The 57671-nt window shown below is 60.4% G+C and carries 49 protein-coding genes and 1 pseudogene (1 of these 50 running past the window's edge); 24 read left to right on the top strand and 26 right to left on the bottom strand.

What is annotated here, in order from left to right:
- The 11 genes from BT204_RS23360 to BT204_RS23410 all read left to right on the top strand — a co-directional run.
- A partial coding sequence (locus tag BT204_RS23360) for a transposase (RefSeq protein ID WP_072448452.1) occupies positions 1-624 on the top strand: 624 nt, incomplete at its 5' end.
- A 431-nt stretch (positions 625-1055) separates the two neighbouring features.
- On the top strand, positions 1056-2750 hold the full coding sequence (leuA, locus tag BT204_RS23365) for a 2-isopropylmalate synthase (protein WP_034128567.1): 1695 nt from the start codon (positions 1056-1058) through the stop codon (positions 2748-2750).
- A 1-nt stretch (position 2751) separates the two neighbouring features.
- The gene (locus tag BT204_RS23370) at positions 2752-3492 is read left to right on the top strand and encodes an AraC family transcriptional regulator (RefSeq protein ID WP_054899116.1); all 741 of its coding nucleotides are present in this window, start codon (positions 2752-2754) and stop codon (positions 3490-3492) included.
- Positions 3493-3702: 210 nt separating this feature from the next.
- Complete coding sequence (locus BT204_RS23375; protein WP_072448453.1) at positions 3703-5205, top strand: TolC family protein; 1503 nt, start codon at positions 3703-3705, stop codon at positions 5203-5205.
- Complete coding sequence (locus BT204_RS23380) at positions 5202-6374, top strand: HlyD family secretion protein (RefSeq protein ID WP_072448454.1); 1173 nt, start codon at positions 5202-5204, stop codon at positions 6372-6374. Before BT204_RS23375 ends, BT204_RS23380 begins: the two co-directional genes overlap by 4 nt.
- Positions 6367-7911, top strand: coding sequence for an MDR family MFS transporter (locus BT204_RS23385; RefSeq protein WP_054918466.1), 1545 nt, complete (start codon positions 6367-6369; stop codon positions 7909-7911). The genes BT204_RS23380 and BT204_RS23385 overlap by 8 nt, the downstream gene beginning before the upstream one ends.
- A 460-nt stretch (positions 7912-8371) precedes the next feature.
- Positions 8372-9148 carry a DUF3050 domain-containing protein gene (locus BT204_RS23390; RefSeq protein ID WP_054898387.1) on the top strand — a complete coding sequence of 259 codons (777 nt, stop codon included), beginning with the start codon at positions 8372-8374 and terminating at the stop codon, positions 9146-9148.
- Entirely contained in the window at positions 9145-9492 is a 348-nt protein-coding gene (locus tag BT204_RS23395) for a DUF4437 domain-containing protein (RefSeq protein ID WP_072448455.1), read from the top strand. The genes BT204_RS23390 and BT204_RS23395 overlap by 4 nt, the downstream gene beginning before the upstream one ends.
- A 24-nt stretch (positions 9493-9516) precedes the next feature.
- On the top strand, positions 9517-10446 hold the full coding sequence (locus tag BT204_RS23400; protein ID WP_072448457.1) for a diiron oxygenase: 930 nt from the start codon (positions 9517-9519) through the stop codon (positions 10444-10446).
- Between the two features lie 12 nt (positions 10447-10458).
- On the top strand, positions 10459-13935 hold the full coding sequence (locus BT204_RS23405) for an amino acid adenylation domain-containing protein (RefSeq protein ID WP_072448458.1): 3477 nt from the start codon (positions 10459-10461) through the stop codon (positions 13933-13935).
- A gap of 21 nt (positions 13936-13956) precedes the next feature.
- Entirely contained in the window at positions 13957-14424 is a 468-nt protein-coding gene (locus BT204_RS23410) for an SRPBCC family protein (protein ID WP_054918472.1), read from the top strand.
- Between the two features lie 143 nt (positions 14425-14567).
- On the opposite strand, the gene BT204_RS23415 is transcribed toward BT204_RS23410, so the two are convergent.
- Both BT204_RS23415 and BT204_RS23420 read right to left on the bottom strand, forming a co-directional pair.
- On the bottom strand, positions 14568-19523 hold the full coding sequence (locus BT204_RS23415) for a hemagglutinin repeat-containing protein (protein WP_072448459.1): 4956 nt from the start codon (positions 19521-19523) through the stop codon (positions 14568-14570).
- A 120-nt stretch (positions 19524-19643) separates the two neighbouring features.
- Positions 19644-21314, bottom strand: coding sequence for a ShlB/FhaC/HecB family hemolysin secretion/activation protein (locus tag BT204_RS23420; protein WP_233453303.1), 1671 nt, complete (start codon positions 21312-21314; stop codon positions 19644-19646).
- 518 nt (positions 21315-21832) lie between these two features.
- Between BT204_RS23420 and nadA the strand changes: the two genes are divergently transcribed.
- Positions 21833-22891, top strand: a complete 1059-nt coding sequence (gene nadA / locus BT204_RS23425) for a quinolinate synthase NadA (RefSeq protein WP_003193840.1) — start codon at positions 21833-21835, stop codon at positions 22889-22891.
- 63 nt (positions 22892-22954) lie between these two features.
- On the opposite strand, the gene BT204_RS23430 is transcribed toward nadA, so the two are convergent.
- The 12 genes from BT204_RS23430 to arcD (BT204_RS23485) all read right to left on the bottom strand — a co-directional run bounded on the left by BT204_RS23430 (position 22955) and on the right by arcD (BT204_RS23485) (position 37339).
- Positions 22955-23443, bottom strand: coding sequence for an RDD family protein (locus BT204_RS23430; protein ID WP_034128556.1), 489 nt, complete (start codon positions 23441-23443; stop codon positions 22955-22957).
- Positions 23444-23538: 95 nt separating this feature from the next.
- A complete protein-coding gene (locus BT204_RS23435) occupies positions 23539-23751 on the bottom strand; it encodes a cold-shock protein (protein WP_034128555.1) in 213 nt (70 codons plus the stop codon).
- Between the two features lie 392 nt (positions 23752-24143).
- A complete protein-coding gene (gcvT, locus tag BT204_RS23440) occupies positions 24144-25268 on the bottom strand; it encodes a glycine cleavage system aminomethyltransferase GcvT (RefSeq protein WP_054898393.1) in 1125 nt (374 codons plus the stop codon).
- A gap of 39 nt (positions 25269-25307) precedes the next feature.
- Complete coding sequence (locus tag BT204_RS23445) at positions 25308-26684, bottom strand: L-serine ammonia-lyase (protein ID WP_034128553.1); 1377 nt, start codon at positions 26682-26684, stop codon at positions 25308-25310.
- Between the two features lie 161 nt (positions 26685-26845).
- Positions 26846-29683, bottom strand: a complete 2838-nt coding sequence (gene gcvP / locus BT204_RS23450; protein ID WP_054918484.1) for an aminomethyl-transferring glycine dehydrogenase — start codon at positions 29681-29683, stop codon at positions 26846-26848.
- A gap of 10 nt (positions 29684-29693) precedes the next feature.
- Entirely contained in the window at positions 29694-30077 is a 384-nt protein-coding gene (gcvH, locus tag BT204_RS23455; RefSeq protein WP_014719698.1) for a glycine cleavage system protein GcvH, read from the bottom strand.
- A gap of 402 nt (positions 30078-30479) precedes the next feature.
- The gene (locus BT204_RS23460) at positions 30480-31988 is read right to left on the bottom strand and encodes a sigma-54-dependent transcriptional regulator (protein WP_003193823.1); all 1509 of its coding nucleotides are present in this window, start codon (positions 31986-31988) and stop codon (positions 30480-30482) included.
- A 173-nt stretch (positions 31989-32161) separates the two neighbouring features.
- Positions 32162-32524 (bottom strand): DUF5064 family protein, encoded by a 363-nt coding sequence (locus BT204_RS23465; RefSeq protein ID WP_057975114.1) that lies wholly within the window; start codon positions 32522-32524, stop codon positions 32162-32164.
- Positions 32525-32542: 18 nt separating this feature from the next.
- The gene (gene arcC, locus BT204_RS23470; RefSeq protein WP_014719696.1) at positions 32543-33472 is read right to left on the bottom strand and encodes a carbamate kinase; all 930 of its coding nucleotides are present in this window, start codon (positions 33470-33472) and stop codon (positions 32543-32545) included.
- A 135-nt stretch (positions 33473-33607) separates the two neighbouring features.
- The gene (locus BT204_RS23475; protein WP_014719695.1) at positions 33608-34618 is read right to left on the bottom strand and encodes an ornithine carbamoyltransferase; all 1011 of its coding nucleotides are present in this window, start codon (positions 34616-34618) and stop codon (positions 33608-33610) included.
- 12 nt (positions 34619-34630) lie between these two features.
- Positions 34631-35887 carry an arginine deiminase gene (gene arcA / locus BT204_RS23480; protein WP_014719694.1) on the bottom strand — a complete coding sequence of 419 codons (1257 nt, stop codon included), beginning with the start codon at positions 35885-35887 and terminating at the stop codon, positions 34631-34633.
- Between the two features lie 24 nt (positions 35888-35911).
- On the bottom strand, positions 35912-37339 hold the full coding sequence (gene arcD / locus BT204_RS23485; RefSeq protein WP_014719693.1) for an arginine-ornithine antiporter: 1428 nt from the start codon (positions 37337-37339) through the stop codon (positions 35912-35914).
- 397 nt (positions 37340-37736) lie between these two features.
- On the opposite strand from arcD (BT204_RS23485), the gene arcD (BT204_RS23490) reads away from it, so the two are divergent.
- Together arcD (BT204_RS23490) and BT204_RS23495 are read left to right on the top strand one after the other, a co-directional pair.
- Entirely contained in the window at positions 37737-39164 is a 1428-nt protein-coding gene (arcD, locus tag BT204_RS23490; protein WP_072448461.1) for an arginine-ornithine antiporter, read from the top strand.
- A complete protein-coding gene (locus BT204_RS23495) occupies positions 39161-40012 on the top strand; it encodes a DNA-3-methyladenine glycosylase family protein (RefSeq protein ID WP_072448462.1) in 852 nt (283 codons plus the stop codon). Before arcD (BT204_RS23490) ends, BT204_RS23495 begins: the two co-directional genes overlap by 4 nt.
- Here the strand turns inward: BT204_RS23495 and BT204_RS28225 are convergent.
- From BT204_RS28225 to BT204_RS23525, 7 genes and pseudogenes are all read right to left on the bottom strand, one after another.
- Positions 40008-40094, bottom strand: a pseudogene (locus tag BT204_RS28225) (outer membrane lipoprotein carrier protein LolA); the annotation flags it as partial. The gene BT204_RS23495 and the pseudogene BT204_RS28225 overlap by 5 nt on opposite strands.
- Before the next feature lie 22 nt (positions 40095-40116).
- The gene (locus tag BT204_RS23500; protein ID WP_072448463.1) at positions 40117-41466 is read right to left on the bottom strand and encodes a CoA transferase; all 1350 of its coding nucleotides are present in this window, start codon (positions 41464-41466) and stop codon (positions 40117-40119) included.
- Positions 41467-41503: 37 nt separating this feature from the next.
- Positions 41504-42850: a sensor histidine kinase gene (locus BT204_RS23505; RefSeq protein WP_054898400.1), complete on the bottom strand. Its 1347-nt coding sequence runs from the start codon at positions 42848-42850 to the stop codon at positions 41504-41506.
- 64 nt (positions 42851-42914) lie between these two features.
- Positions 42915-43373: an LTXXQ domain protein gene (locus tag BT204_RS23510; RefSeq protein ID WP_034128544.1), complete on the bottom strand. Its 459-nt coding sequence runs from the start codon at positions 43371-43373 to the stop codon at positions 42915-42917.
- Positions 43374-43622: 249 nt separating this feature from the next.
- Positions 43623-44300: a response regulator transcription factor gene (locus BT204_RS23515; protein WP_003193803.1), complete on the bottom strand. Its 678-nt coding sequence runs from the start codon at positions 44298-44300 to the stop codon at positions 43623-43625.
- A 100-nt stretch (positions 44301-44400) separates the two neighbouring features.
- Positions 44401-44700: a YciI family protein gene (locus BT204_RS23520; RefSeq protein WP_034128543.1), complete on the bottom strand. Its 300-nt coding sequence runs from the start codon at positions 44698-44700 to the stop codon at positions 44401-44403.
- Position 44701: 1 nt separating this feature from the next.
- Positions 44702-45289: a septation protein A gene (locus BT204_RS23525; protein WP_034128542.1), complete on the bottom strand. Its 588-nt coding sequence runs from the start codon at positions 45287-45289 to the stop codon at positions 44702-44704.
- 87 nt (positions 45290-45376) lie between these two features.
- Between BT204_RS23525 and BT204_RS23530 the strand changes: the two genes are divergently transcribed.
- The 6 genes from BT204_RS23530 (at position 45377) to rluB (ending at position 50305) form a co-directional block, all read left to right on the top strand.
- Positions 45377-46240, top strand: coding sequence for a PHP domain-containing protein (locus BT204_RS23530; protein WP_072448464.1), 864 nt, complete (start codon positions 45377-45379; stop codon positions 46238-46240).
- A 13-nt stretch (positions 46241-46253) separates the two neighbouring features.
- A complete protein-coding gene (locus BT204_RS23535) occupies positions 46254-46883 on the top strand; it encodes an L-threonylcarbamoyladenylate synthase (protein WP_003193796.1) in 630 nt (209 codons plus the stop codon).
- A gap of 120 nt (positions 46884-47003) precedes the next feature.
- Complete coding sequence (locus BT204_RS23540) at positions 47004-47702, top strand: segregation and condensation protein A (protein WP_164365898.1); 699 nt, start codon at positions 47004-47006, stop codon at positions 47700-47702.
- Positions 47703-47714: 12 nt separating this feature from the next.
- Entirely contained in the window at positions 47715-48635 is a 921-nt protein-coding gene (gene scpB / locus BT204_RS23545; RefSeq protein ID WP_003193794.1) for an SMC-Scp complex subunit ScpB, read from the top strand.
- Positions 48636-48761: 126 nt separating this feature from the next.
- Complete coding sequence (locus tag BT204_RS23550) at positions 48762-48953, top strand: DUF1289 domain-containing protein (protein ID WP_034128540.1); 192 nt, start codon at positions 48762-48764, stop codon at positions 48951-48953.
- Between the two features lie 143 nt (positions 48954-49096).
- Positions 49097-50305 carry a 23S rRNA pseudouridine(2605) synthase RluB gene (gene rluB, locus BT204_RS23555; protein WP_060763603.1) on the top strand — a complete coding sequence of 403 codons (1209 nt, stop codon included), beginning with the start codon at positions 49097-49099 and terminating at the stop codon, positions 50303-50305.
- Positions 50306-50634: 329 nt separating this feature from the next.
- On the opposite strand, the gene BT204_RS23560 is transcribed toward rluB, so the two are convergent.
- Both BT204_RS23560 and BT204_RS27950 read right to left on the bottom strand, forming a co-directional pair.
- On the bottom strand, positions 50635-51594 hold the full coding sequence (locus BT204_RS23560) for a M29 family metallopeptidase (protein ID WP_072448465.1): 960 nt from the start codon (positions 51592-51594) through the stop codon (positions 50635-50637).
- A gap of 73 nt (positions 51595-51667) precedes the next feature.
- The gene (locus BT204_RS27950; RefSeq protein WP_003175756.1) at positions 51668-51805 is read right to left on the bottom strand and encodes a hypothetical protein; all 138 of its coding nucleotides are present in this window, start codon (positions 51803-51805) and stop codon (positions 51668-51670) included.
- Between the two features lie 647 nt (positions 51806-52452).
- Here BT204_RS27950 and BT204_RS23565 point away from each other — a divergent pair.
- The 3 genes from BT204_RS23565 (at position 52453) to arfB (ending at position 55083) form a co-directional block, all read left to right on the top strand.
- The gene (locus tag BT204_RS23565) at positions 52453-53874 is read left to right on the top strand and encodes an amino acid permease (RefSeq protein ID WP_072448466.1); all 1422 of its coding nucleotides are present in this window, start codon (positions 52453-52455) and stop codon (positions 53872-53874) included.
- Positions 53875-53974: 100 nt separating this feature from the next.
- The gene (locus BT204_RS23570; protein WP_054918208.1) at positions 53975-54658 is read left to right on the top strand and encodes a pentapeptide repeat-containing protein; all 684 of its coding nucleotides are present in this window, start codon (positions 53975-53977) and stop codon (positions 54656-54658) included.
- Positions 54659-54669: 11 nt separating this feature from the next.
- Complete coding sequence (gene arfB, locus BT204_RS23575; protein ID WP_034128536.1) at positions 54670-55083, top strand: alternative ribosome rescue aminoacyl-tRNA hydrolase ArfB; 414 nt, start codon at positions 54670-54672, stop codon at positions 55081-55083.
- On the opposite strand, the gene BT204_RS23580 is transcribed toward arfB, so the two are convergent.
- From BT204_RS23580 to BT204_RS23590, 3 genes are all read right to left on the bottom strand, one after another.
- Positions 55080-56276 carry an MFS transporter gene (locus BT204_RS23580; RefSeq protein WP_054896694.1) on the bottom strand — a complete coding sequence of 399 codons (1197 nt, stop codon included), beginning with the start codon at positions 56274-56276 and terminating at the stop codon, positions 55080-55082. The genes arfB and BT204_RS23580 overlap by 4 nt on opposite strands.
- 103 nt (positions 56277-56379) lie before the next feature.
- Entirely contained in the window at positions 56380-56562 is a 183-nt protein-coding gene (locus BT204_RS23585) for a hypothetical protein (RefSeq protein ID WP_057975123.1), read from the bottom strand.
- Positions 56563-56925: 363 nt separating this feature from the next.
- Positions 56926-57237 carry an Mpo1-like protein gene (locus BT204_RS23590; protein ID WP_034128574.1) on the bottom strand — a complete coding sequence of 104 codons (312 nt, stop codon included), beginning with the start codon at positions 57235-57237 and terminating at the stop codon, positions 56926-56928.
- A gap of 160 nt (positions 57238-57397) precedes the next feature.
- On the opposite strand from BT204_RS23590, the gene BT204_RS23595 reads away from it, so the two are divergent.
- On the top strand, positions 57398-57671 hold the 5' end (the start) of the coding sequence (locus tag BT204_RS23595) for an AraC family transcriptional regulator (protein WP_054896696.1). Its footprint extends 785 nt past the window's final position; the window shows 274 of its 1059 coding nt (coding positions 1-274); the start codon lies at positions 57398-57400; its stop codon lies off the right edge, out of view.

The raw sequence follows: 57671 nt of genomic DNA on the forward strand, positions 1-57671 counted from the left end.
TTTGCTGCCGAGGAGGACTACCAGCGCTACGTGAGAGACCTTCGAGAGCTTAAGGACGCATTTGGCATAAAAATATACGCCTACTGTTTGATGACTAATCATGTCCATTTACTGGTTTCTCCGGGTAACTCGGTTGCAGGGCTAGGGCAGTTAATGAAGGCGCTCGCGGCTCGGGCCACTCGGTATCGAAACAGGTTAGAAGGGCGGACAGGTACATTATGGGAGGGACGGTATAAATCAAGCGTGATGCAAACGGAGACTTACTTGCTAGCTTGCTGCCGGTACATTGAATTAAATCCGGTTCGTGCATGCATGGTAGCTGACGCGGCGGATTATCCATGGTCAAGTTACAGTGCCCGCACAGGGCTGGTGCCTGATAGTGACTGGCTTGATGTTGATGCTTGTTTTTCCATATTGGGGGATACAACGCTGAAGCGCCGCGAAAATTATAAGGTATTTGTGAAGCAGTCCGTTTCGAGTGATGAGACGAAAATTATTCGTGAGGCGTTGCAACGGGGGCAGCTTACCGGAACTGCTCGTTTCATTGAAGAAGTTGAGAGGATTGCAGGCGTTCGTATTGAGCGCCGAGGGCAAGGGCGGCCGAGGTTGGATGGTGGTAAATAAATCTGTCCCCTTTTTGGTCGTCACCCCCTTTTTGGTCGCTTTTTGCTCGTCCTGAACGTAACCTATAGGTATCCAATCAAGTGTGTTCAGAAAACCCGAGAGCCTTACACAGGTAAGGTTCTCGGGTTTTTTTTGCCCGTCAGAAATGTTTTCCCTGGCTCCCTCAGCCCGTTCATCCAAGCGATAGGTTCTTTTTTACTGATTTTGCCGGTAACTCCTGACTTCCGGTCTTTGATTGTTGGTTTTTATTTCTTTGCGCAATATTTTTTCGGTTTTTTTGAGATTTTTGGATTTTTCTTTGGATTTTTTCATTCCGCAAACTCAACAACGCAATTTGTATCAAACTATGTTCGTTTAGTATTGGATCCAATCAGTCGGCATTGCCGGTGGTGTGTCTGACACAAACAAACTGCTGAAAAAGGAGAAACGCCATGATGCTCAAGGACCCTTCCCGCAAATATCGCCACTTCACCACGGTCAACCTGCCGGATCGCACATGGCCCAGCACTGTCCAGGCTGCTGCTCCCACCTGGTGCAGTGTGGATATGCGTGATGGCAACCAGGCTTTGATCGAGCCGATGAATGCCGAGCGCAAGCGGCGTTTCTTCGATTTGCTGGTGAAGGTCGGTTTCAAGCAGATCGAGGTGGGCTTTCCTGCCGCTTCGCAGACCGACTTTGACTATGTCCGTGAGCTGATTGAAAGCGGTTCGATTCCTGATGATGTGACGATTCAGGTCATGACCCAGGCGCGCAGCCACCTCATCGCACGCACGTTTGAGGCGTTGAAGGGCGCGCCTCGCGCCATCGTGCATGTTTACAATGCGACGGCGCCGGTGTTTCGGGACGTTGTCTTCAATGTGGACAAGGCGGGCTGCATCGAGATTGCTACCCAGGCAACACGAGAGATCAAGCAGCACATGGACGCGAACCCCGATACGCAGTGGACGTTCCAGTACTCCCCGGAAACCTTTTGCTTCACCGAGCTGGATTTTGCATTGCAGGTGTGTGAAGCGGTGACGGATACGTTCGGGCCGACCCCGAGCAACAAGATGATCCTGAATCTGCCCACCACCGTGGAGGTGTCTACCGCCAATGTCTTCGCCGACCAGATCGAATGGTTCTGCCGGCACTTCAGTCGCCGTGACAGTGTGGTCATCAGCGTGCATCCGCACAATGATCGGGGCACTGGAGTTTCCACCGCGGAGCAGGCGTGCCTGGCCGGTGCCGAGCGTGTCGAGGGCACGTTGTTCGGTAACGGTGAGCGTACCGGCAACGTCGATATCCTCACGTTGGCGATGAACCTCTACACCAGCGGCATCGATCCGCAGTTGGATTTCTCCGACATCCTGCACGTCCAGCGTGAGGTGGAGTTCTGCAATCAGTTGCCGACCCATCCTCGTCACCCTTACGCCGGTGAGTTGGTGTTTACCGCGTTCTCCGGCTCGCATCAGGACGCGATCAAGAAAGGCTTTGCGGCGCGCCAGGCCAATCCGCAGGGCATGTGGGAAGTGCCGTATCTGCCTATCGATCCTGCCGATATGGGCCGTAGCTATGAAGCGGTGATTCGCGTGAACAGCCAGTCGGGCAAGGGGGGCGTGGCCTATCTGTTGGAGCAGCACGGCATTGTGATGCCGCGTCGCTTGCAGATGGAGTTCAGCAGCCTGGTACAACAGGAAGCCGATGGCTCCGGCCAGGAAATCAGTGGCGAGATGATCCTTGCCTGCTTCACCCGGCATTACCTGGAGCAGGGCAAGCCTTACGCGTTACGAGCCCCCAAACTGGTGAGCGAGGGCGATGTGACTTACCTGGAGGCCACCCTTGAACAAGGTACACAGCGCATCGACTTGAGTGGCGAGGGCAACGGCCCGCTTGCGGCGCTGGTCGATGCGTTTGCCCAGCGTGGCATTCATTTTGATATCGCCGATTACCACGAACATGCCACCCGTGACGGTGCCCAGGCTGAGGCGTTGGCCTATGTGGAAATTCGCGTGGGCAACCAGTTGCTGTTCGGCGCCGCTCGCGATGGCAGTAGCCTGCTCGCTTCCCTCGAAGCGGTCACCAGTGCGGTCAATCGTGCATCGCGCCTGGGCCTGCTCAGCGTGGTGAATGCTGCGGTGCCGTCCTGAGATGAACGCGCATACCGCATTGGCGGCACTTGCCGGTAATTATGGCCACGGTGACATCGTAGCCTCGCATCGACATGACGAAGGCCAACTGGTCTACGCCATCAACGGCGTGATGCTTGTGTCGGTGGAGGAGACCACCTGGGTGGTACCTTCCGGGCATGCCCTGTGGGTGCCTTCAGGTTTGGAACATCAGATCCGCATGACCGGCGAAGTGCGCATGCGCACTTTGTTGATCTCACCGGGAGCGCACCGTCGTTTGACGGAGGAGTGCGAGGTCATCAGGGTTTCACCCTTGCTGCGCGAGCTGATTGTGGCCGCCGGCGATGAGCCTGACAGCCACCCGGCGTCGTTGCGTCATGTACAGATTGTCGAGCTGATTTTCTCGGAACTTGACCGTGCGCAAAGGGTGCTGGCTCACGTGCCGATACCGGACGAGCCGAGGCTCAAGTCTCTGTGTGCGGACTTTATCGACAACCCTTCTCAGGAGTCGAAACTGGAGAGTTGGGCGGTGCAACTCAATATGAGTTCACGCACCTTGGCTCGGCTGTTCCAGAAAGAGTTGGGCATGAGTTACGGCGAGTGGCGCAAGCGCACGCGGCTGCTGCTCAGCATGCAGCGGCTGGCCAGTGGTGCCTCCATCCTTGAAGTGGCATTGGAGCATGGTTATCAGAGTCCGAGTGCATTTACCGCGATGTTCAAACGCACCATGGGCTACACCCCGAGTAACTGTCGCTTGGTCTGAATCTGACTGGCGATAGCACCACCTCCTTTTGAACATGGCCCCGCTTCCAGGCAGGGCCATGTTTACCTGTGCCTGGTGTATGGAGCCTGCGGCGCAGAGGGCGCGCCGGCACATTGTCCCAATCGAAACGATGGTTGTCTGGAACTCGGGAGATGCGCAACCGGTTGCTCTCTTACCCTGCGTCTCTACTTGGCATTCTGGATTTCTTCGATGGGTTCGCCTTCTCTTTTCCCACGGCATTACCGTCTTTCGCTGCTTGGCATGGCGGTGGCGTTGTTGGCGGGTTGTTCGTCCTGGGTCGCCCATACACCGGCACAGCCACATCCGGAACGCATCAATGCCCTGAGCCACCTGCCCCAAGGTGTCTCGGACCAAGTGTTACCTGAGCGCTGGTGGCAGTTGTATAACGATCCGCAACTCGATGCGCTGGTGCAACAGGCGTTACTGCACAACCGCGACCTGGCGGCGGCCCAGGCCCATGTGCAAGCGATGCTGGCCGGGATCCAGCAGGCCGATGCCGAGCGCTGGCCGTCCACCCAGGCGTCGCTGGGGGCCGCTTATGGCAAGACGACCGATGACCAGACGCTGGCCAAGGCCACCGATAGCCATGCGCCGTCAGAATGGGCATTCAACCCAGGCTTCGAGCTGGCTTATCAAGTGGATGTGTGGGGCCAGGTTCAGCGCACCATTGAACGTGCCCACGTGCAAACCGCAGCGGCGCAGGATGCCGAGGACTTGCTGCGCATCACGGTCGTGGCGCAAACCACTCGCGCCTATGTGAATGCCTGCGCCCTGGGGGCGCGTGCCAAGGTACAGCGCCATTCGTTGGACGTGGTCGGGCATAGCCTGGCGTTGACCGATCGCCAGCGCCAGGCCGGTGTGGTGACAGACCTTGAATACAGCCGCATGCAAGCCCTGCAAGGCGAAACCCAGGCGTTGCTGCCGATGTTGGAGGCGCGTCGACAAGCCGCGCTCTACGAATTGGCCATGCTGACCGGCGTCGCTGAACTGGACCAAGGCTCTGGCGCCGCAACGTGTGAAGTGGTGCCCCAACTCAATGCCGAGTTGCCGGTGGGTGATGGCTGGCAACTATTGGCGCGCCGCCCCGACATACGTCAGGCCGAGCGCGCGTTGCAGGCGGCCACGCTGCAAGTGGATATCGTCCAGGCCGACCTGTACCCCAAGGTGACCTTCGGCGCTTCAGTGTCCTCCTCGGCCAACAAACCCCATGAGCTGGGGGACAGCAGTGCGGTGATGTTCGGCATCGGCCCACTGATTACCTGGCAGTTCCCTAATTGGCAGGCCAACCGCGCGCGGGTCAAGCAGGCACGGGCACTCGAGCAGGTGGAGGTCGCGCAGTTCGAGGCCAGCGTCCTCAAGGCCCTCAAGGAGGTGCGCCAGGCCCTGGCGTTGTACGACGGCGAACGGCAGCGCCACGCGGCCTTGAGCCGGGCGCTGGACAGCAGCCGCCAAGCCTACAAGTTGGCCCAATTCAACTACGACGCCGGTTCTATCGACTTTCTCGACGTGCTGGACAGTGAGCGTGAACTGATCCGCTTGCAGGCCACGCGCGCCGACGCCGATGGCCAGTTACTGCAACGCCAGATCGGCCTATTCCGTGCCCTTGGTGGCGGTTGGCAGTCCGGCGCCGTCGATACCCCGGCCGCTGCGCCCACCCACGCGTCTATCCCTTCTTCCGGTACCCAGCCATGAATATCGCCGTTGATGAAAAAACTGCTGTCCAGGACGAGCAGGAGAATGTGCTCGAGCAACTTATGCATGCGCGTAAGCAACGGCGCAAAAGAAACCTGATCCTGCTGGGCGGCGCCGGGTTGTTGATCGCGGCGGTGGTGTTCGGCGTGTACTGGATGACCGTCGGCCGCTATCTGGAGCAGACCGATGATGCTTATGTGCGGGCCGACTGGATCCCCATCAGCCCGAAAGTCTCAGGCTACGTGGCCGAGGTGATGGTAGAGGATGATCAGCCGGTCAAGGCAGGGGATGTGCTGGTACGCATCGAGGACCGTGACTACCAGGCCCGCTTGGCACAAGCCCGCGCAGAACTGGCCGAGACCCAGGCCTCGGTGGCAGCGCAAGAGGCCAACTTGACAGTCACTGACAGCCTGATCGCCCAGCAAAAGGCCGGGGTTGCCCAGGCTGAGGCCCATGCGCGCAGTGTGGCCGCTGAGTTACGCCGCGCAAGCCTCGACCAGCGTCGCTACGAAGGCTTGGTGCGCGAACATGCTGCCAGCGCGCAGCGTCTGGAAACGGCCGCCGCCAGTTACACCCAGGCCAATGCTGCGGTGGAAATTGCCAAGGCGATGCAACGCCAGCAGGAAACCCGCTTGACCGTGGCCATCACCCGCCGTCAACTGGCCCAGGCTTCGCTCCAGCAGCAGATAGCCCGGCGCAGCCAGGCCGAGGCGCAGTTGAACCTGGCGACGCATGCGTTGGAGGACACCTTGATCCGCTCACCCATCGACGGCGTGGTGGGGCAGCGCAAAGTCCGTACCCGCCAATACGTCGCGCCAGGGTTGCCACTGCTGGCGGTGGTGCCTTTGCAGCAGGCTTACGTCGTGGCCAACTACAAAGAAACTCAATTGCGCGATATGCGTGCCGGCCAACCGGTGGATATCAGCGTCGACAGTTATTCGGGGCGCAAGCTCAAAGGCCATGTGGTGAGCTTCTCGCCAGGCTCCGGGGCGGTGTTCGCACTGTTGCCGTCGGACAACGCTACCGGCAACTTCACCAAGATCGTGCAACGCTTTCCAGTCAAGATCGTCATTGATGAGCATGACGAAGGCGGGCCCATCCTGCCGGGCATGTCGGTGATCACCACGGTGGACACCCGCCCAGCTGAGCAGGGCGCTGCACATGACTGAAGCGGCTGAAAAGAGCGTCTCCTTTCGCGCCTGGGTGGCGGTGATCGGGGGGCTGTTCGGCTGTTTCATGGCCGGCATGAACGTGCACGTGACCAGCGCCGCGCTGCCGGAGATCGAAGGCTCCCTGGGCGCGACGTTCGAGGAAGGCTCGTGGATTTCCACCGCCTACCTGGTCGCGGAAATCGTGATGATCCCGCTGACCGCCTGGTTGGTGCAGGTGTTCTCTCTGCGACGTGTGATGCTCGTGGGCTCGTTTGTATTTTTGGTGGCGTCCATTGCCTGCTCCTGGGCGCCCAACCTGGAAGTGATGATCATCATTCGGGTAATCCAGGGCGCTGCCGGCGCAGTGCTGATTCCCTTGTCATTCCAGCTGATCATCACTGAACTGCCGCCCAGCAAGATCGCGATGGGCATGGCGCTGTTCGCGTTGTCCAACAGCGTCGCCCAGGCCGCCGGGCCGTCCATTGGCGGCTGGCTGACCGATGCCTATTCCTGGCGCTGGATCTTCTACCTGCAACTGGCCCCCGGCATTCTCTTGCTGTTGGCGGTGGCATGGTCGATCGATGCCAAGCCCATGCAGTTGAGCCTGCTCAAGCGCGGCGACTGGGGCGGGATCATCGCCATGATCGTCGGCCTGGGTGGCTTGCAGATCGTGCTGGAAGAAGGTGGCCGCAAGGACTGGTTCGGCTCCGATTTCATTGTATGGATGTCACTGATTGCCGGCGTTGCCTTGGTGTACTTCGTGCTGTCGCAGTTGTATGGCAGTCGCTCCTTCATCAACCTGCGCCTGCTCAAGAGCTACAACTTCGGCGTGGCCAGCGCAGCGATGTTCATCTTTGGCGCGGCCACCTTCGGCCTGGTGTTCCTGGTGCCCAATTACCTGTCTCAGTTGCAGGGCTACAACGCCCGGGAGATTGGCATCAGCCTGATCGCCTACGGCATGGTGCAACTGGTACTGGCGCCGTTCATGCCGCGCCTGATGAAGTGGCTCAACCCGAAACTGATGGTTGCCAGTGGCTTTTTCATCATGGCCCTGGGGTGCTATCTCGGCGCGCACCTGGACGTGGACAGCGCCGCCAACGTGATTATTCCGTCCACCGTGGTACGGGGCATCGGGCAGCCGCTGATCATGGTGGCGCTTTCCGTGCTGGCGGTGTCTGGCCTGGCCAAAGATGAAGCCGGCTCGGCCTCGGCCTTGTTTTCCATGCTGCGTAACTTGGGTGGTGCCGTGGGCACGGCGGGCCTGACACAGATCGTGGCCATGCGCGAGCGCTTTCACTCTGAGCGGGTAGGGGAGTCGATCACCCTGTTTTCCCCGGCCTTTCAGGAGCGCCTGCGCGCCAGCATGGCCGACAGCGAGGCTTTTATCTTCAACCAGCTATTACCCGCTCAACAGCAGGTCCTTGAGGGCTTGATCCACACCGTGCGTCGTGAGGCGTACCTGATGGCCTACAGCGATGCGTTCTATGTGTCCTGTATTGCTTTGATCTTGTGCGGGGTCGCGGCCCTGGCATTGCGCCAATCAGCAAAGAACTGAACTCATTACTGCCCGCAGGTAATACGCGGGCGCTTATCAGCGGTAAGAGGGAACTTGAATGGTAAAAAGGCGAATGGCCGCGTTCATAGACTAGTTAATTGCTAACTTAGCAATTCCATACAGTTTGTTTGCACTCCCTTGAGGGGTGTTAGCCAACTATTGCCTGGCGAAGTTGATTTTATTAACTTCGGTCGGGCTTCTGTTGTTGTGGGTTTTACAACTGGAAATAAATTGTATTAATTTTCCAAAAAACACTTGCTGATCATCATGAACTTCCTCTAAGTTTCGTCTTGCTTCGACGGCTGACCTTTGGGTCACGGAAGCATAACCGTACAACTTAATTGAATAAGACTCTAGCACTGGCCAAGAACGGCGAGGCAGGCCTGCTTATGCCTGAAAAAAGGTAAGCGGGTATCTCTCGAGTGGTCAGCGTTAACTAAAGCCTGATAAGGAGCGCAACATGGAAGATAAAAAGACGCTGTTGAACGCCAAGAAAGTAGAGCTGGGCAATCATCGGATCTTTGCTGAAATCAATTCGCTGCCGGTCCTGCGCGCCTTTATGGAAACCCATGTGTTTGCGGTGTGGGATTTCATGTCCCTGGCCAAGCGCCTGCAACAGGACCTCACCTGTACTCGCCTGCCTTGGCTGCCTCCCGTGGACCCGGCGGCCGCGCACCTGATCAACGAAATCATCCTGGGCGAAGAGTCCGACCAGAACTTGCAAGGCGGTCACTACAGCCACTTCGAACTCTACCTGCATGCCATGCGCGAAGTCGGCGCCAGCACCGACAAGATCGAACACTTTGTCAAACTGATGCGCGAAGGCGTCGATCTGAAAACGGCCTTGAGCCGTTGCGGTGCAGGCCTGGCAGCGTCGGCTTTCGTCACTGACACCATCGAAACCGCCATCAACGCTTCCACCCACAGTGTGGCTGCTGCGTTTTTGCATGGCCGTGAAAGTGTCATCCCGCAGATGTTCCAGCGCATTCTGGACGATTGGGATATCACCGCAGACGACGCGCCAACCTTTCGCTATTACCTGCAGCGCCACATCGAAGTCGACTCGGAAGACCACGGCCCGGCGGCAGAAAGCCTGTTGGCGCGCCTGGTCAATGGCGATGCGCAGCGTCAGGAAGAGGTCTACGTATCGGCTATCGCGGCGGTACAAAGCCGCCTGGCGTTGTGGGACAACCTGCGCGTGGCCATGGGCGAAACGGTCAGTGAGTGCGTGGCATGAACTTCGAAGTGATCGAGGCCGAACAGGCCCAATGGTTTGAGGTGACCTCTGAACGCGGTATCACGCTGACCGTCTTCAAAGACACATTGGACCCTGTTACGAAAACTGGAGTGCGTACACGTCTGGTACGTTTTCACCCTGGGGGCGGCACCCGTGAAATCTATACCCATGATTATCACGAAGAAGTGTATTTGATTGACGGCGACCAGACAGAGCAGGCCAGTGAGGGGCGCCCGGAGAAAACATACCGCGACGGTAGTTACTTCTTCAGGGCCGCACACACGGAGCACGGGCCGTTTAATTCGAAAGACGGATGCCTGTTGTTTGAAGTGCACTACTACTGAGTATCATGAATAAAGGAAGTAGTCATGAGAGCTGAAGCATATCAATCGTTTTCCGAGTCGTGGGAGGAAAGGGCGACCATTCGGACGCGCCCGAGACGACGCTTGGAAGATGACGAAAAGTTAATATTTCCGACCAGTCGTCAACCATTGGTCATGAGCGCTACCTTTATGCAGAAGTGTAGTCACTTACAGCATTTTGTTCTCGTTCAGAGCTTGTATAAGTTCATTAATGATGTGGTGATTTTCGAAACCGAAATTGTCGACAAGACCGCCAGGAGCATTGCGAAAGATAACTTCGCTATCCGCTTTCCGTTTGCGTGCCGTTACGACGCGATGACCGTGGTCGTCGATGAGGACTATCACGCGCTAGTGGCGATGGACTACATGCAACAGACCATCGAGTTGACGGGCATCGAACCCATCACCTTGCCAGCGGAAATCGAGCTCAGCCGTTCTATCCCCAAGGCATTGGCCATGGCGCCCGCGCACCTCAAGGCTGCTGTCGAGCTGATCTGCGTGGCCATTGCGGAAAACACCCTGACCAACGATGTTGCCGCGTTTGCCCGCGACGACTCGGTCAAGGCATCGGTCAAGGGGTTGATGGCCGACCACTTGGCGGATGAGGGTCGACATTCGGGCTTTTGGGCCAAGTTGACGCGCATTTACTGGAATACCGCGAGCGAAGAGGACAAACGTGTGCTGGCCTCGATCATGCCGGTGTTCTTGGGTGAGTACCTGACCAACGAGATCCAGCAGGGGTTTGATTTCGCGCTGATCGAGCAACTGCCGGTGAACCCCAGCGTCAAGGCGGCGTTGCGTGAAGAGGTCGAAGGCATGAGTTTTCCGATCACGCCGTCTCACCCGCTGGTAGGCAACATCGTCCGATTCTTCAAACACAGCGGCCTGCTCGACGCTCCCTGCATGCAGGAAGCGCTCGCCGATTATCTGCGCTAGAGGACAACTTCGATGAGACATCTTGATATCGTTTTGTGCGGGCGCAGCCATGCGCTCGCCTGCCTTACGCAAGAGTTGGAACAGATGGGGCACACCGCCCGCTTGTTGACCAGCGATAACGCCATTGAGCTTTGCCAGTTATCGGCGCCGGACGTGCTGATAGACGACGCCAGCACGGCGCGACTCCCGCACTATCCGTCGTGTCATCGCCTATCTTTGCGGGCGCAGGCTGACGATGACAGTGATGTTCTCGCGCCACTGCGGGTGGACTGCCTGTGGCGTCCTGGCGATGGCGATTGGATGCTGCTGGGGCGTCGTGAAGTCAGCGCCTCCCTCGCCGGCAACGGTGCCGACCGGGCACGTGAAGCGATAGCGCAAGTGGTAGAGATGGCCAGTGTGCACATCGGGCGTTTCTCACGCAGTGCTGACTATCTTGAGGCGCCCCGTGAGCCGGTGCAGGCGATTGATCGCTTGTCGAGCCTGACCCTGTTGGATGGCCTGGCCTGGCGTCATCGCCACAATGCGAGCGCTAATACCGGCATTCTGGAGGAGGCCAGGCGCCCCTTTGTGCAGCGCTTGGCCGATAGCCTGTTGGCCAACGCCGAGCGCAACGCCCTGAAAGTGCAAGGGCGGGGTATGTCCTATGCGCAACTGCACGCTTATAGCGTTGCGATCCAGGAACGCTTGCAACCCTTGCTTGAAACCTCGACCCCAGGGTTGACGGTGGTCGGCATCTCGTTGCCCAAAGGCACTGCGCTCTATGCAGCGATCCTGGCGGTGATTGGTTGCGGTGCGGTGTACCTGCCGTTGGACCCGAACCATCCTGTCGAACGCCGTGCGGCCATCCTCAAGCATGCCGGTGCCAGCCTGCTGATCCAGGACACCGAGGCAGACAACCCGCTACCGGGCCTGGCTACCCTGGATATTGGCCATCTGGACTTCTTCCACCACGGCGCCAAGGGCTACAGCCGTGTCGCCCTGGCCCCGGATCAGAGCCTGTTGCGCGTAGCGCTGGACGGTTCGGCACCCTGCGTGGCGATCTACACGTCCGGTACCACCGGCCAACCCAAAGGCGTGTTGCTCACAGTCGACAACTTGAGCCACTTCTGTGCGTGGTATGCCCGTTATGTGGAACTGGACCGCCATAGCCGTGCCCTGCAGTTCTCGACCATCAATTTCGATGCATCGCTGCTGGATATCTTCCCGACGCTGATCCAGGGTGGCGAGTTGATCGTGCCCACCGAAGACCAGCGCCGCGACCCGGTGGCGCTTGCTGAATTGATCCAACGGGAGCAGGTCACCCACGCCTTTTTGCCGCCGGCTTTGCTCAGCATCATCCAGCTTGAATCGCTGTACGGCATGCAGCATTTGGTGACGGGCGGCGATGTGTGCGAACCCCACGTGATCGAAAAACTGATGGGCCACTGTGCACTGCACAACATCTATGGCCCCACCGAGACCACGGTGCTCGCCACCTGCCGTACCTTCCAACGGGGGGACAACAATCGCAACCTGGGCGTACCGATTGCCAATACCGCGATTTACCTGCTGGATGAGCACGGCCAACCGGTAGGCGAAAATGACAGCGGTGAAATCCACATCGCCGGGCCAGGGGTAGGCGCCGGTTACCTGGGCGCCTTGCAAATGACGGCCGAACGCTATCGGCTGCACGAGTTGCCCGATGGCCAGTGGGTGCGCCTCTACCGTACCGGTGACCTGGCGCGTTGGACCGAGGAGGGCATCCAGATCATCGGGCGCCTGGATAACCAGGTGAAGATCCGCGGTTTTCGGGTGGAGCCGGAAGAGATCGAACACCTGCTGCAATCGAGCCAGTTGTTCCGGCAACTGGCGGTGGTCATCGATCACCAGCGCCGCATCCTGACGTTTTTCTCCCAGCCTCAAGAGGGCGAGGGCCAGGCGGCCAGTGAGCAGTTGCAGGCCTATGCGCTCAAACATTTGCCCGACTACATGCGCCCCAGCGCCTATTGCCTGCTGGACCGGTTGCCGGCCACGGCCAATGGCAAGGTCGACCGCAAGGCCCTGAGAGACCTGCCGGTCAACTACAAGACGCAAGGGCCGCGCCTGGCTCCCCAGAACGCCACCCAGGCGCAGTTGCTGGAGCTGTGGTCCAGGCTGCTCGACTTGCCTGGGCCGGACATTTCCGTAGATGACAGTTTCTTCAATCTGGGTGGCCATTCGATCCTGTTGTCGCAGATGCTCATGGGGATTCGCGAGGCGTTCGGCAAAGGAGTCTCGATCAACCGTTTTATTGAGCAACCCACCTTGGTCAACCTCGCCAACCTGATTGACCAGGACGTCGAGGCCACTGCTACGGTCAGTCCGCAGGCGCTGCAAGACGCCATGATCCGGCCTGAGCTGGAGGTACTGCCCATCAGTCGATTGGGCAACGTACATAAAGTCATCGTGACCGGCTCCAACGGGTTCCTGGGTGTGCATATCGTCGAGGCCCTGCTGGAACTGGGCAGCACCGAAGTGGCGTGCCTGGTGCGCGAGTCCGGCGGCATGAGCGCGCAAGAGCGCTTCGAGGATGCGCTGATCCAGAACCGCCTCGAACATCTGGACCTGAGCCGGGTCAAGGTCCTGGCGGCGGATATCAGCAAGCCGCGCCTGGGGTTGTCCGAGCAGGACTATGAATGGCTGGATCGTGAATACGGCGTGTTGATCTACAACGCGGCCAACGTCAACCACGTGCTCGACTACGAGTCGCTGGTCAAGGACAACGTCACGCCGGTGCTGGAATGTCTGCAATTGTGTGAAGGGCGCAGCAAGAAAATTTTCAACTTCATTTCCACCCTGTCGGCCTCCAGCACGGTGGACGAGCAGGGCCGGGTATTGGAAGAACCGCCTGCCTTCACGCCGCCCATCTACATCCGCAATGGTTACAACCTCTCCAAATGGGTGGCTGAGCGCATCTTGTGGAACGCCAGTGAGTCGGGGGTGTGGGTCAATCTCTATCGCCCTGGAAACATCGCGTTCAATACGCGAACCGGTGTGTGCCAGCCTCATCAGAACCGTTTGATGCTGATGCTCAAAGGCTCCTTGCAGCTTAAGCAAGTGCCCGAACTGGCGCTCAACTTCGACCTGATGCCGGTGGACTTCCTCGCACGCTTCATTGCGTTTCACGCCAGCCGTCATAACCGCACCAAAGCGGTGTTCAACTTGCACAACCCGCTGCCTTTGACATGGGCTCACTATCTGGAGGCGTTCCGCGCGGCCGGTCACGATTTCCAGATGGTCCCGGTGACACAATGGCAGCAACGCCTGTCGGCCATCGACAGTGATAACGCGTTGTTCGGCGTGGTCGGTTTTTACCTCAATGGGTTTGAAGAAGACATTGGCGATATCTCGATGATCGAGTACCGCAATGCACTCTCAGGCATCCAGAGCATGGGCGAAGACTACCCAGCCAAGAACAGTGAGTTGCTGCAAAAAGGCTGTGACTACCTCAAGCAAATCGATTTCATCTGAGCAAAAAAAAGGAGCTTACCCATGCAACATTTTGAACCCGATACCCTGGTCCGTAATCCAGTCGGCAACCCTGTCGTCGCCAGCGTCAGCGTGAATGGCGATGCTCGCAGTGTGTGGAATGTCGTCGGAGATTTCGCCGGTTTCACGAAGTTTATTCCGGCCTTGTCCCATATCGAGATGACGGGCGAGGGCGTGCGCTCGGTACGCAAGAAGCTGTTCAAGGACGGCAATGTCGTGATTGAGCAACTCAACAGCCATGACGATCAAGCCATGACCATGACCTGGTCGCTGATCTACACCTCGCTGAACATCGGTAACCTGTGGGCGCTGATGGAGGTGGTGCCACAAGGCCCGAACCAGAGCCTGGCGACCTGGACCATCATTGGCCAGCCCTACACGGGCGGTAAGGAAGACGTACCGGCGTTCGAAGCTTTCCTGCAAGGCTTTGCCGATGACGCGATGAAGAACGTACAGGCGCTCTTCAACTGACATAGGAAGAGCAGGCAGTGGCTGATTCCGTGGCGAGGGAGCTTGCTCCCGTTGGGGCGCGAAGCGACCCTGAGAATAGGACTGCTGCGCAGTCCATCGGGAGCAAGCTCCCTCGCCACAGAAGCGTTCTGCTGTTTTAAGCGTTAGTTGATGGCTTGATCAATCCCCGCCTGCAAGGCCTGGCTTTCACTGTGCCCACCCGCTCGCAGCGGGCCCAGGTTGAAGGCTTGGTCATTGCGTGTGGCGTCGTCGTGTTTCTGGGTCAGTTCGTCCTTGGCACCCAGGGCCAGGTTGACCGGTGACTTCGAAACGTTCAGCCCGACATCGGCGCGGTAGTCGCTGCCGGCCAGTGTGGTTGCCGTCACCTTGGAGCCACCCAGCTCAACCTTGCCATTGGGCGCACTGATCCGCGCGCCCGTAAGCTGGGTATCACCCTTGACCTGCAGGTTGACGCCGTGGCTCGCGCGAATGCCTGACGCCTGGGTGACGCTGTCCTTGGCCACATGGCTGACATCCAGATACAGAGTCGGGGTGTAGCTGGTGTTGCCGCTCTTGTCGCCGAACAACACGCTTTCGGCGGTATTGGCCACCTTGCTGCCGGTGGTGTCTTTGCCACTGACGGTGTAGCTGTCGCTGGTTTTTGGCCAGACCTTATCCTTGAAGCCAGACAAGCGCGTGCCCAGGGCATCGGTCTTGTCTGCCAGGTATGCCTTGGCCTTGTCCACGCGGGTACCGAAGGCGCCACGGGGTTCCGGGTTCACATCGTAGCTGCCACTGCGAGTGAGTTTTTCGCCCAAGCGTTCCTTGGCATTGACCACGCTGTTGACCACGCTGTCCTTGGCCGAAGCCAGGTGCCCGGTGCCTTTGTCGACGACGTTCTCCAGCTTGTCGCGATGCTTGTCGAACGCGCCTTCAGCCTTGGCTTGTACCTTGTCCTTCAATGGGCCGCTGGCTTTGGCCAGCTTATCCACCACCCCCGGCTGGTTTTTCTCGACATCCAGCCTGGCGTCGACATTCACCTGGGTGCTGTTGACCTGGTCCTTGCGGCTTTCGACGACGAGGTCGCCGCCCACCGTGCCATGTACCTTGTTGGCGTCGATACGCGCTCCGGCCAGATGGGTATCGCCGGCACTGTTGAGGGTGACGTCACCCGCTGTGATCAGGCTGTTGTGCTGGGTGGTACCTTGCAAGTGATCCACATCGACCTTGGCCCGCGCATTGATGCCGCGCTGGGTCTTGGGTGTCTCATGTTCACCGGCGTCGGCCAAGGTGGTTTTGCCGACGCTGCCCCCTGCGCCCAGGGTGACGCCCCAGTTGCCACGGGCCTGGTTCGATTGCGCAGACTCTTGCAGGATGCCTCCGTTTTGCGCATCCAGGCTAACGCTGGCTGCGCTGACCTGAGTGCCCTGCAAGTGGATGGCATCGGTTGCATCAGCGCCGCTGGCGAGGCTGACCTTGCCGCTGCTGTGCAATTGCCCGACGACGGCGCTCTGGTCGTTTTCCGCCACTTTGCCAATATTGAAATTGGCGCTGAGGCTGCCGGTCTTGCTGCTGCTTTCGGCGCTGCTGGTCTTGCCGGCACCGAGGGTCAGGCCGCCGCCCAGGTTACTGCCGTTGCTGACGTGGCTATCGGTGGCGGCTTGCAGGTTTAGCTTGCCGCCGGCATTGAGGCTGATATCGCCAGCCTTCGCGCCCGTACTGCCGATCTGCGTGCCTTGCAGGGTCATGTCAGCGCCGCTGCTGAGCTTGACGGGGCCGCTGCCCTGGATGGTTGCGACCTGGGCCTGGCTGTCCTGGGTGTCCAGGCGCTTGTTATCCAACTGCACGCCGGCACCGAGGTTGACGTTGCTGCCATTGGCGCCGGGCGCGGTGCCCACCGTCAGTGAGCCGTTGCCGCGCAGCGTGCTGCTGTTTTTACTCTGGGTGTTGGTGGCCTGGTTGAGCGCCAGCTCACCGCCGATCTTGAGGTTGACCCCGGCCTGGCCGCCGTCGAACTGGCTGCCTTCATAACGGGCATCGCCCTTGGCGTCGATGCTCACGCCTTGGCTGGCCACATAGCTGCCGACCACCGCCGTGCTGCTGGACTCGCGCACATCGCTGCTGCCGCCCAGGCCACTGCCGCGCACATTCAGGTCTTCACCGGTGGTGGTATAGACTCGCACGCCAGCCTTGGCGTCCACGCCTTGCTCGCTGCTGCTGTGGGTGTTGGCCGCTGCGGTAGCAACGTGCTCGCCCGCCTTGATGTTCAGCCCGCCCTCGGTGGCGCGGTACTGGGTGCCCTCGTCCTGCAAGGTGCTGGCCGCATTGACCTGCACCGTGGCGCCACTGAACTGGCTGACCACGGCGGTGCTGTCCTGCGTTGTGCCGGTTTTGTTCGTGTGCCCGACTTCCACATCCAGGCCGACATTGGGTTGCTCGAATGCATCCAGCAAACCGGGCTGATGGAACTTGGCCTGGGCCACGCCCTCGACGGCTTTTTCGATCGGGCGGGTAATGCCTTTGTATTCCACATTGGCGCCAACATCGGCGGTCCAGCCGTTTTCCTTGTGGGTGCTGGTCTCGGTGGAATGGGCCGCCTGGTTGTCGATCTGGCCAGCGTTGACCTGCAGCCCGGCGCCGGCCTTGGCCTGTGCACCCTCGCTGGTGAAGGTGTTGCCAGCGTTGATGGTCAGCTTGCCGGCCGCGGCCACGGTGCTGGTTTGCGCAGTGGTTTTTTCAGCGGTGTCTTGGCTGCTTTGGTGGCTGAACTGAGCGCCACTGCCTGCCCGATCAATGCCGCCGGTGTAGTAGAAACTGCCGCCGGTGGCGGTTTTGTCGACGGCTTCGGTGCGCTTGTCGTGGGCGGCCAACAGCTCGACGTTTTTGCCGCTCAGGCTCGCATCGCCTTCGGTGGCCTGGAGGTTGGACCCGGTGATGCTGACATCGCCTGCGGCGTTAACCGCCACACTGGCGCCTTTAAGGCTGGAAGCCTGTTGTTGCGTGGTGTCGGTCTGGCGGGTTTGCTGCTGGTCTTCATAACTCAGGCCCGCACGGTACTGGCGGCTGACACCCTCGGTTTCCTTGGCGTAGCCATCGAAGCCACGGCTATGGGTGCGAGTGGTTTCGTGGGTGGTGTTCTCGGCGGCAACGACCTTGATATCGCCCTTGGCATCCGCTTGCAGTTCACCCGCGGCGGACACCTGGGAGCCACTGATGGTGATGTCCTTGGCACTTTCCAGCTTGAGGTTGCTGTCCGAGCGCAGGTTGCTGGCAACCACGGTGCTGTCCTTGAGGTTCTTGCGGCTTTCGTCCTTGGAGATACCGAAGAACTTGCTGTCATTGCTGTAGCGGTTGTCGTGGGAGGTGTCCTGGACGCCGTCGATCACCAGCGAGCCTTTGTCGCTGATGACGCTGGCCTGTTTGCCGCCTCGGGCCTGGCTGCCGCTGATGCGCACGTCGTCGGCCTTGACGATCAGCTTGCCGTCGGCGTTGACCTTGCTACCAGTGTTCGACGTCTTGCCCTGGTTACCGTCGCCTTGCTTGCCGAAGAAGCTGCCACCGGTGAGGTCGCCGGAGTAGGCATTGTCGCTGCTGCTCTGGGTACGGCTGGCGCTGGCGATTTCCACGTGCCGGGCGGCCAGTTGGATATCGCCGGGGGTTTTCAGCTCGGCGCCTTGCAATTGCAGCTTCTGTTGGCTGGTCAGCTCCAGTGTCTTTCCGGCCTTGAGGCTGCTGGTGATGCTGCGTTGTTCGCTGCTGGATTTATCCCAGTTGGCTTTCCACAGGTGCTTGCGATGGTTGCCCTGGTCGCGGGTTTCATGGGTTTCGGTGGCGGCGTTAACGTGCAGGTTGGCACCGCTGTCGACGCGCAGAGTGTTGCCCGCTTCCACATGGCTGGCTTTGATCTCGGTGTTGGCACCGGAAGACAGCGCCGCATCCTGTTGCGCCACAACCTTGTTGCCGTGCTGGTGCGAGTCTTTGTCGGTGGTGGTGCGGTCGTAGGTTTCGTAGGTGAACAGGAAGTTGCTGTTGTTCCACTGTTCACGCTTTTCCTGGAGCTTGCGGCTTTCCAGGCTGCTGAGGGTCAGGTTGCGGCTGGCGTCGAGTTTGACGTTGCGCCCGCTGACGTCGGTGGCGGCCAGGTTCAGGTCCTTGGCGCTGTGCAAGTCGATATCGCCCTGGCGGCTGTGCACGCCAGCGCGAGTGGCGTCGAGGCTGTCGGCGCGCACCTGGCCGCTGATATCAAGGTCGCCGGCCGAACTGATCTTCACCCCGTCAGTGCCTTGCACCTGCACGCCGCCCACGCGTACACCGGCGCCTTCGGCGGTGCTGATGATGTTGATGCGCCCGGCCTGCATGGCGCCGAACAGGCGCGCGTCGATGCGTTGGTCCTGGGTCTTGCTGGCCGGGTCCACCTGGCGTACCTGCCCGCTGGCGAAATCGACCTGGTTGCTGCCGACGGTGAGGTTCAATTGATCGCGGGCACTGAGGCGACCTTCGCTGTCGATGCGCGGCGCGATCAGGTTGATGGACCCTTCGCGGTTGTGCAGGCCCTGGCCTTGCACTGTCAGTTGGCCGTTGGCATCGCGGGTGCTCAAGGCTTGCAGCTTGCCGTCGTTGAGTTCAGGGCGGCCCACCACCAGGTTGGCATTGGGCGTGTTGATGAAACTGCCGCCATTCACCGAAATACCGTTAGGGTTGGCCAGCACGTAATCGGCCGCCTGGCCGAAAATCTCCTGGGCGCCGTTGAGGGTCGAGGCGTTGCGGCTGATCACTTCGTTGAGGATCACGCTCGCCGCCTGGCCCTGGAACTGCGGGTTGGCCGCCAGTTGCCCGGCAAGTTGGGACTGGCCAGCTTGCAAGGCGTTGTTCAACACCAGGCCCTGGCGGTCGACGTTGTAATCCAGGAACTGGTTATGGGACAGGCCACCGGCGTTCGGCGCGACGATGTTGACGATGGGGACGCCGCCCTGGTTTTGCAGCTGCGGCGTACCGCCAGGGCCTTCGACGACGGTCAAGCCTGCGGCGAGCGCGAGCTGCGGCAGCAGGAAGAGACTAGCGATGGCCCAGCGCAGTTTGCCCTGGGGTGAAAGGTGGAAGCTATGTGAAGTAGTCGGCATAAATAATCTCGCTCTGTGTTGGCTGATCCACGACGCGCGTTGTTCGTTGCAACGCTGCTGGGGTGGTCAGGTACGGCGGTGACTCAGGCTAAAAACAGGTATTGGCTCATCGGTGCACACTCATATCTGCAAGCTAAGGCGCGTCAGCCAGACCTCCGGCTCCTGGCGAAAACCTGTGGGGGTGTTGAGGTTGCGTTGGTAGTCGATGTCGAGCTGTACGTTCTTCCAGCTCAGGTTGAGCCCCGCGCTGGCGCCGCTCAGGCGTTGGCTCTGGGCGCCGTGTTCGTGCTTGACCCAGCCGTTGTCCAGGCCCAGGCGCGGGGTGAGCTTCACCGGCAAGTCAGTGTTGAGCGGCAGGCGCAAGGTGTTGCGCCAGACTGCGCCAATGGCACCGGAACTACTGTTTTCGCGGTAGCCGCGCACGGCCGAGTCGTCGGTGATCAGCAACTGTTCGATGGCGGGCAACGCATCCGGGCTGTACTGCACCGACAACTGGCTCTGCCACTGCCATGGCTGCGCTGCCCATTGGCCGTTGCGCCATTGGGTGAGGTTGGCGCGGTACTTTTGAAACTGCGCCTTGGGCCGGTTTTTCTGCACCTGGTCGGCATCGCGATCGGCGCCGAACCAGGTCAGGCCCTGGGCGTAATTGACGTCCAGGTTCCACACCGCGCTGTTGAGCCAGAACAGGTTCAGGCCCGCTTCGGCTACGGTCAGCGTGGGGCTTTGGATGTCCAGGTGTACCTTCTGTAGGTAGCTGTCGACGTCTTTGTAGGCCAGTTGCAGGTTGGCGCTGAGTTGGTGGCCCTGGTCGCGCCACAACACACGGTCGCTACGCAGGCTGACCTGATCGGTGCGGCCACTGTTGTAAAACGTGGTGCGGCTGAGTTTGAACGGCGAGCGGTATTCGGCATGGCTGGCGAACAGGCTGTAGGTCCAGTAACCGTAGGGGATCGAGTAGAACAGGCTGTGGCTGCGGCTGTAGCGCGGCCCATGGTTGAGCGTGTCGCTGAAGCTCAGGTTGAGCGAGTCGTTGATTTGCAGCGGGCTGTCCAGGCTCAAGTTGATCACATTGCGATCACGCCCGGTGCCGGCGCTGCCGAGGTTATCCACCCCCAGGCCCAGGGCCCAGCGCGAGGCACTGCTGCGCGAGCGCAGGATGATGCGCGACGCGCCCGCGGTGCTGCCTGGGGCGACGTCGGCGGTGAGGTCCACCGAGCGCAGGCGGTTGAGCTGGTCCAGGCCCTGTTCCAGATCTCGCAGGTTCAGTGGCTTGCCGAGCATCCCGGGGAATGCCCCACCCAATGACACCGGCAGGCTCTGGTCGGCCAGTTCGATGGCCTCCAGGTAGCCTTCTTCGACGTGAATATCCAGCGGTTGCCCGGCGGCGGGCGCGCTGATCAGGTAGGGGCGGCTGGCGATATAACCGGCCTCGACATACAGCCGCGTAATCTCGGCCAGCAGGCGGTTGATCTGGGTGACGCCCATGCAAGGCGCCACGTAGGGCTCGATGTGTTTGTCCAACTCGGCACGGCTGAACAGCGTGACCCCGGCCAGGCGCGTACCGCTCAAGGGCCAGCAGCGTTCGTCCTTGGCGATGTCTGTTGGCAAGGCCGGTGTGGCCGCTGGCGTACCGAAACTGCCACGTTGCATCTGGCGTTGGCGCTGCTCCAATTGTAATTGCTGCAGGTCGCGTTGCTGTTGCTGTTGCAAGCGCAGGGCTTCCTGGCCTGGCTGCGGCGCCTCGGCGCCAGCCACGGGCAGCGCCCACAGGCAGAGCAGGGCAATGCCCAGGTTCCGGGTACAACTCAAGTGTCCGGTTGAGAGCTGATTTGGCACTCGACATCCTTAACGTAGAAATACACACGATCCACACCGCACGAGCTAAACCTTGAACTCAGCGCAGACTTGCCCCACTTGAGTGAGTGCTGAACGGTTTGTTACATCGCCGTAGGATTTATTGCACATTCTGTAAGAAAAATCGTGTGATGTAGTGCTCAAATGCACAAATTCAGTGCGCGAATGGGCGTCTCAGCCCAAAAATCCTGATTTTTCAGGAGGCGGGAGGGGGCGGCGCGGTTTTGATTGTTGTCTGGGCTTCACCTAATCGGCGTGCCGCGGCGAGGAACTGAGTACCTTGCCCGGTTGCCAGATTAGGCTTTTGAATCCATTGGATATTCTGTAGCCTTGCGCAGCTTTAAGCTGTACCCGTGCTTGATGAACAAAAACACTTCGTCCGGCGGCGCCCGAAGGGCTCCTGAGCCGGTGGTACACTCGACTTTCGCGCTACTGCGCCTGCAGGTCTTGCGAACATGACGCACATTTCCGAACGCCTACTGGTTCAAGCTCACCTCGACGCCAAGCAGCCCAAGGTTCTCAGCGCTGCCGAAGAGGCGAGCCTGCGAACCGCCATTGCCGCCGAGCTCAAGGCTCAGGACGCGGTGCTGGTTGCCCACTTTTATTGCGACCCGGTGATTCAGGCCCTGGCCGAAGAAACCGGTGGTTGTGTTTCCGATTCCCTGGAGATGGCGCGCTTCGGCGCCGCTCACCCGGCCAAAACCGTACTGGTGGCTGGCGTGCGCTTCATGGGCGAGACCGCCAAGATCCTTACGCCTGAAAAACGTATCCTGATGCCTACCCTGGAAGCCACGTGCTCCCTGGACCTGGGTTGCCCGGTGGATGAATTTTCCGCGTTCTGCGATCAGCACCCCGAGCGCACCGTGGTGGTCTATGCCAACACCTCGGCGGCGGTCAAAGCTCGGGCGGATTGGGTGGTGACTTCCAGCTGCGCGCTGGAAATTGTCGAAAGCCTGATGGACAACGGCGAGACCATTATCTGGGGCCCGGACAAACACCTGGGCACCTACATCCAGCGCCAGACCGGTGCCGATATGCTGCTGTGGGACGGTGCCTGCATCGTCCACGAAGAATTCAAGTCCAAGCAGCTCGAAGATATGAAGGCGCTGTACCCGGATGCGGCAATCCTGGTGCACCCGGAGTCACCGACTTCGGTGATCGAATTGGCTGACGCGGTGGGTTCCACAAGCCAACTGATCGCTGCGGCGCAACGCTTGCCGAACAAGACCTTTATCGTCGCGACCGACCGCGGCATCTTCTACAAGATGCAGCAGTTGTGCCCGGACAAAGTCTTTGTCGAAGCGCCTACCGCCGGTAACGGTGCAGCCTGTCGCAGTTGCGCGCACTGCCCGTGGATGGCAATGAACACACTGGAGCGTACGTTGCAGTGTTTGCGTGAGGGCAGTAATGAGATCTTCGTGGAACCGGCGGTGATTCCGCAGGCGGTACGACCGCTCAAGCGCATGCTCGACTTTACCCAGGCTGCACGGTTGAAACTGGCCGGCAACGCCTGAACACAAATCAAAATGTGGGAGCAGGCAAGCCAGCTCCCACAGTTGATCTGTGATGCGCTTGAGTTACTTCTTTTGCTTCGGGATCCGCACCAACTGCGTATCCGAATAGATGTCATGCCAGCTGCGTTTGTGTTTATCGAACAACGACCAGATAAATCCCAACCCCACGCACAGCCATGACGCAATCGACACCACAAAACGCAGCAGTGCCTGCCACAGGCTGATCCGCGACCCGTCGGCGTTTTGCACGCGCACGCCCCACACCTGCATGCCCAGGGTTTGCCCCGAATGAGTCCAGAACTTGGCGAAGAACCCGAAGAGCACGAACAGCAGGATCGTGGACAGCAACGGGTCACCGTCCAGCGCGCCGGATTCGGTGAGCGTGCGCATCTTCGCTTCGCCCACGAAGGCGATCCACACCAGCTTGTAGATAAAAGCGGTGACGATCAGCAGTGCGGTACATAAAAGAAAGTCGTAGAACATCGCTGCCAGGCGGCGGCCCAGGCCAACGGCGGGGAATTCGCCCTGGGGGCTCAACAGGGGTTTGGACATGGCAGGGCTCTCTGGAGAAAGCACGCAGTTTACGCAATGGCGCCCATAAAAAAGCCCCTGATGTCATATCAGGGGCTTTTTGTCGCAGGTAAGGGTCAGGCTTCTGCGTGGACTTCGTCAGCCTGCATGCCTTTCTGGCCCTGCACAGCGACGAAAGTCACTTTCTGGCCTTCCTTCAGGCTCTTGAAGCCATTGCCCTGAATAGCGCGGAAATGCACGAACAGATCCGGGCCGCTTTCAGGAGTGATAAAACCAAAGCCTTTTTCGTCGTTGAACCACTTGACGGTACCGCTCTGACGCTCAGCCATTTTCTTCTTTCCTTTGACGCTAAAAATTAATGACAGCCCCTTTCAAACGAAAGAGTACTGGGCTGGGTTGCAGGAAAGTAAGAGACGTCGAACGGGTTGTAGCAAACTACTTGAGCTACTGCCCAGGTCCAGGTTCCAAGCGACCCATGCAAACACAGTGGGCAAACTCTACGCCAACTAATATGAAAAAAACAAGCCCTTGTGCAGGCCCTGATTTTACTGGGGCTCATGACACTTTGTTGAATGTTCTGATACTGGCTTATTCGATAGATCTATTCACTTGTTATAGGGCCTCAGCTATAAAAAGCCTATCGTGAATGCACTGTTTTATGGCGGTTGCGTTACAGTTTAGTGCACGTTAACGCAACCGCGTTACTTATAGAAACAGTCAATCAGCCACGGTAGTAACGTTGCGGAACAAATGGCATTTTACTTACACGCAGTGGCACCTTTTTCCCACGTACCATTGCGCAAACTTCGGTATCCAGTGCGACAAATGCGCTGTCCAGGTAACCCATTGCCAGAGGGCCGCCCAAGGTTGGACCAAAGCCCCCGCTGCAGACGCTGCCGATAACCGTACCTTGTGCATCGACAATTTCAGCGCCTTCACGCACCGGGGTACGCTCCTGCGGCAGCAGGCCTACGCGTTTGCGCGCCACACCGGTTTGCTGCTGAGTGAAGATGCGGTCGGCGCCAGGGAAGCCGCCGGCCCGTGCGCCATCGGCACGCCGAGCCTTGGAAATCGCCCACAGCAGGCTGGCTTCGATTGGCGTGGTGTCGGTGTTCATGTCGTGGCCGTACAAACACAAGCCGGCTTCCAGGCGTAGCGAATCGCGAGCGCCCAGGCCGATCGCCTGCACTTCGGTTTCGGCCAGCAGGCTGCGGGCCAGGCTCTCGGCATTGGCGGCCGGCACGGAGATTTCAAAACCGTCTTCACCGGTGTAGCCGGAGCGGCTGACGTAGCAGTCCACGCCCAGCAAACGCAGGGTGGCGAATTGCATGAAGGTCATCTGAGTGACTTCAGGGGCCAGGCGCGCCAATACTTTCACTGCCGCAGGGCCTTGCAGGGCCAGCAGGGCGCGTTCTTCGAACAGCGGTTCGATGGTGCATTGGTCGCCGATATGTGTACGCAGGTGCGCCAGGTCCTGGTCCTTGCAGGCGGCGTTGACCACCAGGAACAATTCGTCGTTGCCCAGGTTGGCGACCATCAGGTCGTCGAGGATGCCGCCTTGCTCATTGGTGAACATCGCATAGCGCTGCATGCCTACTGGCAGGTCGATGATATCGACGGGCACCAGGGTCTCCAGAGCCTTGGCGGCATTCGCGCCAGTGAGACGAATCTGGCCCATGTGGGAGACGTCGAACAACCCGGCCTGTTCACGGGTATGCAGGTGTTCCTTCATCACGCCCAATGGATACTGCACCGGCATGTCGTAGCCGGCGAAGGGCACCATGCGTGCGCCCAGTTCCAGGTGCAGGGCATGCAATGGGGTTTTCAACAGGGTTTCGGTGGACATATTCAACTCCTGAAAAACGTGCCGACGCGCTTGTGGGCGTCAGCACTCGATAATGTTGACCGCCAAACCGCCACGGGCGGTTTCCTTGTATTTGCTTTTCATGTCGGCGCCCGTCTGGCGCATGGTGCGGATGACCTTGTCGAGGGACACAAAGTGCTGCCCGTCGCCACGCAGGGCCATGCGCACCGCATTGATCGCCTTCACCGAGCCCATGGCATTGCGCTCGATGCACGGCACCTGCACCAGCCCGCCAATTGGGTCGCAGGTCAGGCCGAGGTTGTGTTCCATACCGATCTCGGCGGCGTTTTCCACTTGGGACACGCTGCCGCCCAGCACTTCGCAGAGTGCGCCTGCGGCCATGGAACAGGCCACGCCGACTTCGCCCTGGCAACCGACTTCGGCGCCTGAGATCGAAGCGTTTTCCTTGTACAAAATGCCGATGGCGGCCGCGGTGAGCAAAAAGCGCACTACGCCGTCTTCGTTCGCGCCGGGGATAAAACGCATGTAGTAATGCAGCACGGCGGGAATGATCCCGGCCGCGCCGTTGGTGGGCGCGGTGACCACGCGCCCGCCATTGGCGTTTTCTTCGTTGACCGCCAGCGCATACAGGTTGACCCAATCGAGCACCGACAGCGGGTCGCGCAGCGCCGACTCCGGGTTCTTGCACAACTGCCTGTGCAAGGCCGCTGCCCGGCGCTTGACCTTCAAGCCTCCGGGCAAGATGCCTTCGTTGCGACAGCCGGCATCGACGCAATCCTGCATGACCTGCCAGATCTTCAACAAACCGCTGCGGGTTTCGGCTTCCGGGCGCCAGGCACTTTCATTGGTCAGCATCACCTGGCTGATAGACAGGCCATAGGTGGTGCAGTGGCCGAGCAAGTCCTTGGCGTGTTTGAACGGGAAGGTCAGGGGGGTAGCGTCTTCGACGATACGGTCGGCGCCCGCCGCGTCTTCATCCACCACGAAACCGCCACCGACCGAGTAGTACTCGCGGCTGCGGGTCTGGATGCCGGCGGCGTCAAAGGCACGAAAGATCATGCCGTTGGGATGATAGGCAAGGGGCTTGCGGATCATCGCCAGGTGTTCTTTCTCGTTGAACGCAATGCTGTGTTCGCCGAGCAGGTTGAGGCGCCCGTCACTGCGCATCTGCGCCAGGCGTGCTGCCACGGTTTCGGTATTCACGGTGTCCGGGTGTTCGCCTTCCAGGCCCAGCAACACAGCCTTGTCGCTGCCGTGGCCTTTGCCGGTGGCGCCCAGTGATCCGTAGAGTTCCACCTTGATGCCGGTGGTGGCCTCCAGCAGGTTGTCACGCTTGAGCCCCTCGACGAATCGGGCAGCGGCACGCATCGGGCCGACGGTGTGGGAACTGGAGGGGCCGATGCCAATCTTGAACAGGTCGAACACGCTAAGGGACATGGTTGTTCTCCGGTTTCTTATTATTTTCTGAAAGCCGACTCGGTCAATGTGGGAGCCGGGCTTGCCCGCGATAACGGTGGGTCAGGCAACATCACTGTCGGCTGATACACCGCTATCGCAGGCAAGCCAGCTCCCACACTGGCCGCGTATCTCTCGTCAGATCAGGCGTAGCTCTCGATAGAAGGGCACGCACACACCAGGTTGCGATCGCCAAACACGTTGTCGACCCGGCCAACCGGTGGCCAGTACTTGCTTTCGATCAACGACGCTACCGGGTACACCGCTTGTTCACGGCTGTATGGGTGGCTCCATTCTCCCACCAGTTCCGCAGCCGTGTGCGGCGCGTTCTTGAGGGGGTTGTCGTCTTTGTCGAGGGTGCCGTTTTCTACCGCGCGGATCTCTTCGCGGATGGCGATCATGGCGTCGCAGAAGCGGTCCAGCTCTTCCTTGGATTCACTTTCGGTGGGCTCGATCATCAAGGTGCCGGCCACCGGGAACGACATGGTCGGCGCATGGAAACCAAAATCGATCAGGCGCTTGGCCACGTCGTCCACGCTGATGCCGCTGCTGTCTTTCAACGGGCGCAGGTCCAGGATGCATTCGTGGGCCACCAGGCCATTGCTGCCGGTGTACAGCACCGGGTAGTGCTCTTCCAGGCGACGGGAAATGTAGTTGGCATTCAGGATCGCCAACTGCGACGCACGCTTGAGGCCGGCGCCGCCCATCATGCTGATGTACATCCAGGTGATCGGCAGAATGCTCGCGCTGCCGAACGGCGCAGCGCACACCGCGCCTTCCTTGCGTTCCATGGCGGCGTGGCCGGGCAGGAATGGCGTGAGGTGCGACTTGACGCCAATCGGGCCAACGCCCGGGCCGCCACCGCCGTGGGGAATGCAGAAGGTTTTGTGCAGGTTCAGGTGGGACACATCGCCGCCGAACTTGCCCGGTGCGCACAGGCCGACCATGGCGTTCATGTTGGCGCCGTCGATGTACACCTGGCCGCCGTTGTCATGAATGATCCCGCAGATTTCGCGAATACCTTCCTCGAACACGCCGTGGGTAGAGGGGTAGGTGATCATCAGTGCTGCGAGGTGCTCGCGGTGCTCGATGGCCTTGGCGCGCAGGTCTTCGATGTCGACGTTGCCGCGTGCATCGCAAGCGGTGACCACCACGCGCATGCCGGCCATGTTGGCGGTCGCAGGGTTGGTACCGTGGGCTGATGACGGGATCAGGCAGATGTCGCGACGTTCTTCGCCACGGCTCTGGTGATAGGCACGGATGGCCAAGAGGCCGGCGTACTCACCCTGGGAACCGGCGTTGGGTTGCAGGGAGATCGCGTCGTAACCGGTGGCCGCGCAGAGCATGGCTTCCAGTTCGCTGGTCAGTTGCTGGTAGCCGGCGCTTTGCGCGGCGGGGGCGAACGGGTGCAGGGCACCGAATTCGGCCCAGGTCACCGGGATCATTTCGCTGGCGGCGTTGAGCTTCATGGTGCACGAGCCCAGCGGGATCATGGTGCGGTCCAGGGCCAGGTCCTTGTCGGCCAGCTTGCGCAGGTAGCGCATCAGCTCGGTTTCCGAGTGATAACGGTTGAACACCGGGTGGCTGAGGATCGGCGACTGGCGCAGCAAGGCGCTCGGCAGGGTGCTTTCGGTTGCAGCAAAGGCTGGCAGGGTTTTGCCGTCGGCGAAGATGGCCCACAAGGCTTGGATATCGGCCTGGGTGGTGGTTTCGTCGACCGACAGGCCAACGCGTTCGCCATCCACCACGCGCAAGTTGATGCGCTGGGCGCGGGCCTTGTCGTGCAGGGCTGCGGTGTGGGCGCCGGTGTGGATTGTCAGGGTGTCGAAGAAGTGTGCCTGCTCGACTTTCTGGCCCAGGGCAGTCAAACCCTTGGCCAGGATCGCGGTCAGTTGGTGAATGCGCTGGGCGATCTGCGTCAGGCCCTTGGGGCCGTGGTACACGGCGTACATGCTGGCGATATTGGCCAGCAGCACTTGCGCGGTGCAGATGTTGCTGGTGGCTTTCTCGCGGCGGATATGTTGCTCGCGGGTTTGCATGGCCAGGCGCAGGGCCGGCTTGCCGAAGCGGTCGACGGAAACACCGACCAGACGGCCTGGCATGTCGCGCTTGAACGCATCCTTGGTGGAGAAGTACGCCGCGTGCGGGCCACCGAAGCCCAGTGGCACGCCAAAGCGTTGTGCGCTGCCAATGGCGACGTCGGCGCCGAATTCACCCGGCGGCGTCAGCAGGGTCAGGGCCAGCAGGTCGGCGGCCACGGCGACCAGTGCGTTGGCGGCGTGGAAACGTTCGGTCAGTTCGCGATAGTCGAACACATCGCCGTTGCTGGCCGGGTATTGCAGCAGGGCGCCGAAGAACGGGCTGACGTCGGTCAGTTCGCGCTCATCGCCCACTACTACATCGATGCCCAGTGGTTCGGCGCGAGTGCGCAGGACGTCGAGGGTTTGTGGGTGGCTGTGCACCGAAGCGAAGAACGCGTTGCTGCTTTTGTTCTTGCTCAGGCGCTTGCAGAAGGTCATGGCTTCGGCGGCGGCCGTGGCTTCGTCGAGCAGGGAGGCGTTGGCAATCGGCAGGCCGGTGAGGTCGCTGATCAGGGTCTGGAAATTCAGCAGGGCTTCCAGGCGGCCTTGGGAAATCTCGGGTTGATACGGCGTGTAGGCGGTGTACCAGGCCGGGTTTTCCAGCAGGTTGCGTAGGATCGGCGACGGCGTATGGCAGTTGTAGTAGCCCTGGCCGATGTAGGTCTTGAACAGTTGGTTCTGGCTGGCGATGGCCTTGATCTTGGCCAGGGCCTCGGCTTCGCTCAGGCCGTCTTCCAGGCCGAGCACGCTGGTGCCCTTGATGCTTTCCGGGATGACGCTGGCGCTCAGGGCTTCGAGGGAATCAAACCCCAGGCTGGCGAGCATTTGCTGCTCATCTTCCTGGCGCGGGCCGATGTGGCGGGCGATGAATTCGTTGGCGGTGGTCAGATTAACGGTCATGGCGCGCTCCTCAAGCTTCAGCGTTGGCTTTGATCAGGCGGTCGTACGCATCCTGATCCAACAGCTTAGCCACTGCATCGGCATCGGCGGGTTTAAAGCGGAAGAACCAGCCTTCGCCCATCGGGTCTTCGTTGACCAGTTCCGGGCTGCCATCGAGCTTGTCGTTGACTTCGAGGACTTCACCGTCCAACGGCATGTACACACCACTGGCGGCCTTGACCGACTCCACGGTGGAGGCTTCGGCGCCCTTGGTATAAGCCTGCAACTCTGGCAGTTGCACGAAAACCACATCACCCAGCGCATTCTGCGCAAAAGCGGTGATACCCACGGTGACGCTGCCATCGGCTTCGGCGCGCAGCCATTCGTGATCTTCAGTGAAACGCAACTCGCTCATGGAAACTCCTCAGGGCCAGAATCGTCTGGTGGACGGGATTGGAATAATGAGGAGTTGCTTAGCAATATTGCGGCCAACGTTATTAAGCCGTTATAAATCAATGGGTTAATAAATTTCGCTATAAAGTCCGAGCAGTGAGCTGTAGCGTTTTCGCTACAGTCGAGTGCGTGAAAAAAAGCCTATGTGGATCAAAGCCTTGCATGGCACGCAAAAAACAGGGCTGTAGCGATATCGTTACGCTGTAGCGCTTTCAGTACACGGAATGTCGTTCTCAGACCAAATCTGTAATGCGGTTTCTGTGGGGGCTTGCCTGCGATAGCGGTCTACCCGTCACTAAGGAGTTGGATGACCCGACGCTATCGCAGGCAAGCCAGCTCCCACAGTTGAACCGCGTTTATTCCGTCAGGGTTTGTTGGGAATGCCGTATTTGCGCAGGCGATGGGCGATAGCCGTGTGGGAGGTTTGTAGCCGGCTGGCCAGTTGGCGGGTCGAGGGGTAGCGGCTGTAGAGGCTTTCCAGCAGGCTGCGCTCGAAATCTTCCACGGCCTGTTCCAGGCTGTCGACTTCACCATCGCTCTGGCGCGCCACGGAGGTGCCGGCGATGTCCAGGTCACCGATGTCCACCAGGCTGCTTTCGCAGATGGCGGCAGCGCGGAAGATCACGTTTTGCAACTGCCGCACGTTGCCCGGCCAGTGGTTGCCCAGCAGGGCTGGATAGGTACCCGGCGCCAGGCGGCAGACCGGGCGCTGGATCTGCGCGCAGGCTTGCTGCATGAAGTAGCGCGCCAGCAGCAGGATGTCCTGGCCGCGTTCACGCAAGGGCGGCACGGCGACGTTGAGCACGTTGAGGCGGTAAAACAGGTCTTCGCGAAAGGTGCCTTCGCTGACCATCTTTTCCAGGTCGCGGTGGGTGGCGCTGAGGATGCGCACATTGACCTTCACTTCGCGGTCGCCACCCACGCGGCGAAAGCTGCCGTCATTGAGAAAACGCAGCAGCTTGGCTTGCAGGTACGGCGACATCTCACCGATCTCATCGAGGAACACCGTGCCCTGGTTGGCCAGCTCCATCAGCCCCGGTTTGCCACCGCGTTGCGCGCCGGTAAAGGCGCCAGGGGCATAGCCGAACAATTCACTTTCGGCGAGATTTTCCGGCAGTGCCGCGCAGTTCAATGCCAGAAACGGCGCACTGTGGCGCGCACTGATGGCGTGGCAGGCGCGGGCCACCAGCTCTTTGCCGGTACCGGTTTCGCCCTGGATCAGCAGCGGTGCATCCAGTGCCGCCACCCGTTGCGCCCGCGCCTTGAGCGTGCGGATCGCCGGGGACTCGCCCAGCAGCGCATCAAACCCTTCGGCATGGTCATGGTGCAGCGCCGACAGTTGTTCGCCGATGCGGTTGGGCTGGTAGAGGGTGAGCAGGGCGCCGGCGTCGGTGATCGGCGTGGCGCCCAGCAGCAGGGTTTGGCCGTTGACGCTGATCTCGCGCAACGGCAAGCGAAAGCCCTGGTCCAGCAAGGTTTCCAGCAAGGCCGGATCATCGAACAGCTCGGCGATGCTCTCACCGGCCGGTTCACGCCCGTACAAGGCGATCAGCGCCGGATTGGCCAGCAGGATCTTGCCTGCACTGTCCAGGGCCAGCACCGGGTCGGTCATGGCCGCCAGCAGGGCGTCGAGTTGCAAGTGGCGACGCTGGCCCGGAAGGATGTCGACGACCTTTACCGCCTGCACGCCGTGCACGCTGAACAACGCATCGCGCAGTTCTTCAAGCACCTCGGCGCTGAGGGTCGGCGCATCGATATAGACATTGGGCGGCACCATTTCCACCGCATCCAGATTGAGATTGCGCCCACCGAGCAAGGCCAGGACTTCCTGGGTGATGCCGACGCGGTCGATGAAGCTGACGTGGATACGCATGGGGCGGATCTTGATTCTGGAGTGCTGAGGGTGGCCAGTATGCCTTGGAGCCGGTGGAGATCAAAATGTGGGAGCTGGCTTGCCTGCGATGGCGGTGGGTCAGTTACCGAAAATATCGTCTGACAGGTCGCTATCGCAGGCAAGCCAGCTCCCACATTCGATTGGGGAGCAGGTTATTCCAGGTGTTCGGGTTTGACCGGGTCGCCGGATTTCATATCCAACTGCTGGCGCACATCCTCAAACATCAGGTCGTAATGCTTGTGCTGTGAACCGACGCTGCTATGGGTCTTGGGAATGCCGTATTTTTCGACAATCTTGGTCACATTGCTGGCGAAGTTATAGGCCTGGTCCTTGGGCAGGAAAAAGGTTTCCTTCATGTCCTTGCCCTGGATGCTGCCATGCAGGGTGAACTGCATGCCTTTGCCTTCGCGGTCATCCGTGACGACTTCGTAGTCCAGGCACAGGTCGTAGCTGACATCGTCCTTGTTCAGCGCGTGTCGCTCGATATGCAAGTGGCCGGGTTCAAAGATAGCCATAGGCGTTTCTCCTCAACTTCACAGGTAGGTGATGCCAGGTTTTGCCGTGCTGATGCGCGTGCCGGCGCTGCCCTGGACGATGGCTTCGATGTCCGAGAGTGAACCGATCACCGCGGTTTTGCCAGTCTGACGGGCGAACTCGCAGGCGGCTTGTACCTTGGGGCCCATGGAGCCGGCGGCGAAGCCGAGTTTTTCCATATCGTCGGGGTGGGCCTGGCCGATGGCCTTCTGGGTGGGCTTGCCGAAGTCGATAAAGGCGGCGTTGACGTCGGTGGCGATCACCAGCAAATCGGCCTCCAGTTGCGTGGCCAGCAAGGAGGAACACAAGTCTTTGTCGATCACCGCTTCAATGCCGCGCAGCTTGCCATCTTCGCCATACATGGTGGGGATGCCGCCACCACCGGCGCAGATCACGATGGCTTTTTTCTCCAGCAGCCACTTGATCGGGCGAATTTCAAAGATGCGTTTGGGACGCGGGCTGGCGACTACACGGCGGTATTTGTCGCCGTCGGGCGCGATGGCCCAGCCTTTCTCTGCGGCGAGTTTCTCGGCTTCGGCTTTGGCGTACACAGGGCCGATAGGCTTGGTGGGGTTCTGGAAGGCCGGGTCCTTGGCGTCGACTTCGACCTGGGTGAGCAGGGTGGCGAACGGCACTTCAAAGTCCAGCAGGTTGCCCAGTTCCTGTTCGATGATGTAGCCGATCATGCCCTCTGTCTCGGCGCCCAGCACGTCCAACGGATAGGGCGAGACGCTGGTGTAGGCCGCCGCCTGCAATGACAGCAGGCCCACTTGCGGGCCATTGCCGTGGGCGATCACCAACTCGTTGCCGGGGTGGATCTTGGCGATCTGTTCGGTGGCGATGCGGATATTGGCGCGTTGGTTGTCTGCGGTCATGGGTTCACCACGACGCAGGAGGGCGTTGCCGCCCAGGGCTACGACGATGCGCATACAGAATGTCCTTCTAGAATGATCGTTCCCACGCTCTGCGTGGGAATGCCCCCCGGACGCTCTGCGTCCGCTCCTGTGGCGCAGAGCGCCACTGGCTGCATTCCCACGCGGAGCGTGGGAACGATCAGAGTGGGGTTAGATATCCGCCAACGCCGACACCAGAATCGCCTTGATGGTATGCATGCGGTTTTCCGCCTGCTCGAAGGCGATATTGGCCGGCGACTCGAACACCTCTTCGGTCACTTCCACGCCATTGGCCAGGTGCGGATAGCGTGCCGCGATGTCCTTGCCGACCTTGGTTTCACTGTTGTGGAACGCCGGCAGGCAATGCATGAATTTCACCCGAGGGTTGCCCGAGGCTTTCATCATCTTGGCGTTGACCTGGTACGGCAGCAGTTGCTCGATGCGCTCGTCCCACGCTTCCACCGGTTCGCCCATGGACACCCAGATATCGGTGTGGATGAAGTCCACACCTTTCACGGCTTCTTTCGGGTCTTCGGTGATGGTGATGCGTGCGCCGCTTTCCTCGGCAAAGGCCTGGCATTGCTTGATGAAATCTTCATGGGGCCACAGCGCTTTGGGCGCGCCGATGCGCACGTCCATGCCCAGCTTGGCGCCGATCATCAGCAGCGAGTTGCCCATGTTGTAGCGGGCGTCCCCGAGGTAAGCGTAGCTGATGTCATGCAGCGGCTTGTCGCTGTGTTCACGCATGGTCAGGGTGTCGGCGATCATCTGGGTCGGGTGGAATTCGGCGGTGAGGCCGTTGAACACCGGCACACCGGCGAACTTGGCCAGCTCTTCGACGATTTCCTGCTCAAAGCCACGGTATTCAATGGCATCGAACATCCGGCCCAGTACGCGGGCGGTGTCTTTCATGCTTTCTTTGTGGCCGATCTGCGACGACACCGGGTCGATATAGGTGACGTGGGCGCCTTGGTCATGGGCCGCGACTTCGAAGGCACAGCGAGTGCGGGTCGAGGTCTTTTCGAAGATCAGCGCGATGTTCTTGCCTTGCAGGTGCGGACGCTCGGTGCCGGTGTATTTGGCGCGTTTGAGATCGCGGGACAGGTCCAGCAGGTAATGCAGTTCGCGAGTGGTGTGGTGCATCAGCGACAGCAGGCTGCGGTTGCGCATATTGAAAGCCATGATGGAATCTCCTTAATAGTCGATAGGGTCGCGGATGATCGGGCAGGTCATGCAGTGGCCGCCCCCACGGCCTCGGCCGAGTTCACCGGCGCTGATGGTGATCACTTCCACACCGGCCTTGCGCAGCAGGGTGTTGGTGTAGGTGTTGCGGTCGTAGCCAATCACCACGCCCGGTTCCACGGCCACCACGTTGTTGCCGTCATCCCATTGCTCGCGTTCGGCGGCGAAGCTGTTGCCGCCGGTCTCGACGACGCGCAGGGCCTTGAGGTTGAGCGCTGCGGCCACGGTTTCGAGGAAGTTGGTTTTCTCGCGCTGAATGTCGATGCCGTGGGGCTTGCTCTCGTCAGGGCGCAGGGTGAAAGGCACGATCTGGTTGACCACTTCGGGGAAGACGGTGACCAGGTCGCGGTCGCAGAAGCTGAACACGGTGTCCAGGTGCATCGCGGCGCGGGATTTGGGTAGGCCGGCAACGATGACGCGTTCCACGGCTTTGTTCTGGAACAGGTTACGCGCCAGTTGGCCGATGGCCTGGTGGGACGAGCGTTCGCCCATGCCGATCAATACCACGCCGTTGCCAATCGGCATCACGTCGCCGCCTTCCAGCGTCGCGGCGCCATGTTCCTGGTCGGGGTCGCCGTACCAGATCTGGAAGTCCGCGTTGGTGAACTCAGGGTGGAATTTATAGATGGCGCTGGTCAGCAGGGTTTCCTGGCGGCGCGCCGGCCAGTACATCGGGTTGAGCGTCACGCCGCCGTAGATCCAGCAGGTGGTGTCGCGGGTGAACTGGGTATTGGGCAGCGGCGGCAGGATGAAACTGGCGTGGCCGAGAAAATCGCGGAACATCTCGATGGTCTTGCCACCGAAGCTGCTCGGCAGGTCGTCGGCCGATACGCCGCCAATCAGGTACTCGCTGATTTTGCGCGGCTCCAGGCTGCGCAGCCACGAACCGACTTCATCGACCAGGCCCAGGCCTACGGTGTTGGCGGTGATCTTGCGTTCCAGAATCCAGTCCAGCGCTTCGGGGTTGGCGACGATGTCGGTGAGCAGGTTGTGCATTTCCAGCACATCAATGTCCCGCTCGCGCATCTTGGTCACGAAGTCGAAGTGGTCGCGCTTGGCCTGGGCCACCCACAGCACGTCATCGAACAGCAGCTCGTCGCAGTTGTTGGGGGTCAGCCGCTGGTGGGCCAAACCTGGGGAGCACACCATGACTTTGCGCAGTTTGCCGGCTTCGGAATGTACGCCGTACTTCACTTTTTCCGTGGTCATTACAGATCCTCCAGTGAACAACAATTACAGGGTCAGGAAGCCGTCGTAGAGCCCATAGGCCGCCACCAGGGCGCCAATGACCACTGCGGCGAAAATCAGCTTCTCGACGGGGGTGAAAATCGGTTTGCCCAGTTCACGCTTGGCCTTGGCGAACAGGATCGCGCCGGGGGCGTAGAGCAGGGCGGAGAGCAGCAGGTATTTGGTGCCGCCGGCATACAGCAGCCAGATCGCATAGATCAGGGCGATGGCGCCGATGAACAGGTCTTTCCTGCGCTCTTTGAGGGCGTTCTCGTAGGTCTCGCCGCGCACCGCCAGCAGCAGGGCGTAGGCCGCCGACCACAGGTAAGGCACCAGGATCATCGAGGTGGCGAGGTAGATCAGTGACAGGTAGGTGCTGGCGGAAAAAAGCGTGATCACCAGGAATATCTGCACCATTGCGTTGGTCAGCCACAGTGCGTTGACGGGCACATGGTTGGCGTTTTCCTTGCGCAGGAACTCCGGCATGGTGTGGTCCTTGGCGGCGGCGAACATGATCTCCGCACACAGCAGCACCCAGGACAGCAGCGCGCCGAGCAGGGAGATGATCAAGCCCACGCTGATCAGCACCGCGCCCCAGTGGCCCACCACATGCTCCAGCACGGCGGCCATCGACGGGTTTTGCAGCTTGGCCAGTTCCGGCTGGGTCATGATCCCCAGGGACAGCACGTTCACCAGCATCAGGAACAGCAGCACAGTGATAAAGCCGATCACGGTGGCCTTGCCCACGTCACTGCGTTTCTCGGCACGGGACGAGAAGATGCTCGCGCCTTCGATGCCGATAAACACCCACACGGTGACCAGCATCATGTTGCGCACCTGGTTCATCACACTGCCCAGGTCCGGGTTTTTCACGCCCCAGATGTCAGCGGTGAAGATGTCCAGCTTGAACGCGAACAGCGCGATGAGCACGAACAGCAGCAGCGGCACCACCTTGGCGACGGTGGTTACCAGGTTAATGAACGCCGCTTCCTTGATTCCGCGCAGCACCAGGAAATGCACGGCCCACAACAGCACTGACGCAGCGATCACCGCCGTCGGGGTATTGCCCTCGCCAAAGACCGGGAAGAAATAGCCCAAGGTGCTGAACAGCAAGACGAAGTACCCGACGTTGCCCAGCCAAGCGCTGATCCAGTAGCCCCAGGCGGATGAAAAGCCCATGTAGTCGCCGAAACCGGCCTTGGCGTAGGCGTAGACCCCGCCGTCGAGGTCAGGCTTGCGGTTGGCGAGGGTCTGGAACACGAAGGCGAGGGTCAACATGCCGATGGCGGTAATCACCCAGCCGATCAACACCGCACCGACATCGGCGCTGGCGGCCATGTTTTGTGGCAATGAAAAGATACCGCCGCCAATCATCGAGCCGACGACAAGTGCGACCAGGGCGCCTAGTCGAAGTTTTCCGGGAGTTTCAGACATTGCATGACTCCAATGCAGGAGAAGAGAGACCACAGAATAATTCCGTGCGCTAATCAAACAGCTGACTCAGATCACTTCATTGGCACATTCCATTGTGAATTAACGACTTAGGGTGAGGTTTTTGCGGGCGAACAAGTCCCGCAAAGGCGCTTGATAGAGCGCTCTTTGCTTTGTGGTTAATCATTTGGTCGAGGACATGGGTGTTGACGCTAGTTCGTATTTGCGAATGTGCAAATTTTTTGTACGTTGTTTGACTATCGCTTCATAATTGACGTATTTAAATTCTAAATAAGCCTAAACTTCCTACCTTTACATATCCTTATGTTATGACAACGTCATTAATCTGAATTACTTATGTGCGCAGTTGTCGCCCAACCGTTTATTTCGAGGAAGCTGCATGACCCAACCCGCCCAGAAACTTCGGCTCAGTGCCCTGATTGCCCTGGTGGTGGGCTCGATGATTGGCGGCGGCATCTTTTCATTGCCGCAGAACATGGCTGCCCGTGCCGAAGTGGGGGCCATCTTGATCGGCTGGGCGATCACCGCCATCGGCATGCTGACCCTGGCCTTTGTGTTCCAGACGTTGGCGAACCGTAAGCCCGAACTGGACTCCGGGGTGTATGCCTACGCCAAGGCGGGTTTTGGCGATTACATGGGCTTTTCATCCGCCTGGGGTTACTGGATCAGCGCGTGGATGGGTAACGTCGGTTATTTCGTCTTGCTGTTCAGCACCCTTGGCTACTTTTTTCCGGCATTCGGCCAGGGTAATACACCGCTCGCCATCGGCTGCGCGTCGCTGTTGCTGTGGGCCGTGCATTTTCTGGTGATGCGCGGGATCAAAGAGGCAGCGTTCATCAACCAGGTGACGACGGTGGCGAAGATCGTACCGCTGTTGATGTTTATCGTGATCGCTGCGGTTGCATTCAAGGCGGATATCTTCACCCGCGATATCTGGGGCCTGGGCAACCCGCAGATGGGCAGCGTGGTCGAGCAGGTGCGCCACATGATGCTGGTCACGGTGTTTGTCTTTATCGGCATCGAAGGCGCCAGTGTGTACTCGGCGCGAGCACAGAAACGCTCGGACGTGGGGCGCGCCACGGTGATTGGTTTTGTGGGCGTGCTGGCCTTGCTGGTGCTGGTGAACGTGCTGTCCCTGGGCATCATGAGCCAGCCGGAGTTGGCGCAATTGCAGAACCCGTCCCTGGCCGGTGTGTTGGAGCATATCGTCGGGCCTTGGGGCGCGGTATTGATCAGCCTCGGCCTGGCGGTTTCGCTGCTCGGGGCGTTGCTCTCCTGGGCGCTGCTGTGCGCGGAAATCCTCTATGCCACCGCTCAGGACAAGACCATGCCGGCGTTCCTGAAGAAGGAAAACGCCAATCAGGTGCCGGTCAATGCCTTATGGTTGACCAACGTGATGATCCAGGCATTCCTGGTGATCACGCTGTTTTCAGCCAGCACCTACACCACCCTGATCTACCTGGCGTCCTCGATGATCCTGGTGCCTTACTTGTGGTCGGCGGCCTATGCGGTGCTGTTGAGCGCGCGCGGCGAAACCTATGCAGGCTGGCAGCGTCGGCGCATGAAAGATCTGCTGGTGGGGCTGGTTGCCCTCGGTTATGCGATCTGGCTGCTGTATGCGGGGGGCTTGAAGTACTTGCTGCTGTCGGCGTTGCTGTACGCACCGGGTGTGATCCTGTTTGCCCTGGCCAAGCGCGAGCAGGGCCAACCCTTGTTTACCACCGTGGAAAAAGGCATTTTCAGCGGCGTGATCGCGGGCGCCGGGTTAGCCGCGTATGGGCTGTATAGCGGGGTATTGTCACTGTGAGATTGGCGTATCAACCGCCCTACGACTGGGCGGCGATGCTGGGGTTCCTATCGTCGCGGGCGATTACCGGGTTGGAAACCGTGGTTGCCGGCGTGTATCGGCGCAGTATCAGTGTGGCGGGGCGACATGGCTGGGTCAGCGTCGAACCGGGCGCGGGGGATTGGCTGGAGGTGACGGTCGACTTTCCCGAGCCTGCCGCGATGCCTGAGATCGAGCGGCGCTTGCGCAGGATGTTTGATCTGGACGCGGTGCCTGAGGTGATCAACGCGCAATTGTCGCAAGACCCCCTGATGGCGCAACTGGTTGCGGCCCGCCCTGGCCTGCGGTTGCCTGGCACCTGGGATGGGTTGGAACTGGCGATTCGTGCAGTGCTGGGCCAGCAGATCACCGTGGTGGCGGCGATTCGCCTGGCGGGCAAGCTGGTGGCGCAGTATGGCCAGACCCTGCAAACCCCGCACGCCGATATTACCCACCTGTTTCCAACACCTGAAGTGCTGGCGGCGGCGGACCTGGCGACCCTGGGCATGCCCAAGGCGCGGGGCCGTACGTTGTCTGGTGTGGCCCAGGCGCTATTGGATGATCCACAGCTTTTCGAACCGAAGGCCAGCCTCCAGGACGGCGTTGCAAGGCTAGTGGCATTGCCGGGGATTGGAGAGTGGACCGCGCAGTACATCGCCATGCGCCAGTTGCGCGAGGCGGATGCGTTTGCGTCGGGGGATATCGGGCTGATCAATGCTTTGGCAGCCTTGGAAGGTGGACCGGTGTCGGCGCGGCAGTTATTGGCGCGGGCCGACGCGTGGCGGCCGTTGAGGGCGTATGCGGCGCAGCATTTGTGGACAACCCTGTAGGAGCGAGCTTGCTCGCGAAAAACCTGAGAACGCCGCTGTGTATCAGGTTTCCCGCGTTATCGTTGGCGACCTTCGCGAGCAAGCTCGCTCCTACAGGGTATTAGTCACCATTGCGGCCGGTGCGAGCCCAGTTCCACCGCCGGCAAATCCCACTGCAACGGCGTGCCACTGATGCTCAGCGGCGCCAGTAGCCGGTGGGCCTGGCCCCAGGCTGTCTGCTCCACCACCAGGCCTTGGTCATTGATATCTTCTTCGCGCAATGCCGCTTGCTGTGGCACTTGCCCGGCCTCCACCAGCAACTTCGCCGTACGCGCCAAAGACAAGCGCGCCGAACCGCCGCGTCCGGAGTCCAGGCGCTCGGCCAACGCCCGGATCGCACTGGCAGCCATCAAATAGCCGGTGGCGTGATCCAGCGCCTGCACCGGCAGCGGCAGCGGTTTATCCGTCTGTTTCCAGGCCATGCCCGCCTCGGCAATCCCGCTGCTCATCTGCACCAGGCTGTCAAAGCCACGCCGATTACGCCATGGGCCGCTCCAGCCGTAGGCGTTGAGGCTGACGTCGATCAGTCCGGGGGCGATGTGCTGACGTTCGCCAAGGGTATAACCGAGTTGCTCCAGGGCATCGGCGCGGTAACCGTGGAACAGGATGTCGGCGTCCTTGAGCAACGCTTCGAACACTTGCCGGTCGTCGTAGCTCGTTAGATCCAGGCGGGCGCAGCGTTTACCCAGGGTCATTTCCGGGACGACGCCAGGTTCGTTCCAGGTGGGCGAGTCGATGCGCAGTACGCTGGCACCCAAGCCGGCGAGGAAACGACTGGCCACCGGGCCGGCCAGCACCCGGGTCAAATCCAGCACCTTGATGCCGGCCAGTGGGCGCGCTGCGGAACCGAGCCAGGGTTTGTCGGTGCCGGGTTCGAAGACCTGACGCTGGATCAACGCTTCGGCGTTTACCGCCAAGCCTTGGGGATGCTGCTGCCAGGCTTGCCAGCTACGCATCTGCGCCGCACAACCGCCCGCATCGACAACCGCCTGTTCCAGTTCGGCTGCTTTCCAGGTCGCGACTCTACTCGCCATGGCTGCGCGATCAGCGGCAGGCCCCAATACCCGCTCGGCCGCTGCGCGGTGATGGGGCGCGTTGGTGTGCAGACGGATCCAGCCATCCACGCTGGCGTAATCACCCGCTACCGGGTCCCACAAAGGCGGCACTTGCCACCCCACGGGGCGAATCGACGAGGAGAACCACAACGAGGCCAGGCGCCGATCCACGCTGACGCTGGGCAGGCGCCCGGTTTGTTGCTCAATCAACTGGGCGACGGCCTGGCCCGCGGCGCCGATGCTGGCGGCCGCCAGGTCTGTCACGGCGAAGGTCGAGGGCAAGGCGCCGTCCTGGGTCTGGGGCAGTGGGGCGTGCGGTAAAGCGAGTGCGGCTTGGATGGGAGTCAGCAGGTCTGTCATCAAAGGCCCTCCGTAAGAGAAGGGCCACTATAGAAGATCATCCCACCGGTGTGGCAACCCCAGGGATCAAGGGCAGTTCGATGCTGGCGATAAAGCCGCCATCGGGATGATTGGCCAGGATCAGGTTACCGCCATGGCGCTCGGCGGCGCGACGGGCGATGGCCAGGCCCAGGCCATGGCCTTGGGCGGTCTGGCCTGGCGCCCGGTAGAACGGCTCGCCCAATTGGCTCAGGTGCTCGGCTTCAACGCCGGGGCCGTGGTCGCGTACGCTGATCAGAATGCGCCCGCCTTGATGCTGGGCCTGCAATTCAATCGGTTCGCCCACCGGGTTGAAGCGCTGGGCATTGCGCAGCAGATTGTCCACGGCGCGTTCGATCATGGTCGGCCAGCCTTTAAGCTGCAAGTCATTGGCAGTCGTCAGTTGCACCACTTGCTCGGGGGCACTGAGTTGGGCGTCCTTTTGCAGCGTTTTAAGCAACGGGGTGAGGTCGATGTCTTCGGCGCTGGCGTTGTCGGCGTCGACCCGCGCCAATACCAGGATCTCGCTGATCAAGGCCTCCAGTCGATCGCATTCGCGGGTCAGGCGCGGCCAGAGTTTTTCCCGTTCTTCGGGGCTGGCGCGTTCGGCCAGGGCCAGGGCGATACGCAAGCGCGCCAACGGCGAGCGCAGTTCGTGGGAGACGTCGCGCAGCAACTGGCGCTGGCTGCCGATCAGGCTTTGCAGGCGTGCGCCCATGCGGTTGAAGTCGTTGGCCAGCACGCCGAACTCGTCGCGCCGATTGGCCAGTTGCGCCAGGCTGTTCTGTTGATAAGTGGTTTGCCCCAGATCATGCACCGCGCCGCGCAAACGGCTGAGTGGGCGGGTGATGGACAAGGTCACCAGCAGGCTGAACAGGGTCAGCACCACCAGGGTAATCGCCAATGCACTGAGCGGCCACAGCAGGCTGCTGCGGTGCCAGGCGTCCAGCTCCGGGTGAGGAATACGGTAGATCAATAGGTAGGTGTCGCCGGTTTTGGCGCTGGTGTACTCGGCGGTCAGGCGGCGCCAGGGCAGGTGGCCGTCCTGGCTGTCGTTCTGGCGGGCTTCGAACGCGGCGGCGCGGCGCGGGAAGGTGCCGCGCACCACCGGGTCGCCGCTTTCGTTAAGCACTTGCACGTCGATGTGGTACTGGCGCTTGCGCTGCTGCAGCAACTCCTGGGCGGCGTCTTCGCCCTGGGTTTCGTAGAGCTGCGTCCACTCTTGGGCCAGGTTGTTGAGGCCAGGGTGGCGGCTGAGAATCCAGGCATCCTGGTTGAGCATGTGCCCAAGCAGGATCGACAAACCGGCAACCAGGGCGATGGCCAGCCAGAAACTCGCCAGGATACGCCAGAACAATGAACGCACAGGAAACCCTCAAACAGGAAAAGCCCAGCGGCGCGAACCACTGGGCTGGGGTGAAGCTAGGCCATTATTGCGCTTTTTGCGCTTGCTGGGCTTTCCAGGCCTGGAACTCTTTCCATTCGGCGCGGCGTTCGGCTTGTTTCTTGACGATTTCGTCGTACTTCTTCTGCTGGTCGGGCTTGAGCACGGCACGGATATCGGTCTGGGTTTTCTGCTTGCCGGCGGCGATTTCGTCCTGCATCGCCTTCTGGTCAGCGGCTGGCAGTTTGTCCAGGTACTTTTTGACCAGGTCTTTGCGGGCGTGCCATTGGTCACCCATCAGCTTGCGGATCTGCTCGCGCTGTTCCTTGCTCAAGTCCAGCTGGCTGAACGGGCCGCCTTTGCCACGCGGACCGTGTTCACCGTGGCCTGGGCCGCCCATCATGTGGCTTTCAGGACCACCCATCGGGCCTGGGCCTTCCGGCATTGCCATGGCAACGGTGGGCAGGGCAGTGGCGAACATCAAAGCGATAAGGGTCTTGCGCATGGTGATTCTCCTGTCTCTATTCCGGTGAGTCCGGATGTGAGTAGGTTACGCAGAGCAAGGTCAGCGGCGGTCAGGGGAGGGTAAAGCTTCGGTAAAGACGGGTTTGATAGGCACTGACAAAACCCTCGAGGCTGATGAGACCGCGGGTGGGAGCTGGCTTGCCTGCGATAGCGGTGTGTCAGTCACCCTCATGCTAACTGGCCCACCACTATCGCAGGCAAGCCAGCTCCCACGGGTTGAGCGTGATGTTTAGAGGCTGTAGTAGTAACCACGACTACGCAGCGCCACGATCCGTGGCCGGCCATCGGGGTGTGGGCCGATCTTTTTACGCAGGTTGCTGACGTGCATATCCAGGCTGCGGTCATACAGGGTCAGCTTGCGGCCCAGGGCGATCTGCGCCAGTTCCTGTTTATCCAGGGGCTCGCCGGGCTGACGCAGCAATGCTTCGAGCAGGCGGCTTTCGGAGACGGTGAGGGCGAACTCCTGTTCATCGATGCTGACCACGCCGCGCACCGGGCTGAAGCACAGGTCGCCCAGTTCCAGCTGGGTCGATACCGCGGCCGGGTGGCTGCGGCGTAACACGGCGCGCAGGCGCGCCGTCAGTTCGCGTGGGTCGCAAGGCTTGGCCAGGTAATCGTCGGCGCCCAGTTCCAGGCCGAGGATGCGGTCCAGGGGTTCGCCCCGGGCCGAGAGCATCAGCACCGGCAGCTCCGGGTGGTCGTTGCGCAATTGCTTGAGCAACTCCAGGCCACTGCCGTCGGGCAGCATCACGTCGAGCACGACGGCCGCAGGCGCGCTGTCGGCCAGGGCTTTTCGGGCACTCAAGCCGTCATGGCAGGCGCGTACCTGGAAACCTTCCTGGCTCAACCAACTGGTCAGCAGCTCACAGAGCTCCTGGTCATCATCTATCAGTAACAGCTCGCTCATGACTCACTCAATTTAGCCATTGTCGGCGGCGAAGGCCCCACCGGTGACGCCGTGAGCCATTAGGAGTGCGCCGAAACGATTAGGTTCGACGCAGCCGCGCTCAAGGCAAGACTTGCTTGAACGGCTTGACCACTACATCGGCGTAGACGCCTGCTGCGACATAAGGGTCAGCCTTGGCCCAGGCCTGGGCGTCGGCCAGGGAGGCGAACTCGGCGACGATCAGGCTTCCGCTGAAACCCGCGTCGCCTGGGTCGTTGCTGTCGACGGCCGGGTGCGGGCCGGCCAGTACCATGCGGCCTTCGGCTTGCAGTTGTTTGAGGCGCTCGACGTGGGCAGGGCGTACGCTCAGGCGTTTTTCCAGGGAGTTGGCAACGTCGGTGGCAATGATGGCGTAGAGCATGTCAGTCCTCGGTTTTCGGTGTGGTGTCATGCAGGTGGCGTGACAGGTAGATGCCCTGGCCGATCAAAAACAATACGGTCATGCCCAGGCTGCCAAACACTTTGAAGTCGACCCAGTAGTCCTGGAAGGTGAAGGCCACGAACAGGTTGGCGGCGCCGCAGAACAGGAAAAACACGATCCAGGCCACGTTCAGGCGCACCCACACCGGCTCCGGCAAGGTCAGCGCATGGCCCATGATCCGCTTGATCAGCAGGCGGTCACCGATGAAGTGGCTGCCGATAAACACCAGGGCGAACAGCCAGTTCACCACAGGGGCTTTCCATTTAAGGAAGGTTTCGCTGTGGAAGGCCAGGGTCAGGCCGCCGAACACCAGGCAGGCGACGAGGGTGAGCCATTGGCTTTTTTCCAGCTTGCGCTGCGAGATGAAGATGGCGCCGTACACTACGATAGAGCTGATGATCAGTACGGCAGTGGCACTGTAGATGCCCCCGAACGACAGCTCGTGGCCGGCGATTTCGATGACCCTGGGGTCGAGTTTGGTAACGATGAAAAACAGCAACAGCGGGATGAAGTCGATGAATTGTTTCACAGTAAGAGCCAGAAGCTGGATGTGTCGGCATAATAACAAACATCCTTGGTTGCGATAGCGCCAGCTGACTTGAGGTTACACACCCCCGTGAATGTTGATTTGCACTGCCACAGCACGGCCTCCGACGGCGCCCTGGCGCCCGCTGTACTGGTTGCGCGTGCGTTCGAAAAAGGCGTGCGAGTTTTGGCATTGACCGACCATGACACCCTTGAAGGCCTCGACGAAGCCCGCCAGGCCGCGCACTCCCTGGGTATGGAGCTGGTTAACGGCGTGGAATTGTCCTGCACCTGGGGCGGCGCCACCATCCACGTGCTGGGCTACGGTTTTGATCAAAAGGCCCCGCCCTTGGTGGCGGCGATTGCCCAATTGCACGATGGCCGCTGGCTGCGGTCCGAAGAAATAAGCCGCAAGCTCAGCCTTAAAGGCATGCCTGGTGCCCTCGATGGCGCCCGTGCTATCCAGCAGGAACTGGGCGACAGCGGCAACGCACCGGCCCGTCCGCACTTTGCCGACTGGATGGTGCGTGAAGGCTATGTGAAGGATCGCGCCGAGGCCTTTCGCAAATGGCTTGGCGCCGGCAAGTTGGGCGATGTGAAGCTGCACTGGCCAACCCTGGAAGACACCGTCCAGACCCTGCGGGCCTCCGGGGCCTGGGTGAGCCTGGCGCATCCCTGGCATTACGATTTCACCCGCAGCAAGCGCCGCAAGCTGATCAGCGACTATATTGGAGCGGGTGGCCACGCCATCGAGGTTGTCAATGGGCATCAACCCGCCGAACAGGTCGGCAGCCTGGCGATCCTCGCCCGCGAATTTGGTCTGCTGGTCAGTGCCGGCAGTGACTTTCATGGCCCAGGCGGCTGGTCCGAGATTGGCGAATATCGCCAGGTTCCGGAAGATCTGCCGCTGTTGTGGGGGCGATTCAAGCATGACCCCATTATTGCCACCGTCTGAACAGGTAGAGCACGTGAGCCAATTCTTCCAGATTCATCCGGAAAACCCTCAGGCGCGCCTGATCAAACAGGCCGTGGAGATCATCCGTGCCGGCGGCGTGGTGATCTATCCGACTGATTCGTCCTACGCCATTGGCTGCCAGATCGGCGACAAGGGCGCGGTGGAGCGAGTAAGACGCCTGCGCCAGCTGGACGACAAGCACAACTTTGCGCTGATCTGCAGCGACTTGTCCCAGCTCGGGCTGTTCGCCAAGGTCGACACCGGCACCTTCCGCCTGCTCAAGGCCCACACGCCGGGGCCCTACACCTTCATCCTCAACGCCACCCGCGAAGTGCCGCGCCTGTTGCTGCACCCGAAGAAGCGCACCATTGGCCTGCGCGTGCCGGAACACCCGATTGCCCTGGCGCTGCTGGCCGAATTGGGCGAACCGCTGATGAGCGTGTCGTTGATCCTGCCCGGCGAAACCGAGCCGTTGTACGACCCTTACGAAATGCGCCGTTTGCTGGAAAAGCACGTCGACCTGATCATCGACGGCGGCTACGGTGGCAACAAGGCCTCCACGGTGATCAACCTGGCCGATGGCGAGCCAGAAGTGGTGCGTGTGGGTTGTGGCGATCCGGCTCCGTTCATGGTCGAGGCCTGAATGTCAGCCGTGGAAGCCGCTGATCCCCAGGCTGGCGCCCAGCAGGAACTGCCGTTTGCCATGGTGTATGGCCAGGCGGTCATGGAAATGCCCCTGGACCTGTACATCCCGCCGGACGCCCTGGAGGTGTTCCTTGAAGCCTTCGAAGGCCCGCTGGACTTGCTGCTGTACCTGATCCGCAAGCAGAACATCAACATCCTTGACATTCCGGTGGCAGAAATTACCCGCCAATACATGGGCTATGTCGAGCTGATGCAGTCGGTGCGCCTGGAACTGGCCGCCGAGTACCTGGTCATGGCCGCCATGCTCGCCGAGATCAAGTCGCGCATGCTGTTGCCGCGCTCGGAGACGGTGGAAGCCGAAGAGGATGACCCGCGCGCCGAGCTGATCCGCCGCCTGCAGGAGTACGAACGCTTCAAGGCCGCCGCCGAAGGCATCGACGGCCTGAGCCGTGTGGGCCGTGATGTGGTGGTGCCCAAGCTCGACGCTCCCGAGGCGCGCGCGCGCAAGTTGCTGCCGGACGTGAGTCTGGAAGAATTGCTGATGTCCATGGCCGAAGTACTGCGCCGCGGCGATATGTTCGAGAGCCACCAGGTCAGCCGTGAAGCGCTGTCCACCCGCGAGCGCATGAGCGATGTGCTGGAACGTCTCAAGGGAGGTGGGTTTGTGCCCTTTGTCGAGTTGTTTACTGCCGAAGAGGGCCGACTGGGCGTGGTGGTGACCTTTATGGCGATCCTTGAGCTGGTGAAGGAGTCATTGGTCGAGCTGGTGCAGAATGAGCCTTTTGCGGCTATCCACGTGCGGGCGCGAGCCGAATAACGAGCTGAATCGATGAATCTGACTGAACCCCGCGAACTGGCCCCTTTGCTGGAGGCCTTTCTCCTGGCCTCGGGCAAACCGCAATCTCTGGAGCGCCTGTTCGAACTCTTTGAAGAGGCCGAACGCCCGGAGCCGCCGGTCTTCAAGAAGGCCTTGGAGATCCTGCGCAAATCCTGCGAGGGCCGTGCCTTTGAACTGCGTGAAGTGGCGTCGGGTTACCGCCTGCAGATCCGTGAGAAGTTTTCACCGTGGGTCGGGCGTTTGTGGGAAGAACGCCCGCAGCGCTACTCCCGGGCGATGCTGGAGACCATGGCGCTGATCGCCTATCGCCAGCCCATCACCCGGGGCGAGATCGAAGACGTGCGTGGTGTGGCGGTCAACAGCCATATCGTCAAGACCCTGCTGGAACGTGAGTGGATCCGCATTGTTGGCTACCGCGATGTGCCGGGCAAGCCGGCCATGTTCGCCACCACCAAGGTGTTTCTCGATCACTTCAACCTGAAAAACCTTGACGATTTGCCGCCCCTGGCCGAGCTGCGCGAAATGGAGGCCGAGCCGGTGCTCGACTTCGACGACGCACCGGTGCCGCAAAGCCTGCAGGAACTGGCCGACGCCAGCGCCGAGCCGGAGGAGCCCAAGGACGAAACCAGTTTCCATACGTTGTTGCTGGAGCTGGACGACATGGAGCAGGGGATCAAGACCGACTTCGACGATTTGCTGCGTGATGGTGCGGCGGAGCCAGAAACCCAGGTGAACGTTGAATCCGAGCCTGAGGTCGAAGCCGAAGACGATGTGCTTGGCGTGGCCCAAGCCCGGGAAAAGCTCCTGGCCGCCGTCGCCGCCCTCGAACAGCCGCCCCTGAGTGACGAAGAAGACGAAGCCCGGGCGCTGGCCGAAGCCATCGAAAACGAACGCCGACAGCTCGAAGACTGACCGGCTCTGACTTTCACTGCGCAACCCATGTGGGAGCTGGCTTGCCTGCGATGCAGGCGCCTCGGTCTCTCAGATGCAAGGAGGTGATGCCATCGCAGGCAAGCCAGCTCCCACAGAGGATCGACCATGAGTGCCATGAAAGACCCGTGCATCAGCATCTGCAAATTCAACGATGACATCTGCGTCGGCTGTGGCCGCAGCAAGCGTGAAATCCGTGCCTGGAAGAAGCTCGATAAAGCCGACAAGCGCACGGTGCTGGCCGAAGCCGAGCTGCGATTGCTGGCCCTGGGGGCCACCGGTCGGCGGAAAAGCAAATGAGCTGGGCGTTATCGACTAGTCTGTGATGCGCAACACGCGCCATGCGCGTATGATTCGCGACCCCTTGCCGAGCTATTTGGCCAAGGCCCCGCTTTCAATACCCTCAGGCCACGCCTGAATCGACCCACCGGGAGGTGCTTACGATGAATGACCAAGACCAGAAAGACCAGGAAATCGGCCCAGCAGGCGAAAAGCTGCAAAAAGTGCTGGCGCGTATCGGCGTGGGCTCGCGCCGCGACGTCGAAGCCTGGATCACCCAGAAGCGCATCAAGGTCAACGGCGTCGAGGCAACCCTCGGCCAGCGCGTCGACCTGCACGATGCAATCACCATTGATGGCAAGGTCATCAAGCGTGAAGAGGCCGCCGAATCGGTGCGCCGCGTGATCATGTACAACAAGCCCGACGGCGAGATCTGCACCCGTGACGACCCGGAAGGCCGTCCGACCGTGTTCGACAAGATGCCCAAGCCTAAAGAAGGCCGCTGGATCAACATCGGTCGCCTGGACATCAACACCACCGGCTTGCTGATGTTCACCACTGACGGTGAGTTGGCCAACCGCCTGATGCACCCGTCCTATGAGATGGACCGTGAATACGCCGTGCGTGTACGTGGTGAAGTCGATGACGAGATGATCGAACGCCTCAAGGCGGGCGTGGTGCTCGAAGACGGCCCGGCCAAGTTCACCGACATCAAGCAGGCGCCGGGTGGCGAAGGTTTCAACCACTGGTACCACTGCGTGGTGATGGAAGGCCGTAACCGTGAAGTGCGTCGCCTGTGGGAGTCCCAGGGCCTGGTGGTCAGCCGCCTCAAGCGCGTGCGTTTTGGTCCGGTGTTCCTGAACTCCGACCTGCCGATGGGCCGCTGGCGCGAAATGAGCCAGTACGAAGTCGATATCCTCAGCGCCGAAGTGGGCCTGACGCCGGTTGCCATGCCGCAGATGAACGCCAAGAGCAAAGACAAGCTTGAGCGTATGCAGCGTAAATCGTCGCGCCCAGTGCCACGTACCGAACGTGTTGCTCGCACCCTGCGCCCTGCGCTGGATGCACCGGCCACCGGCGGTCGTATCTCGCGTCAGCCGCACATTGAAGGCGAACGCCGCCCCACCGCGCCATCGCGTCAAGAAGGTGAGCGTGCGCCACGTACGCCGCGTCCTGCTCCGGCGGGTGGTCGCAGCAACCGTGGTGAAGCGGATCGCCCGGCCGACAACGCCAGCACCAAGCGTCCAGCCAAGCCAGCGGCGAACAAGCGCCCTGGCCCGAAACTGGTCGCGGACGAGCCTTCGGGCAAGCGCCGTGGCGCCCCGGCCGGTTCCGGCCAGCGTCCTGGTTTTGGCCGCAAGAAGCCGCAGTGATGCGCTAAGTGCTGCGCGAAAACGCCAACCCTAGGGTTGGCGTTTTTTTTGCGATCTACATTCGAAATGCAATCAACTGTGGTAGCTGGCTTGCCTGTGATAGCGGTGGGCAAGCCCTAATGCCAGTCAGTTAAGACAGAATCGGCAACTGTGGCGAGGGAGCTTGCTCCCGCTGGGGCGCGAAGCGGCCCCAAAAATGGGACTGCTACGCAGTCCAGCGGGAGCAAGCTCCCTCGCCACAAGTCACTGGTTGTCTGCTCTAGCTCTTAACTGACTGGCATTAGGGCAAGCCCGGCTCCCACAGGGATCTCTACACGTCTGACGGTCTTTTAAAAGGCAAAGGCGCCATCAAACACCGGCTTGTCATCCAGCGCCAATACCCCACTGGCAAAGATCAGGTCCAGGTGATGACTGCCTTTCTGCCCGCCACCCAAGCCCAGGTGCAGCCCGCAGTGACGCTCTTCAAACCCGGCATTGCGCGCATACAGGTCCTTGACCCCTTCATTGGTGCCAATCCCCAACTCCTCCACGCGACGGTTGGACGGGTTGGCATTCAGGTACTTGTTGAAGTCATCTGCCAGCCCCGGCACTTCGCTGGCCACGCTGCAAACGGTGGAGTTCTCGATCCATAACTCCAACGGGGATTGCAGCACGCCGTATTTGCGTGCAAAGGGGATGGTACTGAGGAAGGTGCCGACAAACCGCACCTGGCCGTTGATGGCTTCGCTGTGGGTGGCGATTTCGCCGGGCGCCAGGTCGTGGTTGCCGACGCCGTTGATATTGGTCCACTTCTTGATGCTGCTCATCGGTGCTTCCAGGCGCGAACCGTGTTTGTCGGTAAAGCTCAGCACGTTGGCCTGGGCCATGCGCCGGATCAGTGTGGCGTTGAGGTCGGCGATGCGTTGGGGCTCGACGCTGAAGGTGTCGTAAAAATAGTCGCCGTAATCCTTGAACAGCAGGGATTTCTTCCAGTGTTCGGTCATCACGCCTTGCAGGGCGCGGATAAAGTCAGGGCCTTCGGCGCGTGGGTTGGGCAGCGTGGAGGAATCGTAAAGAAACAGGTACAGATCACAGGTTTGAATGGCCTTTGCCAGGGTGTCGCTGGGCGCCAGGTCCAGGCGTTGCAGTTGGAAGTTGAAGCGGGCGGCGCTGCCGTGGGTGATCGCCTGGGCGATGGCGTCATAGCGCTCGGTATGGCCCAGCAACACGGTGGGGCGGTTCAGGCCGTTGAGGGCCGGGTGGTGAGCAAGGTAGTAGAGAAAGTGTTCGACGGCGCGGGCCTTGTCCATGACGGGTGTCCTTCGGTGCCTTGGGTAAGGGGGCAGGCGCCGTGCACAGCGCCTGCCGGATGCCTGCCGGTTATTAGAACGGCCACATCGCGGTGCCAAAAGGCACAACGGCATCGGCTTGCATCATTTCAACGGCGGCCTCATGGGTCGGCGCTTCAAACCAATCGTCGAGTTGCAGTTCGGTTTCCAGGTCGTTTTCCAGTGCTTGCATGGTGTATCTCCTAGAGGACGTTGATTGAGAACGGCTCACCCACGGGCTTCGCGGGCAAGTGGAAAGAACCTAGAAGAGAGTGTTTCGAAATGCAAAAAATTTATTGACACGGTTTCATTTGGATTTTTTCTTCTGTTTTTTGGCGGATTTTTTTATTCAGGCAAAACAGTAAATTGGCTGAAGCGATTCTTCAGACGTGGCCTTCCGACAGAATTCCGTTGAGGGCTGCCAAAGTCTGGCTGTAACGCAGGATTTCCGTGGTGTAACGATAGATTTACGTAACTGCCCTGCCGTTGTTGGGGGGCGCGCCCATGTAAGCATTAGCTGACAGAATTGCCTGTGCACTTTCCCGGTGCGTGCCGAAGCTGTCGAGCGGTGTACAATGCGCCGCGTTTTACTGTGACCCCCCTTGCGTACCCACGCAAAAGGCCAAGACCTCAGGGTTTGATCCCCCTGATCACTCCGCCTGGCCACGAGCCGGACGGGTTCGATTTCGTCACAGATAAAAACAAACAGGTGACGCATGACCGTTAGAAAGACGCTGTACTCCTGGTGCCTGCGCTGGGGTTTGAGCGGCGCTGCTTGAGTCGGTAATTCAAGGCAGCAACCTGCATTCAACTCTTCAAACCTTGCGTGAGACCCTTTTCATGAGTGGACCCCATTCCTCTTCAGGCGAGCTGAAACGCGGCCTGAAAAATCGGCATATCCAGTTGATCGCCCTCGGTGGCGCCATCGGCACCGGCCTGTTCCTGGGCTCGGCCGGGGTGCTCAAATCCGCCGGCCCGTCGATGATCCTGGGCTATGCCATTTGCGGCTTTATCGCCTTCATGATCATGCGCCAGCTTGGCGAAATGATCGTCGAGGAGCCCGTCGCCGGCTCCTTCAGCCATTTTGCCCACAAGTACTGGGGCGGTTTCGCCGGTTTTCTGTCGGGCTGGAACTGCTGGATTCTGTACATTCTGGTGGGTATGTCGGAGCTGACGGCCGTCGGCAAGTACGTGCATTACTGGTGGCCGGAGATTCCGACCTGGGTCTCTGCTGCGGCCTTCTTCGTGCTGATCAACGCGATCAACCTGGCCAACGTCAAAGTCTTCGGTGAAGCCGAGTTCTGGTTCGCCATCATCAAGGTGGTGGCGATCGTCGGCATGATTGCCTTGGGCAGCTACCTGCTGGTCAGCGGCAGCGGCGGCCCGCAGGCCTCGGTCAGCAACCTGTGGGAGCATGGTGGTTTCTTCCCCCATGGCGTCGGCGGCTTGGTGATGGCCATGGCGATCATCATGTTCTCCTTCGGCGGCCTGGAAATGCTCGGCTTTACCGCTGCCGAAGCCGACCAGCCACGTACCGTGATCCCCAAAGCGATCAATCAGGTGATCTACCGCATCCTGATTTTCTACATCGGTGCCCTGGTAGTACTGCTGTCGCTCACACCGTGGGACAGCCTGCTGGCGACCCTCAACGCCTCCGGCGATGCCTACAGCGGTAGCCCGTTCGTGCAGGTGTTCTCGATGCTGGGCAGTAACACCGCCGCGCATATCCTCAACTTCGTGGTGCTGACCGCCGCGCTGTCGGTGTACAACAGCGGTACCTACTGCAACAGCCGCATGCTCTTGGGCATGGCCGAGCAGGGCGACGCGCCCAGGGCCCTGGCGAAGATCGACAAGCGCGGCGTGCCGGTGCGTTCGATCCTGGCCTCGGCGGCGATCACCCTGGTGGCGGTGCTGATGAACTACCTGATGCCCCATGACGCGCTGGAACTGCTGATGTCGCTGGTGGTGGCCACGTTGGTGATCAACTGGGCGATGATCAGTTTCTCCCACGTCAAGTTCCGCCAGCACATGAACCGCACCGGCCAGGTGCCGCTGTTCAAGGCGTTGTGGTATCCGTATGGAAACTACATCTGCTTGGCGTTCGTGGTGTTTATCCTGGTGATCATGCTGATGATGCCGGGGATTCAGGTGTCGGTATATGCGATCCCGGTGTGGGTAGCGTTCATGGCAGTATGTTACTGGATCAAGAACAAGCGCACGGCGCGGCCGGCTATTGGCGCAACGGGTCCGGTTCTGGAGTAGGACTTTTCCCCTTGCAGAAAACCCGGCGCCCTGCCGGGTTTTTTGTGGGTATGGCAGGTTAGAATCGCCCCCTCTTTTTTCCGCATGCCCGGAGGCCCCGATGCAATACACCGACGTCGCCGATAGCGCCTTGCAGCGCGATGAGCTGGAAGACTTGATAGACCGGCACAGCGGCCCTTTGCGCTTGATCGGAGTAGATTTAAGTGGCGTCGACCTGTCGCGCATGGCACTGGACAACTGGGTGTTCGAGCGCTGCACACTGGTCCAGACCTCGTTTCTCGGTTCTCGACTGGAAGGGACTCAGTGGAAAAACTGCCGAGCCAGCCTCGCCATTTTCGAAGCGGCCAACCTGCTCGAGGCGCAATTCCACAGTTGCGATCTGAACAACACTCGTTGGCAGCGCAGCAAACTGTCCCAGGCGACTTTTACCCAGTGCAAGCTGACGGGCGCCAATTTCACCCATTGCGCGTCACTGGGGCTGAGCTTCAGCGAAACCCTGCTCAACAGTGCCTTTTTATCCGGGTTGTCGTTTGCTCGAAGTGTGCTCAAGAATCTGGATTTTTCCGACAGCGACTTGTCGGATACGGACTTTCGCAAGGCTGAACTGGTCGACTGCAGCCTCGCACATGCCCGCATCAACGGCGCTAATTTTGCGGGTGCCGACTTGCGCGGTGCAGATTTGAGCGGTTTTCGCCTCAATGATGCCAAACTGTTCAAAGGCGCCGTGATTTCCAAAGCCCAGGCGTCGATATTGTTGTCCGAGTTGGGCTTGTCCGTTGCCTAAGGTTTTGATTGATGCTGGAAATTTCCAACAATGTGCACCTGCCCGACGCCGAGATCGAGCTGACCGCCATTCGTGCCCAGGGTGCCGGTGGGCAGAACGTCAATAAGGTGTCGAGTGCGGTGCACCTGCGGTTTGATATTCCGGCCTCGTCGTTGCCGGAGTTTTACAAGGAGCGCCTGCTGGCGCTGCGTGACAGCCGGATCACCAGCGAAGGCGTGCTGGTGCTCAAGGCCCAGCAATATCGCACCCAGGAGCAGAACCGTGCCGATGCGCTGGAGCGCCTGGTGGAGTTGATCCAGAGCGCCACCAAGGTCGAGAAAAAGCGTCGTCCGACCAAGCCCACCCTGGGTTCGAAGAAACGCCGCCTGGAGTCCAAGACCAAGCGCGGCAGCATCAAGGCCGGGCGCGGCAAGGTCGACTTCTAGGCGTCGCGTGTTTCGCGGGCCTTAGGCGCCTGGCGGTACAGGTAGAAGCTCAGCAGCAAACCGGCGAAAGCTGCGAGGGCCGCGAACAGGAAGATTGAGGCAAAGCCAAAACCTGCCGCCACGGCGCCCGCCAGCGGCCCGGTGATGCCCAGGGACAAGTCGATAAACAGCGAATAGGCGCCCACCGCCGAACCTCGGCTGGAGGCCGGCACCAGGTTGACCGCCTCTACCCCCAGCGCCGGGAACACCAGGGAAAAGCCGAAACCGCTCAACGCCGCACCCGCCAACGCCAGTTGGGCATCCGGCGCCAGCCACAGCAACAGCAGGCCCAGTACTTCCACTGACAGGCAGGCGATTGCGACGCGAAAACCGCCAATGCGGTTGATCAAATTGCCAAACAGCAAGCGTGCGCCGATAAAACTGGCACCGAACAGGCTCAAGGCCCACACCGCGTTATCCCAGTGCTGGGTGCTGTAATACAACGTGATAAAGGTGGCGATGGTGCCAAAGCCGATGGAGCCCAGCGCTAGCGCGCAACCATGGGGCAGCACGCGGCCCAGCACGTTCATGAACGGCAAACGTACGCCGGGCACAATCGGCGCCGCTTGTTTTTTCCAGGCCAACAGCACACCCAGCACGGCCAACAGAATGATGCTGACGCCCATGCTCCACAGCCCAAAATGGCTGACCAGCAGCACCCCCAACGGCGCACCCACCGCCAGCGCGCCGTAGCTGGCAATGCCGTTCCAGGAAATAACCTTGGCCGTGTTCGCCGCGCCGACACGGCCAATGCCCCAGCCAATCGCGCCCGAACCCACCAGGCTTTCAGCGCTGCCCAGCACCAGCCGCCCGACCAGCAGGCAGCCGAGGCTCAGAGCCGGCAGGCTGGAAAACCACGCCGCAAACAACATGAACACGCCACTCAAACCGCAGCCCACCAAGCCGATCAGCACGGCGCGCTTGCTGCCCAGATTGTCGATGATCTTACCGGCATAGGGGCGGCTCAGCAGGGTTGCCAGGTATTGCACGCTGATCACCAGCCCGGCGATAACGGCGCCATAGCCCAGCTGGCTATGGACATAACCCGGCAATACGGCCAGGGGGATGCCGATATTCAAGTAGCCGATGAAGGTAAACAGCACGATGGAAACGACTTGCAGCGTGACCGTCATGGGGCGCTGGGTATCTGGCATGGGAGAGATCCACTGTCGCAGCAGGTAAAGATAGGCTGCTAATGATACCGGTGCGCAAGCCGGGCAGGGCGGCAAAAATGTAAAACGTCAGATCTAAGGCAGATCAAGCTTGGGCGGGGGCCAGCAATTGGGTGGTCACCAGGGCCGCCAGGGCGTTTTCCTGGGTGCCGAAGCGCTTGAGCAGTGCTGCTTGCTTGTCGGCACTGAGGCGGTTCCAGACTTCGACCATCTGCAAGGCAGCGTCGAGTACAGCGGCGTCCGGCGTGACGGAAGGGGAAGTGGTCATAGTGAAGGTCTCGGATAATTCAGGCAGTGTGGAAAGCGCTCAAAGGCGCGCTTTCCACACGGTCTGGTACGGCGTCAGTCTCGGCTTTCGCGCTCGACTGGTTTTGCTTCTTTGGCCTCAGGCTGCTTGTCGCTGGCCTGCTGCGGTGTTGGCTGCTCAGTTGGGTGCAGGCTTGGGAAGGGGAGATTAGGTATCTCGTGCATCGTGGTCGCTCCTCGCAAGGTCTGTTTTTTCAATCGCAGGTGATTCCGCGCTCTCAAAAAGCCTTGGCAGGATACAGCACCGTAAATGACAAAAAGACTTTTATCTCCACAGATGCACAATTTTTAATGGTTCAGGCGCAAGTGACATGAGGTCACACCCCTAGAACGGCACCTTGCCCAGGATCATGTCGCGGTACATCACAAAATCCCCCAGCAAGCTGTAGAACGGGTGCTGAAAGGTGGCGGGGCGGTTCTTTTCGAAGAAGAAGTGGCCAATCCAGGCAAAGCTGTAGCCTGCCAGGGGCAACGCCAGCAGCAGAACCAATGAGCCTCTGCCGATGGCGTACGCGAGAATGCCTATTACCAGGGTGGTGCCGATAAAGTGCAGGCGTCGGCAGGTGCTGTTGCCATGTTCGCTCAGGTAGTACGGGTAGAACTCGGCAAAACTGTTGAATTTCTTGATGTTTTCCACGGTCACCGGCCCTCTGGTTGCTGTGCCGCCAACGGGTGCGCGGCGGGGAGCTTATTTGAGTCTAGAGTGATCAGTGCTAACAGCCAGTGACAATAGATGCCACTTTAGTATCCTTGGCTTCCTGGCTGCCGTTTGAGCCTGCTTTCAACAAGAAGACGCCATGAGCGAACGAACAACTTCTGCAAGCTGGGCGATGGGCATCGTCAAGGCGCTGGAAATGGATGGCCTGGATTGCCGTGCCTTGTTCAAGCAACTGGGCCTGGACTACGCCGCCCTCAGTGACCCCGATGCGCGCTTCCCGCAAGACGCCATGACCCGCCTGTGGCAACGCGCGGTAGAGGTGTCGGGTAACCCGGCGATTGGCCTGAACATGGGCAAGGTGGTGCGCCCGGCCTCGTTTCACGTTGCCGGTTATGCGTTGATGTCCAGCAACA

Source organism: Pseudomonas sp. NFPP02, assembly GCF_900119355.1.
Classification (GTDB): Bacteria; Pseudomonadota; Gammaproteobacteria; order Pseudomonadales; family Pseudomonadaceae; genus Aquipseudomonas; species Aquipseudomonas paracarnis.

What these genes read in the sequence shown, in the direction of transcription:
- leuA (WP_034128567.1), top strand. Translation starts at nt 1,056, where the DNA reads ATGATGCTCAAGGACCCTTCCCGCAAATATCGCCACTTCACCACGGTC.
- BT204_RS23370 (WP_054899116.1), top strand. Translation starts at nt 2,752, where the DNA reads ATGAACGCGCATACCGCATTGGCGGCACTTGCCGGTAATTATGGCCAC.
- BT204_RS23375 (WP_072448453.1), top strand. Translation starts at nt 3,703, where the DNA reads ATGGGTTCGCCTTCTCTTTTCCCACGGCATTACCGTCTTTCGCTGCTT.
- BT204_RS23380 (WP_072448454.1), top strand. Translation starts at nt 5,202, where the DNA reads ATGAATATCGCCGTTGATGAAAAAACTGCTGTCCAGGACGAGCAGGAG.
- BT204_RS23385 (WP_054918466.1), top strand. Translation starts at nt 6,367, where the DNA reads ATGACTGAAGCGGCTGAAAAGAGCGTCTCCTTTCGCGCCTGGGTGGCG.
- BT204_RS23390 (WP_054898387.1), top strand. Translation starts at nt 8,372, where the DNA reads ATGGAAGATAAAAAGACGCTGTTGAACGCCAAGAAAGTAGAGCTGGGC.
- BT204_RS23395 (WP_072448455.1), top strand. Translation starts at nt 9,145, where the DNA reads ATGAACTTCGAAGTGATCGAGGCCGAACAGGCCCAATGGTTTGAGGTG.
- BT204_RS23400 (WP_072448457.1), top strand. Translation starts at nt 9,517, where the DNA reads ATGAGAGCTGAAGCATATCAATCGTTTTCCGAGTCGTGGGAGGAAAGG.
- BT204_RS23405 (WP_072448458.1), top strand. Translation starts at nt 10,459, where the DNA reads ATGAGACATCTTGATATCGTTTTGTGCGGGCGCAGCCATGCGCTCGCC.
- BT204_RS23410 (WP_054918472.1), top strand. Translation starts at nt 13,957, where the DNA reads ATGCAACATTTTGAACCCGATACCCTGGTCCGTAATCCAGTCGGCAAC.
- BT204_RS23415 (WP_072448459.1), bottom strand. Translation starts at nt 19,523, where the DNA reads ATGCCGACTACTTCACATAGCTTCCACCTTTCACCCCAGGGCAAACTG.
- nadA (WP_003193840.1), top strand. Translation starts at nt 21,833, where the DNA reads ATGACGCACATTTCCGAACGCCTACTGGTTCAAGCTCACCTCGACGCC.
- BT204_RS23430 (WP_034128556.1), bottom strand. Translation starts at nt 23,443, where the DNA reads ATGTCCAAACCCCTGTTGAGCCCCCAGGGCGAATTCCCCGCCGTTGGC.
- BT204_RS23435 (WP_034128555.1), bottom strand. Translation starts at nt 23,751, where the DNA reads ATGGCTGAGCGTCAGAGCGGTACCGTCAAGTGGTTCAACGACGAAAAA.
- gcvT (WP_054898393.1), bottom strand. Translation starts at nt 25,268, where the DNA reads ATGTCCACCGAAACCCTGTTGAAAACCCCATTGCATGCCCTGCACCTG.
- BT204_RS23445 (WP_034128553.1), bottom strand. Translation starts at nt 26,684, where the DNA reads ATGTCCCTTAGCGTGTTCGACCTGTTCAAGATTGGCATCGGCCCCTCC.
- gcvP (WP_054918484.1), bottom strand. Translation starts at nt 29,683, where the DNA reads ATGACCGTTAATCTGACCACCGCCAACGAATTCATCGCCCGCCACATC.
- gcvH (WP_014719698.1), bottom strand. Translation starts at nt 30,077, where the DNA reads ATGAGCGAGTTGCGTTTCACTGAAGATCACGAATGGCTGCGCGCCGAA.
- BT204_RS23460 (WP_003193823.1), bottom strand. Translation starts at nt 31,988, where the DNA reads ATGCGTATCCACGTCAGCTTCATCGACCGCGTCGGCATCACCCAGGAA.
- BT204_RS23465 (WP_057975114.1), bottom strand. Translation starts at nt 32,524, where the DNA reads ATGGCTATCTTTGAACCCGGCCACTTGCATATCGAGCGACACGCGCTG.
- arcC (WP_014719696.1), bottom strand. Translation starts at nt 33,472, where the DNA reads ATGCGCATCGTCGTAGCCCTGGGCGGCAACGCCCTCCTGCGTCGTGGT.
- BT204_RS23475 (WP_014719695.1), bottom strand. Translation starts at nt 34,618, where the DNA reads ATGGCTTTCAATATGCGCAACCGCAGCCTGCTGTCGCTGATGCACCAC.
- arcA (WP_014719694.1), bottom strand. Translation starts at nt 35,887, where the DNA reads ATGACCACGGAAAAAGTGAAGTACGGCGTACATTCCGAAGCCGGCAAA.
- arcD (WP_014719693.1), bottom strand. Translation starts at nt 37,339, where the DNA reads ATGTCTGAAACTCCCGGAAAACTTCGACTAGGCGCCCTGGTCGCACTT.
- arcD (WP_072448461.1), top strand. Translation starts at nt 37,737, where the DNA reads ATGACCCAACCCGCCCAGAAACTTCGGCTCAGTGCCCTGATTGCCCTG.
- BT204_RS23500 (WP_072448463.1), bottom strand. Translation starts at nt 41,466, where the DNA reads ATGACAGACCTGCTGACTCCCATCCAAGCCGCACTCGCTTTACCGCAC.
- BT204_RS23510 (WP_034128544.1), bottom strand. Translation starts at nt 43,373, where the DNA reads ATGCGCAAGACCCTTATCGCTTTGATGTTCGCCACTGCCCTGCCCACC.
- BT204_RS23515 (WP_003193803.1), bottom strand. Translation starts at nt 44,300, where the DNA reads ATGAGCGAGCTGTTACTGATAGATGATGACCAGGAGCTCTGTGAGCTG.
- BT204_RS23520 (WP_034128543.1), bottom strand. Translation starts at nt 44,700, where the DNA reads ATGCTCTACGCCATCATTGCCACCGACGTTGCCAACTCCCTGGAAAAA.
- scpB (WP_003193794.1), top strand. Translation starts at nt 47,715, where the DNA reads ATGAATCTGACTGAACCCCGCGAACTGGCCCCTTTGCTGGAGGCCTTT.
- BT204_RS23550 (WP_034128540.1), top strand. Translation starts at nt 48,762, where the DNA reads ATGAGTGCCATGAAAGACCCGTGCATCAGCATCTGCAAATTCAACGAT.
- rluB (WP_060763603.1), top strand. Translation starts at nt 49,097, where the DNA reads ATGAATGACCAAGACCAGAAAGACCAGGAAATCGGCCCAGCAGGCGAA.
- BT204_RS23560 (WP_072448465.1), bottom strand. Translation starts at nt 51,594, where the DNA reads ATGGACAAGGCCCGCGCCGTCGAACACTTTCTCTACTACCTTGCTCAC.
- BT204_RS27950 (WP_003175756.1), bottom strand. Translation starts at nt 51,805, where the DNA reads ATGCAAGCACTGGAAAACGACCTGGAAACCGAACTGCAACTCGACGAT.
- BT204_RS23565 (WP_072448466.1), top strand. Translation starts at nt 52,453, where the DNA reads ATGAGTGGACCCCATTCCTCTTCAGGCGAGCTGAAACGCGGCCTGAAA.
- BT204_RS23570 (WP_054918208.1), top strand. Translation starts at nt 53,975, where the DNA reads ATGCAATACACCGACGTCGCCGATAGCGCCTTGCAGCGCGATGAGCTG.
- arfB (WP_034128536.1), top strand. Translation starts at nt 54,670, where the DNA reads ATGCTGGAAATTTCCAACAATGTGCACCTGCCCGACGCCGAGATCGAG.
- BT204_RS23580 (WP_054896694.1), bottom strand. Translation starts at nt 56,276, where the DNA reads ATGCCAGATACCCAGCGCCCCATGACGGTCACGCTGCAAGTCGTTTCC.
- BT204_RS23585 (WP_057975123.1), bottom strand. Translation starts at nt 56,562, where the DNA reads ATGACCACTTCCCCTTCCGTCACGCCGGACGCCGCTGTACTCGACGCT.